Source organism: Micromonospora sp. MW-13, assembly GCF_003434305.1.
Taxonomy (GTDB): Bacteria; Actinomycetota; Actinomycetes; order Mycobacteriales; family Micromonosporaceae; genus Micromonospora.
The window spans coordinates 1-57671 of sequence record NZ_QKKX01000009.1 but is presented as its reverse complement, the minus strand read 5'-3'; the positions used below and the strand labels follow the sequence as shown (position 1 = coordinate 57671).

Sequence of the window (57671 nt, the reverse complement as noted above, 5' to 3'; positions counted from 1 at the left end):
AGGCCCCCTCCGGGCGGAGGGGGCCTTCGTGCAACGGGTGACTGATGGGAATTGAACCCACGACAACCGGGACCACAACCCGGTGCTCTGCCAACTGAGCTACAGCCACCATGCTCCCCGCGCCGGCTGAGCCGGGCGGCGTGCGGACTAATAATAGCCACACCCCCGCCACCCACGTCCACCGGGTTCCCGCTCCTCCCGCCCGCCCGGATGTCCCACCGGCCTTCCGCACGTAGATCTTGGTAGAAACGACCCATCGCGGGGACGCCTCCTACCAAGCTCCAGGAACTACAGCGGCACGAGAAGTGCGTTTCGATCCCAGGAGGGCCCGAGTGGCGGAGCGAAGGGCTTCTGGCTCAGCCCGGTCGCTCACGCAGGTTCCCCTGGCGAAAGAGGTTCACCACGTCAGCCTCCCCGGGCAACGAGCCTCCGGTAATTCTTTCTGCGATCCGCCGAGCCTCCGCCGCTTCCACCTCCTGGTACCGACCGAAGTTCCGGTGATCGTCGAGGAACCTCGCAGCCAGGGCGGGATCATACGTCCATTCCTGAAGCCGGTTATTCCAGACCAGAGCGTCACCAGAGTCGATATCCATCAGCAATAAACCAGCCGCTTCACCCTTCTCGTCCGCCCGAAATACTGCGTAGTAGGTCAACAATTTCCTTCTCCAGGATTCTCTCTAGCTGTCGGGAGACCGGGAAATCCTCTCGCGTCAGGCCACACCTTTCGACCACCTCGGAAAAGGACTCACCCCGAGCCTCCAGGTGACCGAGATATCTGTGCCAGGCCCCTCGGTTGAGCGAGATCCACCTCGCGAAACTCGCATCCTTGGCTGGAAAGCGTAGCGAAAGGCCCTGCGGCACAGCCTGGGGCATCCCGCACCGGCGGTTGACTGCAAGCATCTCCAGGAACGCGTCGACCCGCCGAGATGGAGACTCCTTCAGCAGGCGAAGTATCTCGTACGCTTCGTGGGTCCGCTGCCACGCGTCCCGAGAAGCGTCACTGTGCAGTTGAAGCTCGAAAATCTGACCGGACGGGGCACGCAGGGTGCAGTTGAAACCGTAGAACCTATTACCAATTCTCCAGAAATTCTTGCATCCGCCGTCGTCGACATCAAATCCAAGGTTCTCCAAGCCGGCCAAAACGCCCTCGAGAGCCAGTCGGTAAGCGTCGGGCCCTGGCATGGCAAGGGAGAACCGGAGTACGTCGTTCACCTCGCCGGCGAAGTCCTCGACCGACACGGCGACCACCGACGCCTCATCGACGTACTTCCGGCTCAATGATTCGAGGCTCTTGACCCTGAACTCCAGATCACGCAGTTCGACCGGTTGCCGGAGAAGGAGTGAGGCGGTCACCCGCTGTCCCACCAACCTGAGTGCCGACTCGACCTCGTCCGCCGCCTCGACCGCCCTGCCACGAACAGCCGCCAAGACCTTCGTCTCGTGCGGCGACAACCGGTAACGAGGGCTCGATGAGGCATCCGCTGACGGCGGCTCGGCCGGACTGCCTACAGGCCCGCCTGCCGGTTCCAGAGACCCCGGGTCGCCCGAACCCGGGCCTTCAAGCAAATGCATCCGGTTGACGTACAGATCGTCGTCCGACGGGTCGTCGCGACCGAGCTGCCGCTCCCGCGCCCTGTCCACCGGCGAGGGCTGCTCATCGGGCCGCTGGCTGAACCTCCCCGGCCCGGCCCCCGCCAGCGGCATCGCTCGACCGTCCGGGCCGAGGACCAGGGCGTCGATCCCCGTCACGTTGAACGGGGCCGGCAATCCGCTGTGCGTGTACAGGGGCAGGTCCGAGACGGCACCGCTCTGCGGGTCCAGGTAGAGCACGCTCCCGTTCTGGTTGAGCGCCACCCAGGCGTGCGACCCACCACCCTCGTAGGTGGTGATGAGGAACGCGTAGCTGCCGTGGCCGCCCGCCCGCAACTGGCCCTCCAGGGTGCCGAACCCCCGGTTGACTGTGCTCCAGGCGTCGTCCGGCGATGCGTCATCGGCGGGCTCGGCAAGTTGCTGGAAGCGTCCCCCGGTGGCGTCTTCCACCCGCCCAGGGCCGTCGATCTCACCACCGAGGGGCCGGTTGACGTCCCCGGCGGCGTACGCGTCGAAGGTCCGGGGCGCGGAGACCAGAGGACGACCGTGCATCCACGTCTCGTACAAGGAGAGGGTGCAGTCCAGGCAGTTGATGCCCCGGGTCGGATCCGCGTACGGCCCACCGTCGTTGGCCAGCCTGAACCAGCCGCCCCGACGGGGATCCGGGGTCCGCAGCACCCGCCCGTCGGCGTCCCGGGGCATCGCCCGTTCGAGGTCCGACTGATGCAACGCCAACGGCGGTCGCAGCCCGCCCCACTGCCCGTACCGACGGGACCGGTCGATCGGCGGCGGATGGTCGTCCCCGGTCAACGCCGAGGGCCCGCTGGTCTCCACCGCACCGACGACGAGCGCGGGGTCGTCGGTGTTGATTCGCTCGAAGTTGTCCCGGTCACGCACCTCGACGACCGTGGGCGCGACCGTTCCGGTCAGCACCGCCTCGGCGAGGCCCAACTGCCAATGATGTTGATGTTCTCTTTCCCGACCAGCCCGGAGGAACTGGTCGGCGACGGCACTACGACCGGCGTTGCTCAGGTCATGGGCTTCCCGGATCAGCCAGCGAGCCTGCTCGTGGTGGTGCTCAGCCTCGTCCCGCAGCTCGGCGGCACGATCCCTCCGTCGTTTGTCCTCGTACCAGGTCCGCTGCCGCTGGAAGTGGTCTCGGTAGCGGCGCCGGTCGAAGGCCTCACGGTCGGCCGCCCACCTCGCGGCGTACCACTCACGCGGCCCCGGTGGTGCTGGAGGGGTATTAGCGGATCCAGGCACCACCTGAGGCCGGGCAGGGTACGAGACGGGACGCTGATTCGGATGCAACGCCTCCACCGAGGCGAGCCGGGATGGGGGCGGGCCACCCCCGGAGTCCCACCCGCTCTGCCTAGTCGTGCTCGCTGGTTCGCCGGCACCATTGTGAGGCGTCGGTGCCGCCAGCGGAAGGGGAGTTGTGTTCGCGCCGAGCCCTGTGGTCGAAGGAAGTGTGGGGTTCGGGTTCGACGTGGTGCTTGGCGGAGTCCCTAAGCTCGGCCCGTTGACCGTGGACGTGACAGCACCCCCGCCTGGCGCCGGCCCGGCTTCCACCCCTCCGGCCCCGGTCGGTAGGGCACCGGACACAGCCGTCGACGACAGGATCGGGTGCGTCGACGAGGCCGGCACTGGTCCTTCGTGGGTGTCAGCACCCGGTTGTGTGAGCAGCGACGTCGGCCTCGCGGCAGGATCGACAGCAGCTCCGGACGGCGCAGGTGCCGTCCCGGCGGGGTGGTCGTCGAGCGGTACGACCGTGGACGCCTGCGTCGGGGACGCCGACGTCGGCATGGCCGGAGGCGGGCCCGACGCCGCAACGCCGTCGAGTGCAAGGGAGCCCGGCTCGTCCGTAGGCTGGTGTCCGGCGCTTCCTCCGTCGTGGCCTCTCACACTGGTAACGGCACCGGTGACACGCTGCGCGTCTCCCGCGCTGTTCAGCTCCTCGGAAAAGCCAGGAGCGCCTGGAGCGTGGGATGCCCCGGCGAGGGCGGCCATCCCGACGTCGAGCCGATGGCGCAGCGCGGCGTCGGTCTGGCCGGTGGCCGAACCGGTGGCGCCCGACGCCGCCGCCCGCGCCGCGTCCTCCAGGGACACCGGGCCCTGGCCGGTGGCCAGGCTGGCTGCCTGTTCGGCGATCACCTCACCGGTCATCTCCCGGCCGAAGTGCTCGCCGACCCGCGCCGCCCGCCCGGTCGCGTGCCGCCCCAGGCCGGCCAGCGGCGCCACAGCTCCGCCCGCCAGGCCGCCGAGGGCGGACATTCCCGCGTCCGTCAGGTCCAGGCCGTGCCGGCGGCCGGTCGCGTTCTGGTACGCCTGCGTGGCGAGCGTGACCCCGGACTCCTCGGCCGCCTCCGCCAGCCCACCGAGCGCCGCCTTGCGGGCCAGCCCTCGCACGCCGCCCTCGGCCACCTGCTTGGCGGCGCGCTCACCGGCCTCCTTGAGGCCTTGCCTGAGGGTCTTGCGGGCCAGCTGGGCCATCAGCTTCTTGAAGATCTGCTGTACGACGAACCGGCTGGCGGTGATCGCGACCCCGGCGGCGGGGGAGGCGGCCCCCGCGGTGAGTACTGCGGCCACCGCCAGCGACAGCAGCTCGACCACGAGGATTCCCAGCTCGATCCAGACCTCGAGCTTGGCGCCCTCGATGTCGCAGCCACACTCCTCGACCAGCCGGCCGAGGTCCCCGCTCACGGCCAGCAGGACGGGCAGCGGGGCCTCGTCCCCCTCGGCGACGCGCCGCCAGGCGGAGTCGAACGCCTCCGCGACCGCCCCGACGCCGCCGTACCCGCCACGCACCTCGCGGGCGGCGGCGTGCGCGTCGGCGCGCGGCCCGGCCAGGGCCTCGGCCACGGCATACCACTCGTCGGCGAGGGCCCAGACCGCCCGCTCGTCGCCCTCGGGCCACTCCACTCCGACCACCCAATCGAGGGCCTCGTGGACCCAGCCGGGCAGGTCCCAGGGCGAGTAGTCGAGCGGGTGCGGGATCGGGCTCGGCAACAGGCTCACGGCGGTCCCCGGAGACGTCAGCGCCCGGCGCGCCGCTGGTCGGAGATCCGGTCGAGCCGTCCGGCGCTCCGCACGTCCGTCGTCACTTCGTTGTCCACGGACCGCACGACATCCTCGCCCAGGTTGTCGAGGGCACGCCCGATGCCCGCCCAGGCCCGCAGCAGCGTCTCCTCGAACCCGCGGTACTGCTTGTCGAACGCGGCGCCGAGGTCGTCCCGGCCCCAGGGGCGGGCCGCGCTGGCCGCCGCGATCCGGCCGCCCACCTGCGCGCGTCGGTCGGCCACCGCCTCGCCGGCCGAGCTCAGGTCCGCGCCACCGCGCCGCGCCCGGTCCGGGTCCAACCAGAGCTGCCCCTCGGTCACGCCGATCGCTCCCCGCCCCGCACGACGGCGTCCGCCCGGCCCAGCAGGGCGCCGAAGTCGCCCGTACGGAGAAAGCCCAGCGACCCCGACCCCGCCGGCAGGTACGCCCCGACGAGTTCCTGCGTGGCGGCGACTGCGGCGGCGGTCGCCCGGTGCACAGTTGTGGTGATCTTCTGGCTCAGTGCCCGCGCATCCCGGTCCTGAAAGACGGTGGGCTGGAGTTCCACCGAGACGAGTTCGCCCCGGGCGCCGGCGACGACGGTAACCTGCCCGTCGGTGGAGCGTTCGGTGACCTTGAGCTCCGCGAGTCGGGTCTGGAGTTCGTCCAGTCCGGAGCGGAGTTGCCGGTACTGCCCGTACACCTCGTCGAACCGGGCCCGCAGCGCCCGGTTGGCGTCCCGGTCCACACTCTCGGCCAACGTCACCCTCCCCCGTCACCGTCGGTAGGGCAGACCATACCGGGCGCCACGGAATCCGTGGGGTCCGGTAACTTCAGGTGGGTGATCGACCGTCAGCAGGCCGAACAGCTCGCCACCGTCTGGGCGCACCGGGACTCCCAGCGCCTCGGGCACGAGTGCGCCCCGCTGGTGGAGGAGTTCGACCTCGGCTACCTGATCACGTCCACGGTGACCCCGTCGGCCACCGTCCTGCCCGGCGACCTGCCGACGACCGTCGTGGACAAGGAGACCGGCGAGGTCTCGACCTGGCCCCGTCTGCCGTTCCCCGCCGTGCGGGAGCTGTACCGGCGCAGCCGGCCGGAGCGGCCCACGCCGCGCACGGCCGACCCGGCGAGCCGACTGCTCCGGGAGACACACCGTCTTCCGACGCCGGGGGCCGTCGCGCAGCTGACCATCGAAGGTCGCCTGCACAGCTGCCAGGGCGTCAAGGGCGACGTCGCGCTTCGGCATCATCCGCTGGTCCGGGCCTACCTCGACGAGCTGCCTCCGGGCCATCTGGTCAGAGGCGGGGACCGGCACGCGGAGGTGATCGTCGTATCGGACGTCCTCCACGAGCACGACCACCGGCGCGCCGCTGGGGGACGGGAACCGATGACCATGGATGATGCCCGGTCTGTCTTCGAGGCTTCCCGGCTGCAGGTTTACCGGGTACGCGAGCCTGATGACCCAGCGGGGGGCCTGGCCGATCGGCCCTGCGACTCGTGCGTGAACTTCCTGGTGTACTTCCACGCGCTCGACTGGTCCGACCTGGCTTACACCCGCGAGTGGCGGCCGGAGCCGCAGACACCGATCCACCCCGACCGCTTCCCCGTCGAGGTAGGGCACTCACTGATGGACGGTGGGTGGGAGGACAGCGTGTTCAACCCGGCCCTCGCAGCCGGCGCCATCGAGGAGACCTGCGAGGTGTTCGGACGACTGCACCGGCACGAGCCGTTCCCTGCCGCCGAGGCCGCCCTCACCGCTTTCCCGGCAGTCCGACCTCGCCGTCGCGGCCCCGGCCGGGAAGTCTGGATCAGCCGCTTCAACACCAATCCGACACGGGCGGCACACTCCGCCGACACGTTGGCCGACTTCGGCGCTGTCCTCGGCGTACGGCTGTTCCCGCTCGGCACGGAGGGCCAGGAGAGCATCATCGCGGTCGACGAGCGGGGGCGGGTCTTCGTGCTGGACCAGGCCGGCGAGTGGTTCCTCGGCGAGGACATCGACGCCGCGCTGACCACCCTGCTGCTCGGCCGGGCCCCGGCCCGGGTACGCGACGACGGCACCTGGTAGCCGCCGGCGCCCCTACAACTGCACGCCGGTGAGCACCATGACTCGGGGATCGGTGTAGTCGTCCATCGCGCTGCGCAGGCCCTCCCGGCCGACGCCGCTGCCCTTCACGCCCCCGTACGGCATCTGGTCGGCCCGGTACGAGGGCACGTCCCCGACGATCACCCCGCCCACCTCCAGGGCGCGGTGCGCGGCGAAGGCGACGTCGAGGCGGTGGGTGAACACGCCCGCCTGCAACCCGTACGCCGAGTCGTTGACGGCGGCGAACGCGGCGGCGTCGTTCTCGACCCGGGCGACCACGAGCACCGGCCCGAACACCTCCTCGGCGCACACCTTCGCGTCGGCCGGCACCCCGGACAGCACGGTCGGCGGGTAGGTCGCGCCCTCCCGCCGGCCGCCCACCTCGATGGTCGCCCCGGCGACCACCGCCTCGTCGACCCACGCCTCGACCCGCTCGGCGGCCTCGACCGACACCAACGGCCCGACGTCGGTCAGTTCGTCGGACGGGTCGCCCGCGCGCAGCGCCGCCACGGAGGCGACCAACCTCGGCAGGAAGGCGTCGTAGAGCCACTCGTGCACGTACACCCGCTGCACGGCGATGCACGACTGCCCGGCCTGGTAGTTGGAGAACGTGGCGATCCGGTGCGCGGCGAAGGTCAGGTCCTCGTCGGTGTTCCAGTCCTCGCAGATCACGGCCGCCGCGTTGCCGCCCAGTTCCAGGGTGACGTGCTTGTCGGGCACGGACCGGCGGATCGCCGCGCCGACCGGCCCGGAGCCGGTGAACGACACCACCGGCAGCCTCGGGTCGGCGACCAGCTCGGCGGCGCGCTCGTTGGGCAGCGGCAGCACCGAGAGCATCCCGGCGGGCAGCTCCGTCTCGGCGAGGATCTCGCCGAGCAGCAGCGCCGACAGCGGGGTGGCCGGGGCGGGTTTCACCACGATGGGCGCGCCGACCGCGATGGCCGGGGCGACCTTGTGCGCGACCAGGTTCAGCGGGAAGTTGAACGGCGCGATGCCGAGCACCGGCCCCTTCGGCACCCGCCGGACCAGGGCGATCCGACCGGTGGCCGTCGGGTCGGTGTCGAGGCGTTGCAGCTCGCCGGAGAACCGCCGGGCCTCCTCGGCCGCCCAGCGGAACGTCGACACCGCGCGTCCCACCTCGGCCCGCGCCCACTTGACCGGCTTGCCGTTCTCGGCGGTGATCAGCGCCGCGACCTCCTCGGCCCGCTCGGCGAGCCGGCGCGACACGTGGTCCAGGGCCGCCGCGCGCGCGTGCGCGGGCAGGGCGGCAGCCGCCGCCGCCACCCCGGCCGCCGCCGCGACGGCGGCCTCGACCTGGTCGGGCGTGGCAAGGGTGGTACGTCCCACCGCGCGCCCGTCGTACGGGTGGGTGACGGTCAGCTCGCCCTCGCCGTGTGCGGGGCGACCGGCGACGAAGAAGGCTCTCGGCTCCACACCTCGGCAGCGTAGACCACGGGTACCTCGCATCGGAAACAGTCGCTCAAACCCTTGTCTGCCGCGAATTCAGTAGCGAAGATGGCAGTCAGATTCCGATAACCTCCGCTGTCCGCACCCCCGGCCATACCTCGGAGACACCTGATGAGCGACCAGCAGAAGCTGCGCAACTTCGTCAACGGCGCGTACGTCGACCCGGTGGACGGCGGGTATGCCGACCTGGTCGACCCGTGCACCGGTGAGGTCTTCGCCCAGGCTCCGGTCTCCGGCGCGGCGGACGTGGACGCGGCCATGCGGGCGGCCTCCGCCGCGTTCGAGACGTGGCGCGACACCACCCCGGGCGAGCGGCAGAAGGCGCTGCTCAAGCTCGCCGACGCGGTGGAGGCGCGGGCGGCCGACCTGGTCGACGCGGAGGTGCGCAACACCGGCAAGCCCCGCCAGCTCACCGCCGAGGAGGAGTTGCCGCCGGCGGTGGACCAGTTCCGCTTCTTCGCCGGCGCGGCCCGGCTGCTGGAGGGCCGCTCCGCCGGGGAGTACCTGCCCGGACACACCTCCTACGTGCGGCGCGAGCCGATCGGCGTGTGTGCCCAGGTGACCCCGTGGAACTACCCGCTGATGATGGCGGTCTGGAAGATCGCCCCGGCGCTCGCGGCGGGCAACACGGTGGTGCTGAAGCCGTCCGACACCACGCCGGTGTCGACGCTGCTGCTGGCCGAGATCGCCGCCGAGTTCTTCCCGCCGGGGGTGTTCAACGTGGTCTGCGGTGACCGGGACACCGGTCGTACCCTCGTGTCGCACCCGACCCCGCAGCTCGTGTCGATCACGGGCTCTACCCGCGCGGGCATGGAGGTGGCCTCCGCTGCCGCGCCGGACCTGAAGCGGACCCACCTGGAGCTGGGCGGCAAGGCCCCGGTGGTGCTCTTCGACGACGCGGACGTGACGGCGGCGGCCGAGGCAATCGCGATGGGCGGCTACTTCAACGCCGGCCAGGACTGTACGGCCGCGACCCGGGTGCTCGCCGGCCCCGGCATCCACGACGACTTCGTGGCCGCGCTCGCCGAGCAGGCCCGCAACACGAGGACCGGCGCCCCGGACGACGAGGACGTGCTGTACGGCCCGCTGAACAACGCCAACCAGCTCGCCCGGGTCAGCGGCTTCGTCGACCGGCTCCCCGACCACGCCAGCGTGTGGACCGGCGGCTCCCGGGTCGGCGAGCGCGGGTACTTCTACTCCCCCACCGTGGTCTCCGGCGTGCGGCAGGCCGACGAGATCATCCAGCAGGAGGTGTTCGGGCCGGTCATCACCGTGCAGCGCTTCTCCGACGAGGACGAGGCGGTGCGCTGGGCCAACGGCGTCGACTACGGCCTGGCGGCCTCGGTCTGGACGCGCGACCACGGCCGGGCGATGCGGATGACCCGCCGGCTCGACTTCGGCTGCGTCTGGGTGAACACCCACATCCCGTTCGTCTCGGAGATGCCGCACGGCGGCTTCAAGCACTCCGGCCACGGCAAGGACCTCTCGGTCTACAGCCTGGAGGACTACAGCCGGATCAAGCACGTCATGCACAACATCGAGGGCTGACCGGTGAGCGCGAGGAGTGAGCCGGTTCTGCGAGCCCCGCAGTCGCGAACGGAGAGGGACCCGGTGGCGTCGAGCGAGGAGCTGCACAAGCGGCGCGGCGCGGCGGTGGCCCGGGGCGTCGGAAGCGTCGTCGGCGCGTACGTGGACCGGGCGAGCGGCGGCACGATCACCGACGTCGACGGGCGGGAGTGGATCGACTTCGCCGCCGGCATCGCGGTCACCAACGTCGGCAACTCCGCCCCGCGGGTGGTCGAGGCGGTGCGGGCGCAGGTCGAGCGGTTCACCCACACCTGTTTCATGGTCGCGCCGTACGAGTCGTACGTGGCCGTCTGCGAGCGGCTCAACGCGCTCACCCCCGGCACGTTCGAGAAGCGCTCGGCGCTGTTCAACTCGGGCGCCGAGGCGGTGGAGAACGCGGTGAAGATCGCCCGGCACGCCACCGGACGGCCGGCGGTGGTGGTGTTCGACCACGCATACCACGGCCGGACCAACCTGACCATGGCGCTGACCGCGAAGAACATGCCGTACAAGCACCGGTTCGGTCCGTTCGCCGGCGAGGTCTACCGGGTGCCGATGTCGTACCCGCTGCGGGACGGGGGGCTGTCCGGGGCGGAGGCCGCCGCCCGGGCGATCGAGACGGTGGAGAAGCAGGTCGGCGCGGAGAACGTCGCCGCGCTGCTGATCGAGCCGATCCAGGGCGAGGGTGGCTTCGTCGTACCGGCGCCGGGGTTCCTGCCGGCACTGCGCGAGTGGGCGACGGCGGCCGGGGTGGTCTTCGTGGCGGACGAGATCCAGACCGGGTTCTGCCGCACCGGGGACTGGTTCGCCTGCGACCACGAGGACGTCGTCCCGGACCTGGTCACCCTGGCCAAGGGCATCGCCGGCGGCCTGCCGCTGGCGGCGGTGACCGGCCGGGCCGACCTGATGGACGCGGTGCACGTGGGCGGCCTCGGCGGCACGTACGGCGGCAACCCGATCGCCTGCGCGGCGGCGCTGGCGGCGATCGAGACCATGCACGAGCTGGACCTGGCCGCCACCGCCCGCCGGATCGGGGCGACCATGGACGAGCGGCTGTGCACCATCGCCGCCGGCGATCCGCGGATCGCCGAGGTGCGCGGCCGGGGCGCGATGCTCGCCGTGGAGCTGGTCCGGCCCGGCACCCTGGTCCCGGATCCGGTCGCCGCGGCGGCGGTCTCGGCGGCCTGCCACGCCACCGGCCTGCTGACCCTGACCTGCGGCACGTACGGCAACGTGCTGCGCCTCCTGCCCCCGCTGGTCATCTCCGAGGCGGAGCTGGCCCGGGGCCTGGACCTCCTCGACGCCGCCTTCGGCTGACGGGCCCCGAACGGGCCCGCCACCCGGCCGGCACCCGGTGTTGGCGATCGGCGGTGAGCTGCGTCACGATGGTCGCGAGGAGGTCGCCGATGGCTGACCCGTGGCTCGCCCTGGAATTCGGCGCCGATCCGGCGGAACGGATCGCGCAGGTCGGCGCCGCCCATGAGGCGTTCCTCGCCGCCGGCACCGAGCCGCGCCGGGTACGGGAGGTGGTCCGCCGGTCCTGGCAGCGCTCGGCGCTGGTCGACCCCGAGGTCGCCCCGCCGGTCGAGCTGACCGACGACGCACTGGAGAGCTACCGGGCCGCCCACCCGCTGGCCGGGGTGCTGCCGCTGTTCCGGGACCTGCTCGGTGGCATCGCCCTGGATGGCGCACACCTGATGGCGGTCTGCGACGCGCACGGGCGGCTGCTCTGGGTGGAGGGGCATCCCGGGGTGCTCCGGCACGCCGAGCGGATGAACTTCGTGCCCGGCGCCCGCTGGGACGAGGCGCACGCCGGCACCAACGCCCCCGGCACCGCCCTGGCCTGCGACCACAGCGTGCAGATCTTCGCCACCGAGCACTTCAGCCGGCCCGTGCAGCGGTGGACCTGCGCCGCCGCCCCGATCCACGACCCGACCACGGGGCGGCTGCTCGGCGCGGTCGACATCACCGGCGGCGACCACCTCGCCCACCCGCAGAGCCTCGCCCTGGTCCGGGCCACCGCCCGGGCCGCCGAGGCACAGCTCGCCGCCGCGCACCCGGCCGAGCCGGACGCCGTCACCGTGCGCGCGCTGGGCCGCGACGAGGCGGAGCTGCGCGTCGGCGGGCGGACCGTCCGGCTCGGCCGCCGGCACAGCGAGCTGCTGGTGCTGCTGCTCGACCACCCCGAGGGACGCACCGGCGAGCAGCTCGGCCTCGACCTGTACGGCGACGACCGGCTGCACCCGGTCACCCTGCGCGCCGAGCTGTCCCGGCTGCGCCGGGCGCTGGGGGCGGAGCTGCTCGACTCCCGCCCGTACCGGCTGCGCGCCCTGGTGCGGGCGGACTTCCGGACCGTCACCGAGCTGCTGGAGCGGGGTGAGGTGGCGGGGGCGCTCGACGCGTACCCCGGGTCGTTGCTGCCCGGCTCCGACGCGCCGGGGGTCGCGCGGCTGCGCCGGCTGGTCGACGGGCAACTGCGCGCCGCCGTGCTGGCCGGCGGCGACCCGGCGGCGCTCGCGGCCTGGACCGCGACGCCCGCCGGCACCGACGACCTGGCCGCCTGGCAGGCCCTGGCGCGGGCGCTGCCGCCGGGCGCGCCCCGCCGGCCCCTCGCGCTGGCCCGCGCCCGCCAGCTCGGCATCGAGTACGGACTCGGCCGCGCAACGTCGCTGCAACGTCCGCGTAACTAGCGTCGCGTCATCACCCCGACCACCGACGGCGGAGGTACCGATGACGCGCTACGACGCGCCCACCCACTGGCAGTCCCGCTACGACCACTTCATCGGCGGCGAGTACGTCAAGCCGCACGGCGGCCAGTACTTCGAGAATCCCACCCCGGTCACCGGCCAGCCGTTCTGCGAGGTCGCCCGCGGCACCGCCGAGGACGTCGAACGCGCCCTCGACGCCGCCCACGGCGCGGCCGACGCCTGGGGTCGCACCCCGGTTGCCGAGCGGGCGCTGATCCTCAACCGGATCGCCGACCGGATGCAGGAGAACCTGGAGTCCCTCGCGGTCGCCGAGACCTGGGAGAACGGCAAGCCGGTACGCGAGAGCCTGGCCGCCGACATCCCGCTCGCGATCGACCACTTCCGGTACTTCGCCGGGGCGATCCGGGCCCAGGAGGGCAGCCTCGGCGAGCTGGACGACGACACCGTCGCGTACCACTTCCACGAACCGCTCGGCGTGGTCGGACAGATCATCCCGTGGAACTTCCCGATCCTGATGGCCGTCTGGAAGCTCGCCCCGGCCCTCGCGGCCGGCAACGCCGTGGTGCTCAAGCCCGCCGAGCAGACCCCGGCGTCGATCCATTACCTGCTCTCGCTGGTCGCCGACCTGATCCCGCCCGGCGTGGTCAATGTCGTCAACGGCTTCGGCGTCGAGGCGGGCAAGCCGCTGGCCTCCTCGCCCCGGGTGGCGAAGGTGGCGTTCACCGGCGAGACCACCACCGGGCGGCTGATCATGCAGTACGCCAGCGAGAACATCAGGCCGGTCACCCTGGAGCTGGGCGGCAAGAGCCCGAACATCTTCTTCGACGACGTGAGCGCGGCGTCCGACGACTTCCTGGACAAGGCCCTTGAGGGGTTCACCATGTTCGCCCTCAACTCCGGCGAGGTGTGCACCTGCCCGTCGAGGGCGCTGATCCAGCAGGGCCACTACGCCGACTTCCTGGCGGCGGCGGTCGACCGGACCCGGGCGGTGCGCCAGGGCCACCCACTCGACACCGACACGATGATCGGCGCGCAGGCGTCCAACGACCAGCTCGAAAAGATCCTGTCCTATCTGGACATCGGCCGCCAGGAGGGCGCGAAGGTGCTGACCGGTGGCTCGCGGACGGACCTCGGCGGCGAGCTGTCCGGCGGCTACTACGTCGAACCGACCATCTTCGAGGGCGACAACTCGATGCGGATCTTCCAGGAGGAGATCTTCGGCCCGGTGGTCTCGGTGACCTCCTTCGCCGACCTCGACGACGCCGTGAAGATCGCCAACGACACCCTGTACGGGCTCGGGGCCGGCGTCTGGACCCGGGACATGAACACCGCGTACCGGGCCGGGCGCGCGATCCAGGCCGGTCGGGTCTGGACGAACTGCTACCACGCGTACCCTGCCCACGCCGCGTTCGGCGGGTACAAGCAGTCCGGCATCGGCCGGGAGAACCACAAGATGATGCTGGAGCACTACCAGCAGACCAAGAACCTGCTGGTCAGCTACTCCCCCAAGAAGCTCGGCTTCTTCTGATGCCGATCGGCTCCCCCGGTGACGCCACGTCGTCGCCCGTCTCGCTCACCCCCGCGGCGGCCGAGCTGATCCGGTCGCTGCGGGGGCGGTACGGGCCGCTGATGTTCCACCAGTCCGGCGGCTGCTGCGACGGCAGCGCCCCGATGTGCTACCCGGCGGGCGAGTTCCGCACCGGCGGCTCCGACGTGCTGCTCGCCTCGCTGGTGGTCGACGGCGTCCCCGAGACGGTCGAGTTCTGGATCTCCGCGGCCCAGTGGAAACTGTGGCGGCACACGAGGCTCACGGTCGACGTGGTCCCGGGCCGGGGCAGCGGCTTCAGCCTGGAGGCCCCCGACGGTGTGAGATTCCTGATCCGCTCCCACCTTCCCTGAACCCCGTCGATCATGGAGTCATGGTGGGCAGCATGGCAACAATGTCCGTTATGCGGGGCAGCACGACTCCATGATCGACGGGGCTCAGGGGGCTCAGGGGGTCAGGGGCGGAGGAGGGCCGAGATCGTCGTCGCGATGTGGCGGGGGCGGCGGTAGAGGTCTCGGTCGGTGAAGTAGCGCATGTGCCAGCCGTGAGCAGAGAGCCAGTTCATGCGGGAGCGATCGTGGCGGAGCCGGTCGCGGTCCAGGTGCGAGACACCGTCGTACTCGATGCCGATCCGGCGCGTCCGGTAGCCGAGGTCCAGCCGATACAGCGGCACGCCCCACTCGTCCGGCACCCACAGCTGCGGCTCCGGCACCGGCAGCCCCGCGTCGACGAGCACCAGTCGCAGCTGACTTTCCTGCCGGCACTCCGCCCGCGGATCCGCGAGATCCACCAGTTGACGGGCCTGCCGGACGCCGCGAAGCCGCGCGTGCCTGGACACCTCGGTGCGCAACTCATCGGGCAGGCAGGCGCCGACGCGCAGACAGAGGTCGAGCAGCGGAAGCGCGTCCATCCGGCGGGTCGTGCGGGCCAGGTCGACGGCGCACCGGGCGGCGGACGCGCAGGGCACCCCGCAGACCTGGCGCACGTCGCGTACGGGAAGGACAGCCTCGTGCGCCAACACCCCCCGGATCTGCGGTACGACCGAACCGGCTGGCACGATCACGTGCACGTATTTGGTGGGCAACGCCTCGAAACCGTGTAGCTGAGCCCCCGTCTGGAACCCGACCACAGCATCCGACGGGAGCCGCCGGAACAGCGCGGCTAGCGGCTCGCCAGCCGCTCCCTCCCACCCGTAGACGCCACGTGCTAGCCGACGCAGCCGTCCCGCCTGAACCCGGCTGCGCACCGCCTCCCGGCTGAGCCCCGCCCCCAACAACTCCCGATACGAGAACAGTTCATCCGCCACCCTGGCACGGTGACGCTCACCCCGGCCCCACTTCCACCCCGCCCGCCCCACCTGTGGACAACACCGCCCCTTGTGCACAACCCCCACTCCACCTCCCCAACCTGCTACCCACCCCGCCGATCATGAAGTCGTGGTGCCCGACATAAGCGGTGAAACATCACCATTCGGGCACCGCTAGTCCATGATCGACGCGGAGGGGCGGCGGGTCACCGCTCCGCCAGCCCCCGGTACGAGCGGCCGTGGCGGGTCATCGTTCCTGTATCGCCCAGGGCGAGCCGTAGCCGGTGAGCAGGTCGAGGAACGGGCGCGGGGGCAGCGCCTCCGGGCCGAGCACGCCGGTGCCGGACCACGCGCCGGTGGCGAGCAGTTCCAGGGCGACGACCGGGTTGACGGCGGTCTGCCAGACGACGGCCTGGTGGCCGTACTCGCGCATCGACCACTCGTTGTCGACGACGTGGTAGAGGTAGACCTCGCGGGGCTCGCCCGACGGGGAACGACCCCGGACCCAGGTACCGGCGCAGGTCTTGCCGCGCATCTTCCCGCCCAGGCTGGCCGGGTCGGGCAGGCAGGCGGCCACCACGTCGCGCGGGGACATCGGCACGCCCCGCACGGTGACCGGCTCGGTGGAGTCCAGGCCGAGCTTGTGCAGGGTGCGCAGGACCTCGATGAACTCCTCGCCGAGGCCGTACTTGAAGGTGACCCGCCGCGCGTCGACCCAGCGCGGGATGAGCAGCACCTCCTCGTGCTCGACGTTGACGCACTCGACCGGGCCGATCCCCTCGGGGAAGTGGAACACCTCGGGCTCGCTGAACGGCTCGGTGGTGAACCAGCCCCGGTCCCGCTCCCAGATGACCGGCGGGTTCAGGCACTCCTCGATCGTCGTCCAGATGGAGAAGGACGGGGCGAAGTCGTAGCCGTCGACGGTCAGGTTCGCCCCGTCGCGTACCCCGATCTCGTCGATCTCGCCGAACAGTTCGTCGGCGGCGTACCGGGCGAAGACGTCGGACAGGCCGGGCTCGACGCCGATGCCGCACAGCGCGAGCCGGCCGGCCGCCGACCACCGGTCGGCGGCGGCGAACTGGTCGTCGCCGAGCTTCACTCCGGTCTCGGCGTGCGGGCGCTTCGGGTGCGGGTGGGACAGGGACATCGCCATGTCGAGGTAGTCGGCGCCGGCCGCGTACGCGCCGTCGAAGATCGGCATGACGAAGCGCGGGTCGACGGCGTTGAGCACGTGGGTGATCCGGTGCTCGCGGCACAGCGCGGCGACGGCGTCGGCGCGGGACGCGTCGACGGTCGCGGCGACGAAGCGGTGGCCGTGGCCCTCGACCGCACGGGCGGCGCGGGCGGGGTCGGCGTCGGCGACGACCATGGTCTCGAAGAATGTTCGGCGGGCGGCGATGGCGACGGCGGCGGAGCCGACGCCGCCGGCGCCGACGAGCAGGATGCGCATCAGGTATCGAACCCCAAACCAAGACGATCGAGTGTACGGAGCCAGAGGTTGCGCCGGCCGTCGCGCGCGTCGGCGCGGGCCAGCGACCAGCGGGTGAGGTGGATGCCGGCGGCCCGGACGGGCTCCGGCGGGAACGGCAGCGGCTTGCCCCGGACCAGGTCGAGCCGGGTCAGCGGGGTGTCCCCGCCGGCCAGCAGGTCGAGCATCACCCGCGCGCCGAACCGGGTGGCCCCGACGCCGAGGCCGGTGTAGCCGGCGGCGTACGCCAGCCGCCCGTCGTACGCGGTGCCGAAGAACGGGCAGAACCGGGTGCAGGTGTCGATGACGCCGCCCCAACGGTGGCTGAAGCGCACGTCGGCGAGCTGCGGGAACGTGGTGAAGAAGTGCTCGGCGAGGGCGGTGAAGGTGGCCGGCCGCTGCTCCAGTTCGGGGGCGACCCGGTTGCCGTGGTGGTAGACCGCGTCGTAGCCGCCGAACAGGATCCGCCCGTCGCCGGTGATCCGGTAGTAGTGGAACTGGTTGCCGGTGTCGGCGAGCCCCTGCCGGTTGCGCCAGCCGATCGCGTCCCGCTGGGCCGGGGTCAGCGGCTCGGTCATCAGCGCGTAGTCGTAGACGGGGACGAGCCAGGCGCGCAGCCGGCGCAGCAGCGGCGGGAACGCGTTGGTGGCGAGGACCACCCGCCGGGCGCGGACGACGCCGGGGGCCCGCCCGGCTCCGCCGAGGGTGGCGGCGCGCAGGACGGCGCCGTCGCGGCGCAGGCCGGTGACCCGGGTGTGCTCGTGGATCCGCACGCCGAGGTCGAGGCAGGCGCGGCGCAGTCCCCAGGCCAGCTTCGCCGGGTCGAGCATCGCCACCCGGTCGCGGTCCCACAACCCGCCGAGGTACGTCGGTGAGTCGACCTCGGCGCGTACCTCGTCGCGGTCGAGCAGCCGCGCGTCGTGGCCGTACCGGCGGGCCAGTTCCGCGTCCTCGGCGAGCCCGGCGAGCTGGTACGGCTCGACGGCCACCGCCAGCTCGCCGGTGCGCTCGAAGTCGCAGTCGATGCCGTACGCGTCGACGGTGGCGGCGATGTCGGCCAGGTTCTCCCGGCCGAGGCGTTCCAGCTCGGCGATCTCGCCGGGGAACCGGTCCGCCCCGTTGGCCAGCCCGTGGGTGAGCGAGGCGGCGCAGAACCCGCCGTTGCGCCCGGACGCCGCCCAGCCGCAGGTGCCGGCCTCGACGAGCAGCACGTCGGCGTCGGGTTCGGCCTGCTTGGCCAGCAGGGCCGCCCACAGCCCGCTGTACCCGCCGCCGATCACCAGCAGGTCGGCGGCGTGCGGGCCGGTCAGCGGGGGCACCGGGTCGGGGCGTTCCGGCCGGTCGAGCCAGTACGGCACGGGCGCCGCGTCGGCGAGCGCCCGGCCGGTATGCGGGAGGATCATGTCGGGCTCTTCGCCCGTCGACCGGCCGCCGGGGCGACCGGGAGGCCGGCGCGGCGGGACCGCCGCCCGCGCAGCGAGGTGAGCCCGACGAGCAGCAGCGCGATCACGAACATCGCCGTGCCGATGACGTTGACCTGCGGCGGGATGCCCCGCTGGGCGGCACCCCAGACGTACATCGGGAACGTGACGGTGGTGCCGGCGTTGAAGTTCGTGATGATGAAGTCGTCGAAGCTGAGCGAGAACGCGAGCAGCGCGGCGGCCACGATGCCGGGGAGCACCAGCGGCAGGGTGACCAGGCGGAACGTCTGCCACGGGCTGGCGTACAGGTCCGCCGCGGCCTCCTCCAGCCGCCGGTCCATCCCGGCGAGCCGCGCCTTCACGGTCACCACCACGAACGACACGCAGAACATGACGTGCGCGATGACGACGGTCCAGAAGCCCTGCGGCACGCCGGCGGAGACGAACAGGGCCAGCAGCGAGGTGCCCATCACCAGCTCGGGGGTCGCCATCGGCAGGAAGATCAGCAGGTTGATCCCGGACCGTCCGGTGAACCGGTGCCGGACCAGCGCGAACGCCATCAGCGTGCCGAGCACGGTGGCGACGACGGTGGCGATGAAGCCGATCTGCACGCTGCGCAGCACCGCGTCGCACATGTCGGAGGTGGCGCAGGGCTGCCGCCAGTTGTCCAGGGTGAACTCGTTGAAGTCGTACGACAGGCGGCTGGACGGGCGGTTGAAGGACAGGGCGGCGACCACCAGGATCGGCAGCGACAGGTAGCCGAGCACCAGCAGGGCGACGCCCATCACCCAGTGGTCGGCCAGCCAGCGGGAGAACTTCACAGCACCTCCTCCGTGCCGGCCCGGCGCAGGTACCCGAAGACCACCGCGAGGATCGCCGCCATCAGCAGGAACGACAGCGCCGCGCCCTGCGGGTAGTCCAGCCGGACCAGGAACGCCGAGTCGATGACGTTGCCGATCATGTACTCGTTGGGGGTGCCGAGCAGTTCCGCGTTGATGTAGTCGCCGGTGGCCGGGATGAAGAACAGCAGCGTGCCGGCGATCAGGCCGGGCATCGACAGCGGCAGGGTCACCTTGCGGAAGATCTGCACCGGGCTCGCGTACAAATCGCTCGCCGCCTCCAGCAGCCGGTAGTCGAGCCGCTCCAGGCTCGCGTACAGCGGCAGCACCAGGAAGGGCAGGAAGTTGTACGTCAGCCCGAGGACCACCGCGACCGGCGTGGCCAGCAGCCGGCCGTCGGGGCCGAGCAGGTGCACGTCGCGCAGCAGCCCCACCAGCCAGCCGTTGTCGGACAGGATCGTCTTCCAGGCCAGGGTGCGCACCAGGAAGCTGGTGAACATCGGGGCAACCACGCAGACCAGCAGCAGGTTCTTCCACCGGCCGGCCTTCTGCGCGATCGCGTACGCCAGCGGGTAACCCATCAGCAGGGCCAGCAGCAGGGCGATCCCGGCGTAGCCGAAGGAGCGGGCGAACTGCGGCCAGTACGCCTGCAACACGTCCGGGTAGTTGCCGAAAGCCCAGGTCAGCGCGTACCCGGTGGAGAGCGAGCCGGTGGGGTCGTACAGGCTCGCGGCGGCGAGCTGGAACAGCGGCACGGCGAAGAACAGCAGCAGCCAGGCCGCGCCGGGAAGCAACAGCAGGTACGGCAGCAGCCGGTGCCGGTCGTGCCGGGGCGGCGGCGGGGGCCCCGCCGGCTGCCCCGTCGACGTGGGTACGTGGGCCAGCGCCGTCACGAGGACGCACCCACCGGCTCGTCGAGCAGGCCGGCGGTGCGGTCGTCCTGGCCCGGCGCCCGGGGCAGCAGGAACGCGTGCCGGGGGTCCCAGTGCGCCACCACGGCCGCCCCGACCGGCAGCCGGCCGCCGAGCCCGCTGTTCGCCGCGAACGCGGACAGCTCGCTGCCCCAACCGGTGCGCACCAGGTACTGGGTGCTGACCCCGACGTAGGAGGCGTCGCTGACCACGCCGGTGACGTGCTGGTGGCCGGCGGGCACCTGGTCGGCGGAGTCGGCCAGGTGCAGCTTCTCGGGGCGTACCCCCAGGTAGACCTCGCCCCGGTCGGCGCGGGCGCGGCCGGCAGGCACGGAGAACCGGGCGCCGTGCGCGGTGACCGGCACCTCGGACCCGCTCCCGCCCGCGGCCTCGGCGGCGAGCAGGTTGGACTGGCCGAGGAAGTTCGCCACGAACGCGGTGGCCGGGTACTCGTACATGTCGGCCGGGGCGCCGAGCTGCTCGATCCTCCCGGCGTTCATCACCGCGACCGTGTCGGCCATGGTCATGGCCTCTTCCTGGTCGTGGGTGACGTGCACGAAGGTGATCCCGACCTCGGTCTGGATGCGCTTCAGCTCGATCTGCATCTGCCGGCGCAGCTTCAGGTCGAGCGCGCCGAGCGGCTCGTCGAGCAGCAGCACCTGCGGCTGGTTGATCAGCGCCCGGGCCAGCGCGACCCGCTGCTGCTGCCCGCCGGAGAGCTGGGCCGGGCGGCGGTGCCCGAAGTCGTCGAGCTGCACCAGCGCGAGCATCCGCAGGACCTCGTCGTCGACGGAGCGGATGCCGCGCCGGCGCAGCCCGAACGCCACGTTCTCGAAGATGTTGAGGTGCGGGAAGAGCGCGTAGCTCTGGAACACGGTGTTGACCGGCCGCTTGTACGGGCGCAGCCGGGCGATGTCCCGGTCACCGAGCAGCACCTGCCCGCTCGTCGGCTGCTCCAGGCCGGCGATCATGCGCAGGGTGGTGGTCTTGCCGCAGCCGGACGCCCCGAGCAGGGCGAAGAACGAGCCCTGCGGGATGGTGAGGCTGAGGTCGTCGACTGCGGTGAAGATGCCGAACCTCTTGGTCAGGTTGACCAGCCGCAGGTCGCCGGCCGGCGCGGCGCGTCCCGTCGTCTTCGCGCTCATCCCCGTCACGCCCCGATGACCTGCTGGTACTTGCCCTCGTACTCCTTCTCCTGCTTCTCGTCCAGGACCATGAACACCTTGGACCTCGACAGCAGTGTTTCGTCCGGGAAGATCAGCGGGTTGGCGGCCAGTTCCGGGTCGATCTTCTCCATCTCGGCCTGCGCGCCCTTGACCGGGCAGATGTAGTTGACGTACGCGGCCAGCTTCGCGGCGATTGCCGGCTGGTAGTAGTGGTTGATCAGCGCTTCGGCGTTTGCCTTGTGGGTGGCCTTGTTCGGCACCATCATGTTGTCGCTGAACAGCATCACGCCGGAGTCCGGCGCCACGAATTTGATCTTCTTGTTCTCGGCGGAGAGCTGGATGATGTCGCCGGACCAGCCGACGCACGCGGCGATGTCGCCCTTGGCCAGGTCGGGCGCGTAGTCGTTGCCGGTGAACTTGCGGATCTGCCCGGAGGCGACGGCCTTCTTGAGCGTGTTCAGCGCGTCGTCGAACTGGGCGGTGGTGAAGTTCGCCGGGTCGTGGCCGTTGGACTGGAGCAGCAGGCCCATCGTGTCGCGCATCTCGGACAGCGCGGTCACCTTGCCCTTGAGGTCGGGGCGGGTCAGCAGTTCGTCGACCGTGCGGATCTCCTTGGTGACGCCGCCGTTGTAGGCGAGGCCGGCGAGGCCGGACTGCCACGGGATGGAGATCCGGTTCTCCGGGTCGAGCGGGCGGTTGAGCAGCGACGGCAGCAGGTTGGCCGCCACGTTGGGGATCTTGGCCGGGTCGAGCTTCTGGATCCAGCCGAGCCGGATCATCCGGGCGGCCATCCAGTCGGTCAGCACGATGAGGTCCCGATCGGTGCCCTGGCAGGCGGCGAGCTGGTTCTGCACCTTGCCGAAGAACTCGTTGTTGTCGTTGATGTCCTCGGTGTACGTCACCTGGACACCGCTGGAGGCGACGAACGCGTCCAGGCTGGGCCGCTTCGACTCGTCCTTGTCGTCGACGTCCATGTACTGCGGCCAGTTCGAGAACGCCAGCTTCTTCTCCGTGCCGGAGAGGTCTTCGCTGACGCAGCCGGCCTCGGTCTGCTGGGCGCCCTTGGTGCCGCAGCCGGCGAGCGCACCCGCCGTGGCGAGCATCGCGGCAGATCCGAGGGTGCCGGTGAGCAGACCACGCCGGGTGAGGGGCCGGAGGGGAGTTCGCATGTGACGACTCCTAGGGGGGTCATCGCCGGCGGGCGGGACAGGGGGTGGCCCGGCGGCGGGAGGGTCTTCAGGCGATGGACGACTGATCCTGACATGAGCCGACCTGCCTCACAAGGGATTCCGTTGCCGCGATAGCCCTGCGCCACGAATTACGCCAGATCGCACCGGGGGCACTACGATTCCGTGGGAGAAGCGGACATGGGGAGCGGACGATGGCCATCCGGCAGCAGGAGAGCGGCAGCGGGGGGCGACGTGTCGCCGTCCGTGAGGGCGCCAGTCACGCTCTGTTGGACGACGTCGCCAAGCAGATCATCGAGCAGCTCCAGGAGGACGGCCGCCGGCCGTACGCGACGATCGGCAAGGCGGTCGGCCTGTCCGAGGCGGCGGTACGCCAGCGCGTGCAGCGACTGCTCGACGCCGGGGTGATGCAGATCGTCGCGGTCACCGACCCGCTCCAACTCGGCTTCCCCCGCCAGGCCATGATCGGCCTGCGCACCGACGGCGACCTGGAGGCGGTGGCCGACCGGCTCGCCGAGTTCGAGGAGGTCGACTACGTGGTGATCACCGCCGGGTCGTTCGACCTGCTCGCCGAGGTGGTCTGCCGCAACGACGCCCACCTGTTGGAGATCCTGCAACGGCTGCGCGCCGTCGAGGGCGTGCTCGCCACCGAGGCCTTCGTGTACCTGAAGCTCCGCAAGCAGACCTACAGCTGGGGTACGGCCTGAGCCACCCTTGCCCGGCCGGTCGGCGGTCAGGCGTTGTGGCCTGCCCGCTTCCTGCGCACGCCCGATGCCTGGCGAGGATGTGCACTCGGGAGCCTTTGGAGCTGATGTCGCAGACGACTCACCTCATCGGCCCGCCCCGACCAAGAAACCCGAGGGCAACGAGTGCAGACGGCGGCCGAGCTGGACGGCCGAGAGCAACGCATCCCTGGCCGGGGCGTGATGTCGCAGACGACTCAGCTCCAAAGGGCCCACACAATCCCCCCAGCACCTCGGGCCAGAACCGGCGACGGGGCGGCGAGCGGCACGCCCCCAAGCGACACAGCGATGAGTGGGCGGGAGTTCCAAGGAAGCCACCGGAGATGCGGATTCCGTTGTTCTTGTCGTTAGCCCTCGCTGATTCCGTTGCCTCAGGCGTCAAGCACCACCGATCCCACTTGCTTTACCCGTGAGGGCTGTGGGATAACCGTGGGCAGAGCGGCCGGTGTCACCCCAGACCGGCCCGAGACCCGATGGGGCTGACATGGCCAACGCCACCGACCACCTCTGGATGCACTTCACCCGGATGGCCAGCTACTCCGCCGGCGAGGTGCCGACGATCGTGCGCGGCGAGGGCGCGTACGTGTGGGACTCGCAGGGCCGCCGCTACCTGGACGGGCTCGCCGGGCTGTTCGTCGTCAACGCCGGGCACGGGCGCACCGAGCTGGCTGAGGCCGCCGCCAAGCAGGCCGGCGAGCTGGCCTACTTCCCGCTCTGGTCGTACGCCCACCCGAAGGCCGTGGAGCTGGCCGAGAAGATCGCCTCGCTGACCCCCGGCGACCTGAACCGGGTCTTCTTCACCACCGGCGGGTCGGAGGCCGTCGAGGCGGCCTGGAAGCTGGCCCGGGCGTACTTCAAGCGCACCGGCAAGCCGAACAAGCACAAGGTGGTCAGCCGGTACATCGCGTACCACGGCACGTCGATGGGGGCGCTGTCGATCACCGGCCTGCCCGGCATCAAGAGCGACTTCGAGCCGCTGGTGCCCGGCGGCATCAAGGTGCCGAACACCAACTTCTACCGGGCGCCGGAGCACGGCGACTCGCCCGAGGCGTTCGGCCGGTGGGCGGCCGAGGAGATCCGCCGGGCCATCGAGCGGGAGGGGCCGGACACGGTCGCGGCGGTCTTCCTGGAGCCGGTGCAGAACTCCGGCGGCTGCTTCCCACCGCCGCCCGGGTACTTCGAGCGGGTCCGTCAGATCTGCGACGAGTACGACGTGCTGCTCGTCTCCGACGAGGTGATCTGCTCGTGGGGCCGGCTCGGAGAGTACTTCGGTGCCGTCCGCTACGGATTCCAGCCGGACATCATCACCACCGCCAAGGGCATCACCTCCGGGTACGCCCCGCTCGGCGCGATGATCGCCAGCGACCGGCTGATGGAGCCGTTCCTCACCGAGACCGGCATGTTCGCCCACGGGGTGACCTTCGGTGGCCACCCGGTCTCCTGCGCGGTGGCCCTGGCCAACCTGGAGGTGTTCGCCCGGGAGGATCTGATCGGGCACGTCCGGGCCAACGAGGACGCCTTCCGGGCCACCCTGGAGAAGCTGCACGACCTGCCGATCGTCGGCGACGTGCGGGGCGACGGATACTTCTACGGCATCGAACTGGTGAAGGACAAGGCGACCCGGGAGACGTTCGACGAGGCGGAGTCGGAGCGGCTGCTGCGCGGCTTCCTGTCCACCGCGCTGTTCCAGGCCGGGCTGTACTGCCGGGCCGACGACCGGGGCGACCCCGTGGTGCAGCTCGCCCCGCCCCTGATCGCCGAGCAGCAGCAGTTCGACGAGATGGAGCAGATCCTGCGCGCGGTGCTCACCGAGGCGTGGGCGCGGCTGTAGCGGTCGACGGCCGATGCGTTACCAGGAGCTGTCGTACTGGCTGTCCACGGTGGACGAGCCGCTGACGCCCCGCCCGCCGCTGGGCGGGGACGCCGACGCGGACGTGGTGATCGTCGGGGCCGGGTACACCGGGCTGTGGACGGCGTACTACCTCGCGGTCGCCGACCCGGCGCTGCGGATCACGGTGCTGGAACGGGAGATCGCCGGGTTCGGCGCGTCGGGGCGGAACGGCGGTTGGTGCTCGGCGCTGTTCCCCACCTCGCTGCCGGCGCTGGCCCGCCGGCACGGTCGGGACGCGGCGCTGCGGATGCAGCGGGCCATGCAGGAGACCGTCCGCGAGGTGGGCCGGGTGGTCGCCGCCGAGGGGATCGACTGCGACTGGCAGCTCGGCGGGACGGTGGTGCTGGCCCGCAGCGAGGCCCAGCTCGACCGGGCCCGGGCCGACGTGGCCGAGGCCCGCGCGCACGGCCTGGACCCCGCCGACCTGGTGCTGCTCGACGCGGCCGAGGCCACCGCCCGGTGCGCCGCCGAGCGGGTGCGCGGTGGGACGTACACCCCGCACTGCGCGGCGCTGCACCCGGCCCGGCTGGTCCGCGGGCTGGCCCGGGCGGTCGAACGCCGCGGGGTGCGGATCCACGAACGGACGCCGGTGACGGCGATCCGGGCCGGGGCGGCGGTGACCCCGGCCGGGACGGTCCGGGCGCCGGTGGTGGTGCGGGCGACGGAGGGGTACACGCCGGGGCTGCCCGGGCAGCGGCGGGCGGTGGCGCCGGTCTACTCGCTGATGGTGGCCACCGAGCCGCTGCCCGAGCAGACCTGGGCGCGGATCGGGCTGGCCCAGCGGGAGACGTTCTCCGACCACCGGCAGTCATCATCTACGGCCAGCGCACCGCCGACGGGCGGCTGGCGTTCGGCGGGCGGGGCGCGCCGTACCATTTCGGGTCCCGGGTCTCCGCCGGCTTCGACCGGGAGCCGCGGGTCTTCGCCGCGCTGCGTCGGGTGCTGGGCGAGCTGTTCCCGGTGCTCGGGCCGGAGGTGCCGGTCAGCCACACCTGGGGCGGACCGCTCGGGGTGGCCCGGGACTGGTCGGCCTCGGTCGGGCTGGACCCCGCGACGGGGCTGGCCTGGGCGGGCGGGTACGTCGGCGACGGGGTCGGCACCACGAACCTCGCCGGACGTACGCTCGCGGACCTGATCCGGGGCGCGGAGAGCGACCTGACCTCGCTGCCGTGGGTGGGCCACCGCTCGCCTCGCTGGGAGCCGGAGCCGGTGCGCTGGCTGGCCGTCAACGCGGGCCTGAAGGTGATGTTCTCCGCCGACCGGGCGGAGCTGCGGACGGGCCGGGCGTCCCGGCGGGCCGCCCTGTTCAACCGCTTCCTGGGCCACTGACCCGGCGCGGTCAGTGGTTGGGCGGGATCACCCGGAGGTGGCCGCGGCGGCCGGTCTGGGGGTGCTGCGATTGCTGCGGGTGGTGCTGCTCGTCCGGGGGGCGGGGCGGCGCGGGCCGGGCCGCCTCGCGGACCGCCTCGGCGAGGGCGACCAGGTCGTCGGCGCTGGGCGGCGGGGGCTCGAACTCGCCCTCGTGGCGGACCACGTTCCAGCCCCGGGGGGCGGTCAGACTGCGGGCGTGCTGCTCACAGAGGTCGTACGTGTGCGGTTCGGCGAAGGCCGCCAGGGGCCCGACCACGGCCGTCGACTCGTTGTAGACATAGGTCAATGTGGCGACCGCTTGCCGGGGGCAGCCGTTTCGGGAGCAGCGCCGTGGTGACCTCACGGCGGGAGGGTATCTCCATTACCGGGTCCGGCGCACTGGTTCGCGTTGCGACACGCCCGTCATCGAGATCACAATTCGCAACATTCGACGAGCAGGGCACGGACGGCGCGCCGCAGGAGCGGCACAGCCGCAGGCGGGGCCGTGCGGCGGGCTACCCTGTGCGTCATGACCAGTCCGGAACACCGCCGTCCCGGCTCCGGCCGGCGCACCCACCGTGACCGGCACGGGCGGGGTCTGCGTGGGCGGCTGGTGCCGGCGACGGTGCCGCTGGCCCGGACCAAGGCCGAGGTCTTCGACGATCTCGTGCTGGACACGGTGGAGGCCCTGGAGCGGCGCTTCGCGAAGGAACTGGCCGGCGTCGAGTTCGCGGTGGAGGACGTGCCGCCGGACCTGAACGTGTACGACTCCGACGTGCTGGAGGACGGCGAGGTGCCGCTCGCCCGGCTGCTGCCCGGCCGCCCCGGCCGGCAGGAGGTGCCGCCGCGGATCGTGCTCTACCGCCGACCGCTGGAGTTCCGGGCCATGGACCGGGAGGACCTGGCCGACCTGGTACACGACGTGATCATCGAGCAGGTGGCGAACCTGCTCGGGGTCGACCCGGACGAACTGGCCTGAGCCTGAGCCGGGCGGCCCCCACCGCCCCGGCCCGGCAACGCTCAGGCGGCCCGCCGCTTGAGCTTGCGCCGCTCCCGTTCCGAGAGCCCACCCCAGATTCCGAACCGCTCGTCGTGGCCGAGAGCGTATTCCAGGCATTCGGTCTTGACCTCGCACCGCGAGCAGATCCGCTTCGCCTCGCGGGTCGAGCCGCCCTTCTCGGGGAAGAACGCCTCCGGATCGGTCTGGGAGCAGAGTGCCTGCTCCTGCCACTCCGGCGCGTTCCCGAGCAGGTCGGCCACCTCGAGCTGGCCGTCCATCTAAAGATGCCTCCTTGTCGCGCACCGGCGTCGTCGCCGCTGCAACCCCCCACGCGAAAGGCGTGCTTGTCCGTACGGTCCCGATTTGCTGCGTTCCGCGCGAACAACCCCATTCAAATTACACGTGTGTAATACGTGCGCCGTCAAGCCGGACTTGATAATGGAGTCGCCCTCCCGACACGCCACGGGCGACCGCTCCGGCCGCCCAGCCTCGCAACCTGCCCTATCGATTCAGACCCCGGACGAGTAACGCCCTCCTCGGCGAGTTGCCCGAGTTTTCTGCCGTGGCGGTCCACCGGGCGACGCCACCGGACGCGCCGGCAGCGACCCCGACGGGGTGCCCCACCACGATGCTGATCTTGGTGGGGCACAGGTTAACGCGACTCGGCCGCGATCGCCCGTCGAGCCGGGACCGCCGACCGTGCCTCGTCCACATCGTGGACGAGGCACGGCGGTCCAACCTGATCGGAGGATCAGTACGAGACCCAAGGTTCCCAGCTCGACCAAACGAACCCGGTCACCACTCCACCGACGACGAGCACCGCACCGGCGGGTGCGTAACCGTCCCATCAGACGGTATGACGCACCCCGGTCCGCATCCGGCTGGCCGCCCCGTCGTTGTCGATATGGATCTCGTACCGCACGTCGTCGCCGAATTCGCTGAGGCCCGAGCCGCGAGAGGGGAACTGGGACGGCAGGTAGCCGGCCCCCGGGTAACGGGCCGGCGGGGAAGACCTCGGCGCTACGGCCGCGAGTGGCCGTACGCGGTGGTCCGCTTCCGGGCCGGTCGCCCGGCCGCCGCAGCGATGCCCCGCAACTGTTCCTCGGTGCGCGCCGAGCCGTTGCCCGAACCGGCCATCCGGGAGATCGTCTCCTCCATCAGGGTGCCGCCCAGATCGTTGCAGCCCCCGTTGAGCATCGCCACCGTGCCCTCGTCGCCGAGCTTCACCCAGGAGCACTGGATGTTGGCGATCCGGCCGTGCAGCAGCAGCCGGGACATCGCGTGCACCACCCGGTTCTCCCGCCAGGTGGGCCCGGGACGGGCGATCCCGGCGAGGTAGATCGGGGCGTTGGTGTGCACGAACGGCAGCGCGACGAACTCGGTGAACCCGCCGGTGCGGTCCTGCACCCCGGCCAGCACCCGGAAGTGGGCCAGCCACTGCCCGGGGTGGTCGACGTGGCCGTACATCATCGTGGAGCTGGACCGGATGCCCAGCTCGTGGGCCGTGCTGACCACGTCGACCCAGGCGGCGGCCGGCAGCTTGCCCTTGGTGAGCACCCAGCGCACCTCGTCGTCGAGGATCTCGGCGGCGGTGCCCGGGATGGTGTCCAGGCCGGCCTCGCGCAGCCCGGCCAGCCACTCCTTCACCGGCACGCCGGCCTTCGCCGCCGCCGTGACGATCTCCATCGGGGAGAACGCGTGCACGTGCATCCCCGGCACCCGGGCCTTGATCGCCCGGATCAGGTCGGCGTAGCCGGTGACCGGCAGCTTCGGGTCGATGCCGCCCTGGAGGCAGACCTCGGTGGCCCCGACGGCCCAGGCCTCCTCGGCCCGGTCGGCGACCTGGTCGACGGAGAGCCGGTACGCGTCGGCGTCGCGTTCACGCTGGGCGAAGGCGCAGAACCGGCAGCCCACGTAGCAGACGTTGCTGAAGTTGATGTTGCGGTTGACGACGTAGGTGACGTCGTCGCCGACGGTGTCCCGGCGCACGTCGTCGGCGAGCCGGCAGAGCCGGTCCAGCGCCGGGCCGTCGGCGGCGAACAGCGCCAGAGCCGCGTCGGTGTGCCGGGGGTCGAGCAGCGCCGCCGGGTCGTCGGCGGCCAGCCGCAGCCCGGTACGCAGGTCGGCGTCGCCGGAGCCGGCGGTCGCCCCCGGGGCCGCGCCGCCCCCGGCCGGGCCGGGCACGGGGCCCGCGTCGGCCTGGGCCGCCCCGGCAAGGGCGGGCTGGGGCCGGGCCGCCCCCGCGAGGCTGGCGTCGGCCTGGAGGGCGACCTCCGACCAGTCTCCGTAGACGCTGTCGAAGTCGCCGCGCCGGTCGTCGGTGCGGCCGGTGGTGTCGATGGTGGTGTGCAGGTCGGTCCGGCCGCCGCCGAAGACCTCCTCCGGCTCCTGCCAGGGACGGCCCACCGGGCGGGCCGCCTCGACCGCGAGCCCGGTGGCCGGGTCGGCCAGCGCCGACACGTGCGGCAGCAGTCGCGGGTCCAGCCACGGGTCGCCGGCCCGGACGTACTCGGGGTAGATCGTCAGCCGCTCGCGCAGCGTGAAGCCGGCCCGCGCGGTGTGCCGGGCCAGCTCGTCGAGCTGCGGCCAGGGGCGCTCCGGGTTGACGTGGTCCGGGGTGACCGGCGAGACGCCGCCCCAGTCGTCGATGCCGGCGCGCAGCAGCAGGTCGTACTCGCCCTCGATGAGGTTCGGCGGGGCCTGGATGCGGGCCCTCGGCCCGAGCAGCACCCGGGCCACCGCCACCGTCGCGGCCAGGTCGTGCAGCTCGGCGTCGGGCATGCCCCGCATGGCGGTGTCCGGCTTGGCGCGGAAGTTCTGCACGATCACCTCCTGGAGGTGGCCGTACCCACGCTGGGCCCGACGGATCGCGAAGATCGCGTCCACCCGCTCCGCCGGGGTCTCGCCGATGCCGATCAGGATGCCGGTGGTGAACGGCACGCCGACCCGGCCGGCGTCGTCGAGCACCCGCAGCCGGACCGCCGGCTCCTTGTCGGGCGAGCCGTAGTGCGGGCCGCCCGGCTCCGACCAGAGCCGGGTGGCCGTGGTCTCCAGCATCATCCCCATGCTCGGCGCGACCGGCTTGAGCCGCTGCAACTCCGACCAGGAGAGCACGCCCGGGTTGAGATGCGGCAGCAGTCCGGTCTCCTCCAGCACCGCCACCGCGCAGGCGCGCAGGTAGTCGAGGGTGGAGTCGTAGCCCCGCTCGTCCAGCCACTCCCGGGCCGCTGGCCAGCGCTCCTCGGGCCGGTCGCCGAGGGTGAACAGCGCCTCCTTGCAGCCCTGGGCGGCGCCCTCGCGGGCGATGGCCAGCACCTCGTCCCGGTCGAGGAACGCGGCCGGCAGCCGGTGCGGGACGGTGGCGAAGGTGCAGTAGTGGCAACGGTCCCGGCACAGCCGGGTCAACGGGACGAACACCTTCTTGGAGAAGGTGACCACGCCGGGGCGGCCGGCCTCGCGCAGGCCGGCGTCGCGGATGTCGCCGGCGACCCGGAGCAGTTCGTCCAGCGCGGGCCCCCGGGCGGCGAGCAGGGCGGTGGCCTCGTCGACGTCCAGCGCCCGCCCGGATGCGGCCCGGCGCAGGGCGCGCTCGACGCTCGCCGCGGTGGGCCCCGACTCCGTGCGATCAACCATAAGTCCAGCCTATGCGCTGGCCCGCACGCGCCGATACCGTGCCCGTGCCCACCCCGCAGGGCGGGAGAGCGAGGCGCACCGGTCCCGGCGGCACGCACAGCCCCACGCCGTCCGGCCCTTCGGGTGCCGCTGTCGTCGCCAGAGTGGAAACAGCGGCACCCGAAGGGCGGCGGTCAGTCCTCGCGCTGGAAGCGCTGGGTGCGGTCGCTGTCGGAGTCCTGCTGCCCGCCGAACGCGCCCGGCTCGGTGGGTTGGCGCGGGATGGCCTGGGTCGGGTCGGCCGACGGCGGCTGGCCGAACGGCGGCGCGGGCTGCGACGCGGGGAACGGCGGCGCCGACTGGGGCGGGGTGAACGGCGTCGTCTGCGGGTACGGCGGCGCCGACGACGGGGCCTGGGCGAACGGCGGGGCCGGCTGGCCGTACTGGCCGGCGGCCGGACCGGGCTGACCGAACTGACCGGGCTGACCGGGCTGGCCGAACTGGCCAGGCTGGCCAGGCTGGCCAGGCTGGCCGGGCTGGCCGGGCTGGGTGGGGGCCGGGTAGCCGCCCGGCTGGCCGGGGGCCGGCCAACCGCCCTGCTGCCCCGGGGCGGCCCAGCCGCCCTGCGGGCCGGGCTGGCCCGGCTGGCCCGGCTGCTGCGGCCAGCCGGGCTGCGGCTGGCCGTACACGCCGGGGGCCGGCTTGGGCTTCGGGGTGAAGTAGAGGGCGCGCCAGACCCTGACCACGACGAACGCGGCGATCGCGAAGATCGCCAGCCAGGCGATCCGGGTGAGCAGGCCGAGGAACGCGTCGAGCACCTCCGCCTTGGCCAGCCGGTCCACCGTCCAGACCAGCAGGGTGAGCGCGCCGAACAGGGCGCCGAAGGCGTACCCGCCCAGCGCCACCTGGGTGATGAGCTTGGCCCGGGGCACCACCGGGGCGACGTGCGTGGCGAGCAGCACGGCCAGCACCGGCAGCACGGTCGCCTCCAGCCCGGCGAATAAGAAGAAGCTGCTGCCCGACCGGCTGTAGAAGGTGCTGTAGTCGGTTGGGGCGAGCAGCCGGATCAGGCCGACGAAGAGCAGCACGGCGTTCGCGCCGAGCAGGACGAACGCGATCAGCTCGCGCAGCGGATCGGTGAGTTGGCGAGCCGGGATGGCGGGGCGGGACGCGGGCGCCGCGTCACCGGACGCGGGCTCGGCGGGGCTGGTCACGAACTCCCCCTCGGGGCGGTAACGGACAGTTGCCGACGTGAGCCTAGTCTCTCCGGCCACCGGCACCCTCGGGGCGGGGCGTGCGGAAGGATGGACGCCATGCGCATCGTCGTTCTGGCCGGCGGTATCGGGGGCGCCCGATTCCTGCTCGGCGTCCGGGCGTACGCCCGCGAGGTGGGGGCCGAGGTGACCGCCGTGGTCAACGTCGGCGACGACCTCTACCTGCACGGACTGAAGGTCTGCCCCGACCTGGACAGTGTCATGTACACGCTCGGCGGCGGCGCCGATCCCGAGCGCGGCTGGGGGCGGGTCGGCGAGACCTGGACGGTGAAGTCGGAGCTGGCCGCGTACGGCGCCGAGCCGACCTGGTTCGGGCTCGGCGACAAGGACATCGCCACCCACCTGGTCCGCACTACCATGCTGACCGGCGGGTACCCGCTGTCGGCGGTCACCGACGCGCTGGCCACCCGCTGGCAGCCCGGCGTACGCGTGCTGCCGGCGACCGACGACCGGCTGGAGACGCACGTCGTGGTGGACGACCCCGGCGGCGGCCAGCGGGCGGTCCACTTCCAGGAGTGGTGGGTGCGACACCGGGCGGACGTCCCGACCCACCGGTTCGTCTTCGTCGGCGCGGAGACCGCGAAGCCCGCACCCGGCGTGCTGGACGCGATCGCCTCGGCCGACGTGGTGCTGGTGGCGCCGAGCAACCCGGTGGTGAGCGTCGCCCCGGTGCTGGCCGTGCCGGGGCTGCGGGAGGCGGTCACGGACGGTCCGGCCCCGGTGGTCGGCATCTCCCCGATCATCGGCGGCGCGGCGGTGCGTGGGATGGCCGACCGCTGCCTGGCCGTGGTCGGCGTCGAGTGCAGCGCCGCCGGGGTGGGCGGGCTGTACGGGAGCCGGTCCTCCGGCGGCCTGCTGGACGGCTGGCTGGTGGCCCCCGAGGACGCCGGCACCGTGCTGCCGGACGTGCCGGTCCGGGCGGTGCCGTTGCTGATGACGGACGAGGCGGCGACGGCGGCGATGGTCCGGGCCGCGTTGGAGCTGGTGTGAGGCTGGAGATCCTGCCGGTGCTGGGCATCGGCGACGTGACCGAGGGCGACGACCTGGCTGCGCTGATCGCGACCGCCGCGCCGTGGCTGCACGACGGCGACGTGCTGGTGATCACCAGCAAGATCGTCTCCAAGGCGGAGGGAAGGCTGGTGGACGTGCCGGCCGACGGGCCGGAGCGGCTGGCCGCCCGGGACGAGGTGCTGGCGGCGGAGACCGCCCGGGTGGTGGCCGCCCGGGGGGCGACCCGGATCGTGCAGACCCACCACGGCTTCGTGATGGCCTCCGCCGGGATCGACGCCTCGAACGTGGACAAGACCCGGCTGGTGCTGCTGCCGCAGGACCCGGACGCCTCGGCGCGGGCCCTGCGGGCGGCCCTGCGCGAGCGCTACGACCTGGACGTCGCCGTGATCGTCAGCGACACGATGGGCCGGCCCTGGCGCAACGGGCTCACCGACGTGGCGCTCGGGGTGGCCGGGATGCCGGCGATCCGCGACCACCGGGGCGAGGTCGACCCGTACGGCAACGAGCTACAGCTCACCCAGATGGCCGTGGTGGACGAGCTGGCCGGCGCCGGGGAGCTGATCAAGGGCAAGTGCGACCAGGTGCCGGTCGCGGTGGTACGCGGGTACCTCATGGCCACCCGGGACGACGACGTCGGCGCGCGGGAGCTGGTCCGCGACGCGGAGCTGGACCTCTTCTCGCTCGGCACCGCCGAGGCGAGGGCGGCCGGGCTGGCCGCCGCCGCGGTGCTGCCCGACGGCCCCGGCGAGGCTGCGGCCGACCCGGCCGCCGTGCGGCGGGCGATCGCCGCGGTGGCCGGCGTGATCGCCCCCGGCACGGTGTTCACCCACGTCACCGACCACGAGGTACGCGCCACGCTGGTCGCCGCCGTGCCCGGCTGGCCGGGGCGGGCCACCGATCTGGTGCTCGGCGAGCCGCCGACCCCGGTCGATCCCGGGGACCTGGTGCGCTTCGGCGCGGACCTGCAACGCCTGCGCACCGCGTTGGCCGCCGAGGGGGTCCCGTCGGCGCTGCTGCCGCCGCCGACCGGTAGCACGGCCAGCGCCGCGCTCGCCCTCTGAGGCACGGCCGGCACACCCGTCAGCGGCCACCATTCCGCGCCCGCTGGGGCACGGGCGGGCTGCCGTTTGAGCATGGGCCGCGCCCGCTGGAGCACGGGCCGCGCCCGATGGCGGGCGGCGGTCCGCTCAGGCGTCGAGGATGGCGCGGCCCAGCGGGGTGAGGGTGTGCAGCACCGTGTTGCGGTCCCGGTGGCTGACCAGCAGGCCGGCGTTGCGTAACACGGTGGCGTGCTGGCTCGCCGCGGCCGGGGAGATGCGCAGGCGGCGGGCCACCTCGCCGGTGGTGCACCCCTCGTCGGTGGCCTCCAGCACCGCCGCCCGGGTCCGGCCGAGCAGGGCGGCCAGTGCCTCCCTGCCGCTGCCGGTCGCGCCGCCCGCGCCGGCGGTGTGGGCCAGCCCGCCCAGCCGGTCCACCGGGTAGACCAGCACCGGCGGCAGCGCCGGGTCGAGCAGCGCCACCGGGGTGCTGGCGCAGAAGAACGACGGCACCAGCAGCAGGCCCCGGCCGTCCAGGTGCAGCTCCCGGCTGTCCGGGTAGCCGTGGATCTCCAGCACCCCCGACTCCCACCGGGCCATCGGGCGGAGGCCGGCCAGCAGCCCCTCGACGCCCCGGTCCAGCAGGGCCCGGGCCCGCCGCGCCCGGTCCGCCTCCACGGCGGCCTGGATGTGCGGCCAGTACGGGCTGAGCGCGAGTGCCCGGTACTGCTCCATCGAGTCGGTCAGCTGGCGCAGCAGCTCGGGCTCGCCCCGGGCCAGCGCCGCCGCCGAGGGTGGCAGGGGGTGCCCCGCGACCAGCCGGGTCAGGTCCCGGTGCAGCAGCGGGACGGGCGTGCTCCGCACCGCGTCCAGCCCCGCCTCCAGGCCCTGGACGCTGTCGTGCGGGGTGAGGAAGTCGGGGAAGTAGCCCTGGCCGGGGTTCAGCGTGAACAGCAGCCGGAGCTGTTCCTTGCCGACGTGCCGGCGCAGCTCCCGGGAGACGCCGCGGCGCCAGCCCGAGGTCAGCGGGTCCCGGCTGCGCACCTGGAGCACGTGCACGCTGAGGATCAGTTCCCAGAGCGGGTCCGCACCCGGGGCGACCCGGGTGCGGAGGATGTCGTCGGGGGAAAAGTAGATCTTCAGCATTGGAGCGCTCCCCTGCCGGTGCACAGCGGGCTGGCCCGCTGACCGTTCGCACTGTACCCGGACGGCATTTATCTCCACTTTTAAGCGTGGACTGAAAAACCTCGACGGCCCGGGCCCGACTTCGGCATGCTCTCCTTGCTCCGCAACGGGCCGATCCGTCGTCGACGCCGGCCCGGGACACCGGGGCCGGGGAGGATCCGGCGGCCGGGCGGCACCACGAGGGTCTGCGGCCCTTGTTCCGCAGGGGTGCCACCCGGCCGTTCACCCGGGCGGGGCGATCAGCCGATCCAGAGCGCGATCCGGTGGTCCTCGTCCGTGACGTACCAGCAGTGGCCGTGCTCCTCGGCCAGCCCCTCCACGTGATGGAACGGGGCCAGGTCGGCCACCAGCTCGGCCGGGAGCAGGTGCCCCGCCGCCTTCTCCAGCCGGAACCGGACGTGCCGCGAGGTGACGTGCCCGCCCTGCGGGTGGTCGTCCAGCAGCACCGAGCCCTTGCCGAGCGCGTCGATCGAGCCGACGATCGCGGCGTAGCCGCCGTCGGGCAGCGGGGTCACCGCCCGGAAGCCGGCCAGCGCCCCCGGCGGGGTCACCCCGGTCACCGCGTACGCCCCGAGGGCGCGCGGCCAGCCGCCCGCGTCGAACATCTCCGGCACGCCGGCCACCTCGACCAGGATCGGGTCCCCGTCGGCGGTGACCGGGAAGCGCAGCCCGAGCAGCGCGGTGCCGTCGGGGGTGAACGCGGCGGCCTCCACGTTGATCGGCAGGTCCCCCGCGGCGAGCCGGGTCACCCAGCTCTTGGCCCGGGCGGTGCCCCGGGCGACCGTCTCGACGATGAACCGGTCCCGGACCCGCTCCCCCGGCGGCAGGGTGGCCAGTTCGGCCCCGGCCAGCGCGTCGTTGACCGCGCGGTGCAGCCGGAACCGGTTGCGCACCACCCGCACCGGCAGCCGGCCGCCGGCGGCGTCGGCCTCGCGGAACCGGGCCACGAACGCCCGGCGCGGGCGCAGCGGGCCGCCCTTAGAGCCGAAGTGGGAGCCGAAGACGTACACCCAGCCGTCGTGGTGGGCCAGCGCCTCGCCGTCCTCGGTGCGACCGTTCTCTTCGCCGGCGTCGGCGGCCACGTGGTGGGCGGCCCATCCGCCGTCCTCGTGTTCGAGCAGCAGGGCCAGGCAGCGCTCGACCGGCCCCTCGTCGAGGACGGTCCAGAAGCCGCGCCGGGCGCGGTGGGCGGCGAGCAGGGCCGGGGAACGCACCGGCAGCAGGTCGCTGGCCTCGTTGCCGGCGACGACGAACTCGACGAGTCGCAGGGTCACGGGGCAAGGGTACGGATCGGACGCACGCGCCTAGAGTGTCACCGTGCCAGACGCAAGGAAGGACCTCCTGGTGACGCCTCCGGCAGAGCAGAAGTCCCCTCCGGACAGCGCGCCGGCCGGCGGGGCGTACGCGGCCCTGCACGCCGACGCGACGGCCGTGCTGGCCGGGTGGACGCCGACCGGCGCGGCGGCCGGCCGGGCCCGGGACCGCACCCTCGACCTGCTGGCCGGCGGGCCCGCGGCGCTGGGCCGGGAGCACCGGGCCGGCCACGTCACCGCGAGCGCGCTGGTCCTCGACGCCACCGGCGCACGGATCCTGCTCTGCCTGCACGGCAAGTTCCACCGGTGGGTGCAGCTCGGCGGGCACTGCGAGCCCGGCGACCGGACGCTGGCCGGGGCCGCGCTGCGCGAGGCGGGCGAGGAGTCCGGGATCGCCGGCCTGGTCGTCGACCCGGTCCCGATCGACGTGGACATCCACCCGGTGGCCTGCCAGGGCGGCTCGCTGCACCACGACGTGCGGTTCGCGGTCTTCGCCCCGCCGGGCGCGACGGAGCGGGTCAGCGACGAGTCCGAGGCGCTCGGCTGGTTCCCCCCGGACCGGCTGCCCGAGCCGTTGGCCGGCGGCACCGCCCGGCTCGTCGTCCCCGCCCTGGCCGCCCTGCGCCGCCGCGCCGGCTGACCCGGGGCGCACCCGGTCCCGGGGGCAGGTCGACGCTGCGGGGGACACCCCGGGCGGCGGGCCGGCCGCCGCCCGGGTCGGACGGGTCAGACGTAGTTCTCCTCGCCCCGGTCCTTCAGCTCGTCGACGAGGGCCTTGACGTCCTGGGCGCGGTCGCGGGGGCAGACCAGCACCGCGTCCGGGGTGTCGACCACGATCAGGTCGTGCACGCCGAGCACGGCCACCAGCCGGCCGGACTGCGGGACCAGCACCGTCGCGGTGGTGTCGCGCAGCAGCACGCCCGGCTTGGCGTCCACGCCGAGCACCACGTTGCCGGCCGGGTCGGCCGGGAGCACGTCGCCGAGGGTGTGGAAGTCGCCGACGTCGTTCCAGCCGAAGTCGCCGGGGACCGTCGCCACCCGGCCGGCGGTCGCCGCGCCCTCCATCACCGCGTAGTCGACGGAGATCTTCGGCAGGGTCGGCCAGACCGTGCCGAGGACGTCGTCCTGCTCCGGGGTGCCCCAGGCGGCGGCGATCGCGGTGATCCCGGCGTGCAGCGCCGGCTGCTGCCGGGCCAGCTCGGCCAGGAACACGTCGACCCGCCAGACGAACATGCTGGCGTTCCACAGGTGGTGCCCCGAGCGCAGGTACGCCTCCGCCACCTCGGCGGCCGGCTTCTCCTTGAACTCCCGCACCGGCCGCAGCGGCCCGTCCCCGACCTGGTCGCCGGTGTGCAGGTAGCCGTACCCGGTCTCGGCCCGGGTGGGGGTGATCCCCACCGTCATCAGCAGCCCCTGCTCGGCGCCGCGCACCGCCTCGCGGACCGTGGCCACCCACGCGTCGGCGTCCCGGATCAGGTGGTCGGCGGCGAAGGAGCCCATCACCGCGTCCGGCTCGCGCAGCGCGATCACGGCCGCGGCGAGGGCGATCGCCGCGCAGGAGTCCCGGGGCGAGGGCTCGACGAGGATGTTCTCCTCGGGCAGGCCGGCAAGCTGACGCGCCACCGCCGCGACGTGCGCGGCTCCGGTGACCACCAGGGTGCGCTCCGGGGCGGTCAGCGGCGCCAACCGGTCCACGGTCGCCTGGAGCAGGGACGCGGGGGTACCGGTGAGCGGGTGGAGGAACTTGGGATGGCCCGCACGGGACAACGGCCACAACCTCGTGCCGCTGCCACCCGCCGGGATGACGGCGTAGAGCATCAGCACATCATGCCCGAACCGGCACGCTACGGACGCACCGTCGGCCGAACCCTCAGGCGCGGGCCCGGCTCCACGCCGCGATGTGCACCTCGGCGCTGGACTCCCAGGTGAACTCCTTGGCCCGGTCGAAACCGGCCTTGGCCAGCGACAACCGGCGCTGCTCGTCGTCCAGCAGGGCGGCCAGGTCGGTGGCGATCTGGGCCGGGTCCTCGCTGGTGTAGGCGACGGCGTCGCCGCCGACCTCCGGCAGCGACAGCCGCGGGGTGGTCAGCACCGGGGCGGCGCAGGCCATCGCCTCCAGGATCGGCAGGCCGAAGCCCTCGCCGTACGACGGGTAGGCGGCGACCAGCGCGCCGCCGAGGAAGCCGGGCAGGTCGGCGTAGCGGAGGTAGCCCGGGCGGAGCAGCCGCAGGTGCGACGGGACCTCGGCGACCGCCCGGTCGATGTCGTCGTCGTGCCCCTGGCCGCCCGCGATCACCAGGGCCGGCGGGTCGGCCCGGTCGGCCACCGCCTGGGCCCAGCCGCGGATCAGGTTGGGGACGTTCTTGCGCGGCTCCTTCGCCCCGAGGAAGGCGACGTAGCTGCTGTCGCCGAGCCCCAGCCGGGCCCGGACCCGGGCCTTCTCCTCGTCGCCCGGGGCGTGGAAGGCGGCGTGGTCGACTCCGTGGTAGGCGACGTCGATCCGGGTCGGGTCGGCGTCGAGCAGCCGGATCAGCTCGTCCCGGGTGGCCTTGCTCGGCACGATCACCCGGGCGGCGCGGCGCAGCGAGGTCTTGATCGCGCTGCGGAAGAACGTCCGGCGGGACTTGTCGTAGTGCTCCGGTTCGGTGAAGAACGTCGCGTCGTGCACGGTCACCGTGACCGGGCAGCCCGCCCGCAGCGGGCACGTGTAGAACGGCGAGTGCAGCACCTGCGCGCCGATCTGCTGGGCCAGCAGGGGCAGGCCGGTCTGCTCCCAGGCGAGCCGGGCCGGCCGGTGCGCCACCGCGGCCGGGGCGGCGACGATCTCCGCGCCGGGCAGCATCCGGGTGTAGCGCTCCAGGTCGGTGCGGAGGCTGACCACGGCCAGGTCGACCCCCTGGCCGCACACCTTGCCGAGGGCGCCGAGCAGGCCGTCGACGTATCGACCGACGCCGCCACGGTCGGCGGGGACACTCGTGGCGTCGATGAGTACGCGGGGCGGGCGACCGGCGGTCACGGGGCGACTCCTTGAAGTGGCAGATCTGTGGGGAACAACACTCCGGGCAAGCCTACGCCGGAGCCAGCCCCGAGCGCTGACTGCGACCCGACGGTACGCCGACTTGTCGTTGTCAACGAGCACGGGCGCGGGGGGCGTATCGTTCGCGCCGATGGCCGACAACATTGCCCGGGTGTTCGCCGACGCGATCGACCCGGACCCCGCCCGCCCCCTGCTGACCTGGTACGACGACACCACCGGCGAGCGCACCGAACTGTCCGGCGCGACGCTGGCCAACTGGGTGGCCAAGACGGCCAACCTGCTCGTCGACGAGATCGGCACCGGGCCGGGCGAGTCGGCCGCGGTGCTGCTGCCGCCACACTGGCAGACCGCCGCCGTGCTGCTCGGCTGCTGGTCGGTGGGGCTGACCGTGGCCGACGGCCCGGGCCCGGCCGAGGTGCTCTTCGCCGCCGTCGACCGGGTCGCCGAGGCGGACGCCTGGCCGGCCGGCGAACGGTACGCGCTCGCGCTCGCCCCGTTCGCCCTGCCGCTGCGGGAGGTGCCCGCCGGCTTCGCCGACTACGTGCTCGCCGTCCGGGCACACGGCGACCACTTCACCCCGTACCCGAAGGGTGGGCCGCAGGACGCGGAGCTGCTCGCCCTCGCGGCCAGCCGGGCAACGGAGCTGGGCATCGCCCGGGGTGGCCGGGTCCTGCTGGACGCCGCCACCCACCCCGACCCGGTCGACTGGCTGCTGGCCCCGCTGACGGCCGGCGCCACCATCGTCCTCTGCGGCAACCTCGACCCCGCCCGCGTACCCGCCCGCACGAGCACGGAGAAGGTCACCCTGACCCTGGCCTGACGCCCATCATCCGGTGCTGCTGGGCGGAAGGCGGCGTACGCCGGTCTCGCGGGGCGTCACGACTGCATGATCGATGGGGTCGGGTGGGTCAGGTGGGAGAGTTGGTGGGCGTGCGGCGTTGGGCGAAGACGGCGAAGGCCGTCAGGGACTCCGGGTTGGCCAGGGCGCCCCTGGCCGCCGCGTTGTCGACCGGGGTGCCGGTGAGGATCTTCTTCACCGGGACCTCCAGCTTCTTCGCCGACAGGGTGCGCGGGACGGCCCGCACCTGGTGGATCTCGTCGGGGACGTGCCGCGGCGAGAGGGCGGTGCGCAGCTCGCGGCAGATCTTCTTCCGCAGGTCGTCGTCCAGGTCGAGGCCCTCGGCCAGCACCACGAACAGCAGCAGTTCCCCGGCGCCGCCCTCGTCGTCCTCCAGGTGCACCACCACCGATTCGACGACCTCGTCCAGGCCCTCCACGACGGAGTAGAACTCGGCGGTGCCGAGCCGGACGCCGCCCCGGTTGAGGGTGGCGTCGGAGCGGCCGGTGATCACGCAGCCGCCCCGGTCGTTGATCGTGATCCAGTCGCCGTGCCGCCACACCCCGGGGTAGACGTCGAAGTACGCCTCCCGGTAGCGGGCGCCGTCCGGGTCGTTCCAGAACCCGACCGGCATGCTCGGCATCGGCGCGGTGATCACCAGCTCGCCCAGCTCGCCGACGACCGGGGTGCCGTCGGCGGAGCGGGCCTCCACCTTCGCCCCGAGGGCCCGGCAGGTGATCTCCCCGGCGTGCACCGGCAGCAGCGGCACCCCACCGACGAAGCCGGTGCACACGTCCGTGCCGCCGGAGAGGGACTGGAGCTGGAGCGCGTCGCCGACGGCGGCGTACACCCAGGTGAAGCCCTCGGCGGGCAGCGGCGCGCCGGTCGAGCCGACCCCGCGCAACGCGGACAGGTCGGCGATCTCCCTCGGCACCAGGCCGGCCTTGCGGCAGGCCAGCAGGAACGGCGCGGAGGTGCCGAAGTACGTGGTGCCGGTCTCCTCGGCCAGCCGCCACAGCCCGCCCAGGTCGGGGTGGCCGGGGTTGCCGTCGAACAGCACGATCGCCGCGCCCACCGCCGGCCCCGACACCAGGAAGTTCCACATCATCCAGCCGGTGGTGGTGAACCACAGGAACCGGTCGCCGGGGCCCAGGTCGTGGTGCAGGGCGAGCATCTTCAGGTGCTCCAGCAGGATGCCCCCGTGGCCGTGCACGATCGGCTTGGGCAGCCCGGTGGTGCCGGAGGAGTAGAGCACGTACAGCGGGTGGTCGAACGGCACCGGGGCGAAGGCCAGCGGCTCGTCGGTCGGCGCGGCCAGCTCGGCCCAGGAGATCACGCCCTCGGGCGCGGCCTCCATTCGGTCCGGAGCGCCGCCTAGCGGCGCGGAGGCCGAATTGTGGCCGCCGGCGCCGGCCGGGTCGAGGTACGCGATGCCGACGGTGTGCTCCAGCGACGGCAGGGCGGCCCGGATCGCGGCCACCTCGGCACGCCGGTCGACGGGCTTGTCGCCGTACCGGTAGCCGTCGACGGCGACGAGCACCCTCGGCTCGATCTGCCGCCACCGGTCGACGACGCTGCGGGTGCCGAACTCGGGGGCACAGGAGGAGAAGACCGCGCCGAGGCTGGCGGTGGCCAGCAGCAGCACGTACGTCTCGGGGATGTTCGGCGCGTACGCGGCCACCCGGTCGCCGGGGCCGACGCCGAGGCGGCGCAGCCCGGCCGCCACCCGGCGGACCCGGTCGCGCAGTTCGGCCGCCGTCAGGGTCTCCGGCGCGCGGGTCTGCCCGTGGGCGATCACCACCGGGTCGTCGTCGCCAAGCCCGGGCATCCGCAGCACGTTCTCGGCGTAGTTGAGGGTGGCCCCGGGGAACCAGCGGGTGCCGGGCATCACCGGGTCGGTCAGCGTGGCCGTGGGCGGGGTGTGCGCGACGACGTCGAAGTGCTCCCAGACGGAGCGCCAGAACGCGTCGAGGTCGGTGACCGACCACCGCCACAGCGCGTCGTAGTCGGCGAACTCCAGCCCGCGGTGCTCGGCCAACCAGCGCAGGTAGTCGCCGATCCGGGAGCGCTCGCGCACGTCCGCCGGCGGCGTCCACAGCACGTCACCCACTGCTCCACCCTCCTCCGGGGCCCCGCACCACCCTGTGACATGGTCCCTGGCGCCATCTTGCCCTACCTCGCAGCGCCATTGTCCACGCCGGGTTCCGGTGCCGGGGCGTGCCCGGCCCACACCCCGCCCCCGCGCCCGGTGTGGGCCGGGCCCCACGCGGGCCCGGCGACCGACGGCACGGCACGCCGGCGCGGCCGGGCCCGGCGCGGCGGGGCGGGTCAGCCCGCGCGGTGCGCCTGGATGGCGCGGCGCTTCGCGAGCCGGTGGGCGCGGCGGATCTCCGCCTCCCGGTAGCGGCGCTCGTCCTCCGGGGTCTGCGGCAGCACCGGGCGGACCGGGCGGGGCGTGCCGCCCACGTCCACCCCCACGAAGACCAGGTACGCGGTGGCGACCCGGACCGGCTCGTCCTCGGCCGAGTCCCAGCGCTCGGCGACCACCCGGACGCCCACCTCCATCGACGTCTGCCCGGTCCAGTTGACCTGGGCGTGTGCGTGCACCAGGTCGCCCACCCGGACCGCCTCGGAGAAGACGATCTCATCGATCGCGGCCGTCACCGCGGTGCCGCCGCTGTGCCGGGCCGCCGCCGCGCCCGCCACGTCGTCGACGAACTTCATCAACACCCCTCCGTGCACGGTCCCGTACAGATTGACATCGACCGCCGTCATGATCCGGCTGAGCGTGACGCGGGAGTACGAGGTGGGCTTGCCCTGCGGCGCGGCGGAGGGATGATCTGTCATGCGGGAGACGGTACGGTGCGCGGATGCGACATCTGTGGAGCTTCCTCGCCGGGTTGGTGGTGGCACCCGTCACCTGGGTGCTGGTCGCCCTCGGACAGGACGGGTCGAGCCGCACGACCACCCGGTGGGTGGAGATCGGCACGTTCAACACGGCCAACCTGATCGAGCCGGCCGTCTACCTGGCCGCCGCCGGCATCCTGCTCGGCCTGCTGGGCGCCCTGCGCGTCTCGCCGCTCGGCCCGCTCGTGGCCGGGCTGCTGCTCGCCGCCCCGTACGTGGGGATGTTCGTCGCGCCCTTCCAGGTGCGCGACCGCATCCCGGACGGCTGGAAGGTCTTCGGTGACCCCCTGCCGCTGCACGTTCCGGTGGAGAACGGCACGCTCTTCCTGATCGGCCTGCTGCTGGTCGTGGCCACCTTCAGCGGGCAGCGCTGGCGGCGGTGGCCCCGACCGGTGGTCGAGCCGACGCCGGTGCCCGCCGAGGGGCCGGACCGCAACGACTTCACGCTGACCGACTGGCCGCCGGCCGGCGCGGCCGACCGGGACTCGGCCCCGCCGAGCCTCGGCTACCCGGACCCGACGCCGGCCGAGCCGCTGCCGCGCCGCACCGGCGGGAAGTCACCGTGGTCGGCGCCGCCGCACGGCACCAACCGACCGGAGGAGGACACGACCGAGATCCGGTGACGGTCCGGCCGTACGCGCGCCACGCGACGGCTGACGACGGGATCCGTGACGATGCGGGCGGGCCGGACGACCGGCCCGCCCGCCCGCAGTAGCGGGGACGAGGGGCGGTGGCCCCCGGGGCGAGGACGGCGCCCGGGGCTGGTCGGGGGCCGCCGAACCCGCCCGGCAGGGCACTGACCTGCGAGCACGGGGTCGCGGCGACGGGGGCGGAACGAAGCGAACACAGCACCGTTAAAACGCCGCTCAAAATGAGCTTCAGAGCGAGTCGCATATTGACCTGCGGCGGTTGACAGGCGGCAATCCCGTTTTTAGACTTCGCCCTCATGCGGAAGGCAATTCCGGTTCTTTCTGCTCCCCGGTCCTGCGATAAACGACCGGGCGTACCGCGTCAGTTCAGATGGAATGTCGTCGCGACGGGAATCGGTGCCTGACATGAGCGTGACCGAATATCTGGAGTTCATCGGCGATCCGGCCAACGACGACGTGCAGGGCTGGCTGTACCCGACGGACGCCCAACTCCTCTGCGTGATCAACGACGTCCAGGTGGGTCGGGGTTACGACGGCGACATTCTCGAGATAGGCGTCTACAAAGGAAAGAGCGCGATTCTGCTGGGATTCTTCCCACGCCCCGGAGAGACGCTGATCACCTGCGACCTGTTTGATTCCGACGCCTCGGTCAGCGAGGAGAACCACCGCGAGAACGCCGCTTTCTATCCCGGCCTACAGCGGGGGGACTTCGAAAAGAACTACCTGCGTTTCCATGATCGGCTGCCGACCGTGCACGCCCGGCCCTCGGCCGACCTGAGCGATGTCGTGCCGGCCGGGTCCTGCCGCCTCGTGCACATCGACGGGGCGCACACGTACGAGGCGACGCGCGCCGACATCGAGACCGCGAGACGACTCCTCGGCCCCGGCGGCGTCGTGGTGGTGGATGACTGGTCGAGCGCACACATCCCGGGTGTCGCCATGGCGCTCTGGGAGCAGTACCTGACCGGCGATCTGATCCCCCTGGCCTTCAGCAAGGGCAAGTTCTACGCCACCTGGGATCCTTCGGGCCTGACGGGCGAGGAGGTCACGGCTGCGGTCGCCGACCGCGCCGATCTCGACGTCAAGGGCTCCGTCCTGCTCGGCCGACACCCGGTCAGCAGCATCACGATGACCGCGGGTGCCTGGCAGAAGTACTCCGCCAGCCTGCGGGCGGTGTACTCGAAGGTCTACTCCGGCGGCGGTGCCGGCGCGCCGCAGATGGTGGGTTTCTGACGTGCGCGTCGCATTCACGAGTCACCCGAACCCCAGTCACCTGGTGGGCGTCCTGTCGGCGGCGCGCGTCGCCCGGCTCGCCGGTCACGAGGTCGCCGTGGTGTCGGGCCCCAGCGTGGTCGACCACGTCGAGCAGGCGGGTTTCACTGCCCTGCCCGTGGCCAGCCTGATGTCCATGGAAGAGATGGTGGCCGCCCGAGCGGCCGCGGGCGGTGCGGTCGCGCCGACGGCACGCCCGGGGCCCCCGCCCGCCGGCGGGCCACCGGGGCGACGGGCACATCCCTTCATCACCCCCCGGACGAGCCGACAGGCGGCGGACATCGTGGACGCCCTCAGGGCGTGGGGACCCGACTGCGTACTGCGCGACTCCACCGAACTCGGCGGATACGTGGCGGCCGAAGTTGTCGACGTTCCCTGCGGAACCGTCGACATCGCCCCGTTGTCACCGTGCGCCCAGCCCGGAGCGTTGGAGGAACTCAACCGGCTGCGGGCCGAGTTCGACCTGCCGGCGGTGCACGATCCCTGGCATTCTGTACGCCCCTTCCGGATAGGTCTGGTCCCCGAGATCTTCTATCCTGAGGAACTGCGGTGGAGCGGCGCGCACCACTATCGCCCGTCCTCTCTGGACGTGCGCGCGGACCGGGAGCTCGCCGTCGACCTCTCCGAGCACCCGGGCGACCGCCCCCTCGTGCTGGCGAGTCTGGGGATGAACGCTCCACGCTTCGACCCCCGGGCCGCCACCGTGTTGAACGCGGTCATCGAAGCCCTGGGCGAACTGCCGGTGACGGGTGTGGTGGCGATCGGGTCGGACTACGACCCGGACCAGTGGGAAGGAGCGCGGGCCGCCAACGTCCACCTGCGGTCGTTCGTACCGCAACGGGCCCTGCTGCGCTTCTGCGACCTGTTCATCACCCATGCCGGGTTCAACGGGGTACGGGAGGCGTTCAGCGAGGGCGTGCCCATGATCGCCCTGCCCCTGTTCGGGGATCACCCGGCCAGCGCCGCCCGCCTGGCGAGCCTGGGGGTCGCGGTCGAGCTGGACGTCGCCTCGGTCTCCGCGGCGGCGGTGCGGACGGCCGTCTCCACCGTCCTGGGCGACCCCGGCTACCGCGGTCGCGCCCAGGACATGCGATGCCGCATGGACGCCCTGCCGCCCCTGGACCGGATGGCGGACGACCTGCTGGCCTTCGTCACCAGCTCTGGCCGCCCAGCCAGAGTCGGACCGAGCATCGTCAGCCGTCGAGTGCGGGAGGGACTTTCATGAAGGTCGGCGTAACCGGAGGAAGCGGCTTCATCGGCACCTACGTGTGCGAGGAGCTGGCACAGCGAGGGCACGAGCCGGTCACCTTCGACCGTCAGCGGCGGGCACAGGCACCGCCGTGGGAGGTGATGCTCGGTGACGTCCGCGACGCGACCGCGATGGTCGAGCTCGCCGCGCACTGCGACGCCATCATCCATCTGGCGGCTGTCCTCGGCACCCAGGAGACGATCCACAATCCGAGGCCGGCGGCGGAGACCAACACGTTCGGCGGGCTGAACTTCCTCGAGGCGGTCGCGCAGTACAACCTGCCTGGCGTCTATATCTGCGTGGGCAACCACACGATGAACAACTGCTACTCGATCACCAAGACCACGGTCGAGCGGTTCGTGCGGATGTACAACGCCGAGCGCGGTACGCGGGTCAACTGCGTGCGGGTGGTCAACGCCTACGGTCCGCGCCAGCTCGCCGCGGCGCCGTTCGGGCCGAGCAAGGTCCGCAAGATCACGCCGGCTACGGTGTGCCGGGCGTTGTCGGGCATGCCGGTGGAGCTGTACGGCGGCGGATACCAGATCTCGGACATGGTCTGGGTCGGGGACGTGGCACGGAGCCTGGTCTCGGCCCTGGAAGCCGCCGCGGCCGGCCGGATCGTCGACGTGCTCGAGGTGGGCCCCACGGAGTCGACCAACATCCGGCACGCGGCGGAGACGGTCATCGACCTCGTGGCCGAACGGGGCTTCAGCAGGGTGCCCATCGTCGACCTGCCCATGCGTCCCGGCGAGGACCCGGCGACGCCGGTCCGGGCCGACGCGGGAACCCTGCGCTCCATAGGCATCGAGCCCGCCTCCCTGCGTGGGCTGGCCGACGGCCTCGCCGAGACCGTCGACTGGTTCATCAAGACCGAGGGCGAGCACTGGACCGCGCCGAACGGCCTGCGTCGAGGCGTCTGACAAACCGATCCGGGCCACCAGGAAGGGCACAACGACCGTGACAGGACTGAGAGCACCAGACGGGCAGGACGGCAGCGCTGGGCAGCTGTACCTGGACCTGCTCAAGCGTTGCGTGACCAACACGATCTACCAGGACCCGCCGATCTCGCCACCGTGGGTGCCGCAGGCCGAGTTCGACCCCGAGGCCCGGGTCGCCGGTCTCGACTGCCCCAGCCAGGCCCACACCATGGTCGGGTTCGCGCGGCTGGACAACCTCCGGGAGCTGACCGAGACGGTGCTCCGCGATGAGGTCCCCGGCGACTTCCTGGAGGCCGGGGTGGGTCGCGGTGGCGCGATGATCTTCCTGCGAGGCGTGCTCAAGGCGTATGGGGTCACCGACCGCTCGGTGTGGCTGGCTGACTCGTTCCAGGGATTTCCGCAACCCCCCGCCGAGGCGCGGTACCAGATGAGTGACGTCTATCCGGAGTTGGGCGGCGAGCAGCGCGAGGAGCAGCGGCAGGCGGCGGAGGAGATGAAGGCGCGGTTCCTCAAGGGCGGCTCCGAGGAGGAGGTACGGGAGAACTTCCGCCGCTACGGACTCCTCGACGAGCAGGTGCGGCTACTGCCCGGCTGGCTCGCCGAGACCCTGCCCACCGCCCCGGTGCGACGGCTGGCGATCCTGCGGGTCGACAACGACCTCTACGCGTCCACGTACGCGACCCTGGAGCACCTGTACCCCAGGGTCTCGCCCGGCGGTTACGTCATCGTGGACGACTACCACTTCCTTGAGGAGTGCCGGCTGGCCGTGCACGACTACCTGAAGGCCGCCGGTGAGCAGACCCCGGACCTGGTCACCATCGACCGGTGCGGGGTGTACTGGCGCAAGGGCTCCTGACCCCGTCGCCGTACCGCGGCACCCAGGCCACCTGGTCTCCCTGGACCGACCGGGGCCACCGACCGTGGCCCCGGTCACCAGGTCACCAGGTCACCAGAAGCTCGGCGGGCAGCCGGTTGAACCGGTTACTGACGATGGGGACGTCCGCCGCGGCCGGGATCAGCCTCAGGCCCGGGAACCGGGCCATCAGCCGGGCGAGAGCCTCCTGCAACTCGACGCGGGCCAGCGGTGCACCAAGACAGAAGTGCGCCCCCACGCCGAACGCGAGGTGGTGGCTCGCCGCGCCCCGGGACAGGTCGAACCGCTCCGGGTCGGGCAGACGCAGCTCGTCCCGGCCGGCCGCGTCGGACGATACGAACACCGCCGCGCCGGCGGGGACCACGACGTCATCGAGCGCCACATCGCACGTGGTGTAGAGGAGACCGGCGAATCCGGTGCTGGCCTGGGCGTACCGGAGAATCTCCTCGACGGCGACGTCGACGGCGACGCCACCCGAGCGCAGCCGGTCGAGCTCAGTGGGGTGCTGGAACAGGGCCAGCAGCCCGTTGCCGAGCTGCGTCGCCACGGTCTCGTAGCCGGCGATGGTCAGCAGCATCACCGTCGAGACGAGTTCCTCGTCGGACAGGTCACCGGACTGCCCGATCAGCTGTGACAGCGGGTCCTCGCCCAGCTGTCCACGCCTGCGGCGGACCAGCTCGACCGCGGCCCCGTGCAGACCGGCCATCGCCGCGCCGAAGGCGGCCATGGACGCTCCACCGCCCCGCATCGCCAGAGCCCACGCCTCGAACGCCGGGCGAAGCTCGTCCGGCACGTCGAAGAGCGCGAGGAGCACCCGCAGCGGCAGCCGGAAGGCGAACCGGTCCATCAGGTCGACCGGACGGGGCGCCGCCTCGCACCCGTCGAGCAGCTCCTCGACGAGCTCGCCGACCCGGATCCGCATGGCCTCGGCCTGCCGGACGTTGAGCACCTGGTTGGTGCGGCCACGCCAGCGGGCGTGGTCCGCCGGGTCGGCGATGAACAGTCCGAAGTCGAACGCCGGAGCCGGCGCGGAGGGGGGCGCCCCGTCGCTGCTCCCGCCCGGCGGACGACCGCCGGATGCGGCGACCGCGCGAGCCCGCACCGGACGCCGACTGAATCGCTCGTCGCTCAGCACCATCCGGACGTGCCGATAGCTGGTGACCAGGTACGCGGGTGCGCCGCTGGCGAGCTGGACCCGGGCGACCGGTTCAGTACGGCGCAGGCGCGCCATCTCCGGAGGAAGCCGGAAGGGGCACTCCGGGGGAAACGGGTATGCCGGTGCCGCAGCGACCGCGCGCGCCGGGGCGGCGGTGGATCCGGCCGACGCTGCGTCCGGGCCGTCAACCGGGCTTACGCTCTCGGCGGCGACCTCGTGAACGGGATGGTTCGGCGATGTCATGCGCGGTCCCTGTCTGCGTGGTGAACGACGGTGGGTCATGTCGCCGACCATCGGCTCGGCGCCTGGCGGTATTCGACGACGAAGAGGCTGCGGAGTCCTGCGTGAAGAATTCGCGGTCGGCTCGGAAAATATCCCGGACGACCAGAGGCAGACAAGTGAAGTTGACGGAGATGGATCACCATGATAAGCGGTTCCGAAGTGCGCCGGCATGATGTGCCACCTGCGGAATCGTCAACGACCTCGCTGACGCACGAGCCCAGGGTGCGGCGGCAGGTCGATACGGACAATGCCGTTCTTTAGCCATCCTTGGCCGGCTCTTGAGCGACCACACTCGCCCCTATCCGGCATTGTCCGGGCCGTCGTCCCGGCAACGACCATCCGTCCGGCGCGCCGCGTCCCGAAACCATTTCGGACTCCATCGTCTCCCGATAGACTCGTCGGCAGGTTATCGGCCTTATGGGAGGACGCCGTGCAGGACAACAGCCTCTACTGCTCCATAATCTTGTGGGACCTGTCCCACTCCGAGCAGACGGTGGCCTCGCTGCGGGCCTACCTGCGCGACTACGCCGTCGACGCCTATTCCCGGGTGCCCGGGCTGCGGCAGAAGGTCTGGATCTCGTCGACCGGACCGGACGGCGAGACCTGGGGGGCGGTCTACCTGTGGGACAACAAGGAAGCCGCCTACGGCGCTCCGCCGGTGGCCTCCCGGGTGGGTGAGCTGATCGGCTATCTCCCCACCAGCCGACAGTATTTCGGGGTGGAGGCCGCTGCCGAGGGGCTCAGCGACGTCGGCAAGCTCGTGGCCGGCGTGGGGATGGCCTACGAGGCGCCCGAGGCGGAGCCCTTCGTCCGCCCCGTGGAGCACAACCCGGGCGCCGCTTCGATCATCCCTGTCCACCCCCGGCGCGGCTGAGACGCCGAGCCCACGTCACGCGCTCGCCCGGCGTCGCGCCGCTGTTCGGTCGCCTCAGGAGAGGTTGTCGAGGATCGACAGGGCATCGGTGCCGCTCAACGATTCGCAGGCTCGACCGATGACGTGGCAGAGGAAGTACCGCTCGGCCAGCGTCAGACCGGCGGTGTGCAGCCCGAGGTAGAGCAGGCTGGTGCAGAGGCGTACGGCAAGGAACGCCGGATCACCCTGGATGTACGCCTGCAGCGTCGTCGACGCGCCCGCCTTGCGATGGAACCGGCTGTGCGCCAGGTCGTTGCCATGCCGGGTCGGGTCCGGCGGCGCCGAGACCGTCAACTCCGCTGCGCGGAACGCGGAGATGAACTCCGCCTTCGCCGCACAGGCTGTCGTGTACCAGAGCCCGGCGGGGCCGTCTCGCAGCGAGCCGGTCTCGGCCGCCTCGAAGACTGCGGCGACCGTCCGGTCGATACCGGCCCGAGCGCCGTGGTATCGGCCGTCCATCGCCGCGCGGGTGGCCGCTGGGTCCCGGCAGGTCGCGAAGAACGCCTCGGCGTGGGACCGGAAGCTCAAGAAGCCCAGCGGCACGCCGTTGAGGGCGAGATTCTCGGCGCCCGGTGCGCCCGACGGACCCTGCGCCTTGAGCTGCGCCGCCATCACGGGCAGGGCGGCCTCCAGCATCGACCGGCGCTGGCCCCGGCCCTCCTGCGCCAGGTGCACCAGCGCCGGGCCGACCCGGTGCAGGAAGGTGCGGGTGAGCGCGGGCAGGGCGGTGCCACCGAAGACCGGCCCGGCGAGCGGGACAAGTCGGGCGGGCCGCACCACGGCGGTGTCGACGGACGCCACCGGGGAGTCGATCGGGCCGGTGGGCCCCCCGCCCGGGAGCCGGGAATCGACCGTGACGGCCCCGGCGACCGCCGGCGTGTACGACGCCGGCAGCACCATCCGGTAGGCGTCCGCCAGCTCGGAACCGCTCACCGCCAGCGCCTGCACGTAGATCGCCGGCGACCCCTGTGCGGTGACGTCGCGGACCAGCAGCGCGCTACCGATCCGGGAACCGGTGCTCGCGCACATGTCCAGCAACGGCCCCGCCACGTCGGCGACGAAGGCGCACCACCGATCGGCGGGTAGGACGATCTCCAGCTCCCACCAGTGGCGAGTGGTATCAGTCATTCAAGCTCCGGCTGGGACATCGCCATCTCAAACGCCAGCTCGATGAGGGTCACCCCGACGTTGCGCACCGGCAGTCGGATTCCCCGCTCGTCGGAGACGAGCCCCCGTCCCCGCAGAAACTCGAACAGCGGCGCGATGGCCGGACGGGTGAGCACCTCGTCGAGCTCGGTGCCGGTGGCGATGCGCCACTCGTCGCGCAGGACTCCGTCGAACATCGCGAGACCGGCCTGGAGGAACGAGACCAGCACCCGGTCCTGGCTGGCGGGTCCGGAGATGTCGAAGCTGGTCGGCGCCTGGACGTAGCTGTGCAGCAGACCCTTACGGTGGGACTGGAACTGCTGGTTCACCAGCGAGATCGCCCCGGACCCGAATCCGACGGTGTCGGCGCGCAGTTGGAAGTACATCGCGGCGAACGGCGAGACCTTGCCGAAGTAGCCGGAGGCGTACTCGTTCATTCCGGCCGCGTTGATCAGTCGGCGTGCTTCGGTGAACAGGTGCTTCTGGTCGCGCACGTAGCCGCGCTTCTCGTCGGGATCCATCTTGCGGCGCATGAAGGTGCCGGGCGTGGGCCGGAACGAGTAGAGCGACAGGTGGTTGATCGGCAGCTCCAGCGCCCTGTCCACCGTGTGCCGTAGCTCGTCCATGCTCTGGTCCGGGAAGCCGGACATGATGTCGATCGACACGTCCTCAAACCCCACGGCGCGGGCCGCGTGGGTGAGCCGGCTGGCCTGGTCGGCGCTGTGCCGACGACCGAGCCGCTTGAGCCGCTCGTCGTCGAAGGACTGGACGCCGCTGGAGACCCGGTTGAAGCCGAGGCTACGGAAGAAGGCGAGCTTCTCCTCGTCCACGGTGTCCGGGCTGCACTCGATGGTGGCCTCGGCGACCGTGCTCAAATCGAACGAGTTCCGCAGCGCGGTCATGACCTGCGTGGCCTCGTCGTTGTCGAGGCTGCTCGCCGTGCCGCCGCCCCAGTAGACGACGTACGGCAGGGTGTCGACACCGGCCAGCTCGGCGCCACGGTGTTCGATCTCCTGGCACAACGCCCGGATGTAGTTCATTCGGACCGAATCGCCGGGCTTGCGCAGCAGGTCCTTGTTGGGGATCGCCTGGACCCAGTCACAGAAAGTGCAGCGGGAGTGACAGAACGGCACATGCACGTACAGCATGAGTACGCGTTGTTCCGCGCTGCTGCTCGGCAGGTGGAGCTCGGTGTCGGCGATGGGTGCGGTAGTCATGAGCCGTCCTTTCGGGCGCCGCCGCGTGGCTGCACATCCGGAACGCGCCCCGCGGCGGCGGGGGCCCTTGGCCGCGGGGCACGTTCCGGCGTGGTGGGCTATCTCGATGTCGGGCTATCGGCGGTCGCCGAGCGGACCCGCGGGATCGAGCGCCAGCGTCGTCAGGAGGAGCAGCTGCAGCTGCACTCGCACGTGGTGCACGACGCCGACATGACCTTCGCGACGACGTCGCTGTCCTCGAGCCGGCTCTCGTCCAGGAACTCCGAGATCTCCAGGTCGTCGATGTCGAGCGTCAGCAGCTCGTTCTCCATTTCGCCACCCTCTTTCCAATTCGGTTACCTCGTGGCCCCCGACACCGAAGAAACTATGGAGCAGTCAGCGGTGTTGTCAAGGCTATCCGAGCAATCTTCCACGCATTAAACGCTCGCTACAAAACCCCTACAGGCGAGCTATTCTCCGAACATACAGACGAAACTGCCGCACTGTAGGGACGACACGGACAAGGTGCATTCCTCCAGCTCGGCGGGGGCGGCCACAGATGCGCCGACGGCTTCTAGCACCGCAATTTTCGGCTGTCAAGGACTCCTATCTACATCGATTGAAGTGCGCTAACGTCGCCGCAGGCACGACGGGGGTGCGACCGTGATCGCACTCCTGACAGCAAGTGTTAACGGCGATTCAATCGCCCAACTGCTGGAAGGGAATGTCGTGGGGGAAGAGGCCGTCACCACTTCGACAGATTTCGTCAAGCCGGACTTCGCAATGGTTCAGAAGGAGGCCGAAACGGTCGATACGAGGGCGGTCCTGACACTGCCCGTCGGCCAGGAGCCGACTGCCAGTCGACCCGCAGTCGCGCTCGCGCTGTGGCAGGACAGGACCATCTCGACGGCGGAGCTGATCGCCGCGGCCGAGGCGCGCTGCGCGGTCCGGCAGCCACGCCTGCACACGTTCGTGCCGCTCTACACCACCAACCACTGCGACTCCGAGTGCAAGATGTGCTCGATGCGCAAGGGCAACAGCCGCATGGAACGCAAGTTCTCCGGCCGGAACGAGCTCCTTGAGCAGCTCAACATCCTCTTCACCCACGAGGGCATCCGGGGCGTCGGCTTCCTGACGGGCGAGTACCAGGACAAGTACACGAGGTTGAGCACGGCTTTTCGCATCGGCTGGGCCATGCGTGCCGCACTGGACATGGGCTTCGAACGGATCTACTTCAACATCGGCAGCATGGAGCCGGACGAGATCGACGTCCTCGCCGAGTGGATCCGGCCCACCGAGCCGGTGACTATGTGCGTGTTCCAGGAGTCCTACGACCGGGAGACCTACCGGCGCTTCATGGGTAAGACGCCGCTGGAGGTGCCCAAGGCCGACTTCGACCGCCGCGTCGTCTCGTTCGACCGGTGGCTCGATGCCGGATTCCGGTATGTCAACCCGGGTGTCCTCGTGGGCCTGCACGACGACGTCTCCGCGGAACTCGTCGACCTGGTCGCCCACGGCGCTCACCTGCGCGACCGCGGGGCGATCGTGGATCTGTCGCTGCCGCGGATGCGCCCGGCCAACGCCTCCCGTGACACCACCCGCATCAACGACGACGACTACCTGCGGATGATGGCGGCGGTCGCGTTCACCTGCCCCGAGCAGCGGCTCGTACTCACCACCCGGGAACCGCAGGAGTTCCAGGACCGGGCGGTCGGCCTCGCCGGCGTGTTCAGCCCCGGCAGCCCCGACGTGGCCCCCTACCGGCCGGACACGCAGGCGCAGAACGACGCGAACACCTCCCAGTTCCTCGTTGCCGACCTGCGCCGGCCCCGTCACATCCTGAGCCGGCTGGAAGCCAGCGGACTACAGGTCGACCACTTCGTCGACCCCGCCGGCGTGGCGACCGTCGCGATGGGTTGAGCGGGCAGAACGACCAGCAGCCCGTGTACCTGCTGCACGGGCTGCTGGGTACCGCGTACGGACACTTCAGCGGCCAGATCCGCGCCTGGAGCGGCCGGTACCAGGTCATCCCCATCGACCTGCCCGGGCACGGCCGCTGCCGCCTCGACGCCGGGCCCGACTACCTCGACACCGCGCTGCACTACGTGCTCGCGCTCGTTGAACGTTTCGGGCCCGGACGGCTCGTCGCCGCCTCCTACCTGGGTGGTCCGCTCGCCACCCGCACCGCCGCCGCCCGGCCCGACCTGGTGCGATCGTTGGTCCTCACCGGCTTCGCGCCGGGAATGGACCGCGACGTCTTCCTCACCCTGCTGGCCGGCTTCGGCACGCTCGTCGACGCGGACGCCGCCCTGATGGCGGAGTACGACCGGCTGCACGGCGCGCGATGGCGCGCCACCCTGGCCGCCTTCACCCAGCACGTCGAGCGTGCGTTCGAGACGACGGCACTGGTACGACCGCAGGACCTGGCCGCGCTCGACGTCGACACGCTGCTGATCAACGGCACGCTCAAGTCGGTCGAGCGGGTCGCCGCAACCGACGCGCGCCGGTACGGCCCCCGCGTGCGGGGGTGCGTCCTCGACGGCGCGGGACACATCGCCAGCCACGACGCGCCGGAACAGTTCAACGAGGCCGTCGAGGCCTTCTGGCGAAAGGAGACAGCACGGTGAGCAGTGACCTGCGGGCGCAGCTTTGCCACCTGGTCCAGGAGGAAGACCCGCACCGCCCGCTCGACTCGCTGGAGGCGGTGGTCGTGCGGGCGTACCTCACCAACCAGGGCTACGGCGCGCCCGCTGAGGACGGGCCCCGGACGATCGAAGGGTGGGTGGCATGGGTCGGCCAGCATTCCAGCGCTTTCTGACCACGCCGGCGACCACTACCGGAGTTCGCTGGGGCGGGCAGTACGCCACCTGGGCCGAGCTGTCCGCCTCCCGCTGTGACCAGGTACGTCCCGGCGGCGCGTACGTGGTCGACCCGACCTCCGGGCTGGCCTCCCTCGCCGCGCTGTTCGCGGTGGCCAGCGTGCCGGACACCACGTTGCTGTGGGCCACCGTCGACGCCGTCGCCGGTGGCCGCCGCGAACTTGTGCCGGGTCTGCACGAGATCGACGCGCCCCTCGTCAGCACCACCGACCGGCCCCTGTGGGGGGTGGCCACCTCCGGCAGCACCGGCCTGGCGAAGCTCGCCATCGGCCACGCGGACGCCTGGGAACTGGTCGCCCTGCACTACGAACGGGCGATGCTGCAACCGGCGTTCTCCGGGCGCACCCCGGCGACACTCGCCACCTGCCTGCCACTGCAGTTCTCGGCCGCGTTCTTCATGACCGTGCTGCCCAGCCTGTTCCTCCAACGGGATCTGGTGGTCTTCCCGCCACACGACTGGTCGGCGGTGGCGCAGGCGCGCGGAGACACGTTCGTACTCAGCGTCCCGGCAGTCGCCGCCGCCGCCTGCGTCGGCACCCCGACGCCGCTGGAGATGGGCCACGTCGCCCTGTTCCTCGGCGGTGGGCACGTCACCAAGACCCGGGTCGACCTGATCCGGGACCGGTTCCGAGGCGCATCACTCGCCAACCTGTACGGCACCGCCGAGACCGGCGCCATCGCGGTGGACCCCGACCCGGGCCACAACCAGCACGTCGGAACGCCGATCCCGGGCAAGGCCGTGTGGATCCAGAACCCGGACGCCCGGGGTGTCGGTCGGGTCGCGGTCTCCGGGGTGGACTGCTGTCGCCACCTGTGGTCACCCGGCGAGCCGCCCCGCCCGACGGGTGACCAGATCGCCAGCACCGACTACGGGCGATTCGACGCGGCCGGGAACCTGTGCCTGGAGGGCCGGGTGGACGGCGGCGAGAAGCTGCGCGGCGTCCTCGTCTACCCCCGGGCGATCGAACGGCACCTGCTGCTCCTGCCCGGCGTGGCGGACGCGCGGGTCCTCGTCGAGCGCACCGACTCCGGGTTGGAGCGCCTCGTCGCCCGGATCGTCGGCGAGGTCGACCCGGCCGCCGTCCGCGAGCACTGCCAGGACCTGGCGGAGAACGAACGGCCTGGGGTCGTCGACGTCGTCTCCGAGCGGGCTGCCGGTGCTGTCTACAACGCCAACGGAAAGCTGCGATGACCATGCCCGACACCAGACGGTTCACGGTCCGGCCGGACGCGTTCTACGTCCGGCGTGCCGACGGCGTACGGCTCAGCAACAACGCCGGGTCGTTCACGATCCGGGGCGCCGGCGCGTACCAACTGGTCGCCGCCGTCTTCGGCAACCTGGACGGCGAGCGCACCCTCGACGACCTGGTGTCGGGGCTACCCGAGATGGCCCGGCGCTCGGTCCTGGAGCTCGTCGCCACGCTGGCCCGCAACGGTTTCGTCGCCGAGGCACGGCACCCGGCTGAGCCGGTGCCGGACTGGCTGCGACAGCTCTACCCGGCCCAGCTCGACTTCCTCGATCTGCACGCCGACCGACCCGTCACGCGGTTCCACCGGGCCCGGTCGGCGCCCCTGCTGGTCGCCGGCGGTGGTGTCGCGCTGGCCGCGCTGCTCG

Annotated in this window: 50 protein-coding genes, 1 tRNA gene and 1 pseudogene; 25 read left to right on the top strand and 27 right to left on the bottom strand. The window is 72.2% G+C overall.

Going from position 1 to position 57671, the window contains the following annotated elements; genetic code table 11:
• Positions 1 to 36: 36 nt before the first annotated feature.
• The 5 genes from C5N14_RS04385 to C5N14_RS04365 all read right to left on the bottom strand — a co-directional run bounded on the left by C5N14_RS04385 (position 37) and on the right by C5N14_RS04365 (position 5395).
• Positions 37 to 109: transfer RNA gene (locus C5N14_RS04385), tRNA-His, on the bottom strand.
• 247 nt (positions 110 to 356) lie between these two features.
• Positions 357 to 653 (bottom strand): hypothetical protein, encoded by a 297-nt coding sequence (locus C5N14_RS04380; RefSeq protein WP_128763509.1) that lies wholly within the window; start codon positions 651 to 653, stop codon positions 357 to 359.
• A complete protein-coding gene (locus tag C5N14_RS04375) occupies positions 613 to 4608 on the bottom strand; it encodes a toxin glutamine deamidase domain-containing protein (RefSeq protein ID WP_117665745.1) in 3996 nt (1331 codons plus the stop codon). Before C5N14_RS04375 ends, C5N14_RS04380 begins: the two co-directional genes overlap by 41 nt.
• A gap of 17 nt (positions 4609 to 4625) precedes the next feature.
• On the bottom strand, positions 4626 to 4970 hold the full coding sequence (locus tag C5N14_RS04370) for a hypothetical protein (protein WP_117665743.1): 345 nt from the start codon (positions 4968 to 4970) through the stop codon (positions 4626 to 4628).
• Positions 4967 to 5395 (bottom strand): YbaB/EbfC family nucleoid-associated protein, encoded by a 429-nt coding sequence (locus C5N14_RS04365; RefSeq protein ID WP_243639151.1) that lies wholly within the window; start codon positions 5393 to 5395, stop codon positions 4967 to 4969. Before C5N14_RS04365 ends, C5N14_RS04370 begins: the two co-directional genes overlap by 4 nt.
• 75 nt (positions 5396 to 5470) lie before the next feature.
• Between C5N14_RS04365 and C5N14_RS04360 the strand changes: the two genes are divergently transcribed.
• Complete coding sequence (locus tag C5N14_RS04360; protein WP_117665741.1) at positions 5471 to 6700, top strand: SUKH-3 domain-containing protein; 1230 nt, start codon at positions 5471 to 5473, stop codon at positions 6698 to 6700.
• Positions 6701 to 6712: 12 nt separating this feature from the next.
• On the opposite strand, the gene C5N14_RS04355 is transcribed toward C5N14_RS04360, so the two are convergent.
• Positions 6713 to 8152 carry an aldehyde dehydrogenase family protein gene (locus C5N14_RS04355; RefSeq protein WP_117665739.1) on the bottom strand — a complete coding sequence of 480 codons (1440 nt, stop codon included), beginning with the start codon at positions 8150 to 8152 and terminating at the stop codon, positions 6713 to 6715.
• Positions 8153 to 8296: 144 nt separating this feature from the next.
• Here C5N14_RS04355 and C5N14_RS04350 point away from each other — a divergent pair, with 144 nt between their 5' ends.
• The 5 genes from C5N14_RS04350 to C5N14_RS04330 all read left to right on the top strand — a co-directional run bounded on the left by C5N14_RS04350 (position 8297) and on the right by C5N14_RS04330 (position 14358).
• Complete coding sequence (locus tag C5N14_RS04350) at positions 8297 to 9733, top strand: gamma-aminobutyraldehyde dehydrogenase (protein WP_117665737.1); 1437 nt, start codon at positions 8297 to 8299, stop codon at positions 9731 to 9733.
• 63 nt (positions 9734 to 9796) lie between these two features.
• Positions 9797 to 11068: a 4-aminobutyrate--2-oxoglutarate transaminase gene (gene gabT, locus C5N14_RS04345; protein WP_117665735.1), complete on the top strand. Its 1272-nt coding sequence runs from the start codon at positions 9797 to 9799 to the stop codon at positions 11066 to 11068.
• A gap of 89 nt (positions 11069 to 11157) precedes the next feature.
• Positions 11158 to 12441, top strand: a complete 1284-nt coding sequence (locus C5N14_RS04340; RefSeq protein ID WP_117665733.1) for a GAF domain-containing protein — start codon at positions 11158 to 11160, stop codon at positions 12439 to 12441.
• A 40-nt stretch (positions 12442 to 12481) separates the two neighbouring features.
• The gene (locus tag C5N14_RS04335; protein ID WP_117665731.1) at positions 12482 to 13987 is read left to right on the top strand and encodes an aldehyde dehydrogenase family protein; all 1506 of its coding nucleotides are present in this window, start codon (positions 12482 to 12484) and stop codon (positions 13985 to 13987) included.
• The gene (locus tag C5N14_RS04330) at positions 13987 to 14358 is read left to right on the top strand and encodes a DUF779 domain-containing protein (protein ID WP_117665729.1); all 372 of its coding nucleotides are present in this window, start codon (positions 13987 to 13989) and stop codon (positions 14356 to 14358) included. Before C5N14_RS04335 ends, C5N14_RS04330 begins: the two co-directional genes overlap by 1 nt.
• 101 nt (positions 14359 to 14459) lie before the next feature.
• Here C5N14_RS04330 and C5N14_RS04325 read toward each other — a convergent pair whose 3' ends face one another.
• The 7 genes from C5N14_RS04325 to C5N14_RS04295 all read right to left on the bottom strand — a co-directional run bounded on the left by C5N14_RS04325 (position 14460) and on the right by C5N14_RS04295 (position 22285).
• Complete coding sequence (locus tag C5N14_RS04325) at positions 14460 to 15311, bottom strand: type IV toxin-antitoxin system AbiEi family antitoxin domain-containing protein (protein ID WP_117665727.1); 852 nt, start codon at positions 15309 to 15311, stop codon at positions 14460 to 14462.
• Between the two features lie 247 nt (positions 15312 to 15558).
• Positions 15559 to 16761, bottom strand: coding sequence for a saccharopine dehydrogenase family protein (locus tag C5N14_RS04320; RefSeq protein ID WP_117665725.1), 1203 nt, complete (start codon positions 16759 to 16761; stop codon positions 15559 to 15561).
• On the bottom strand, positions 16761 to 18182 hold the full coding sequence (locus tag C5N14_RS04315; protein ID WP_117665723.1) for an FAD-binding oxidoreductase: 1422 nt from the start codon (positions 18180 to 18182) through the stop codon (positions 16761 to 16763). Before C5N14_RS04315 ends, C5N14_RS04320 begins: the two co-directional genes overlap by 1 nt.
• A complete protein-coding gene (locus C5N14_RS04310; RefSeq protein ID WP_243639150.1) occupies positions 18179 to 19021 on the bottom strand; it encodes an ABC transporter permease in 843 nt (280 codons plus the stop codon). The genes C5N14_RS04315 and C5N14_RS04310 overlap by 4 nt, the downstream gene beginning before the upstream one ends.
• On the bottom strand, positions 19018 to 19932 hold the full coding sequence (locus tag C5N14_RS04305) for an ABC transporter permease (RefSeq protein WP_117665721.1): 915 nt from the start codon (positions 19930 to 19932) through the stop codon (positions 19018 to 19020). The genes C5N14_RS04310 and C5N14_RS04305 overlap by 4 nt, the downstream gene beginning before the upstream one ends.
• On the bottom strand, positions 19929 to 21095 hold the full coding sequence (locus C5N14_RS04300; RefSeq protein ID WP_117666861.1) for an ABC transporter ATP-binding protein: 1167 nt from the start codon (positions 21093 to 21095) through the stop codon (positions 19929 to 19931). The genes C5N14_RS04305 and C5N14_RS04300 overlap by 4 nt, the downstream gene beginning before the upstream one ends.
• 5 nt (positions 21096 to 21100) lie before the next feature.
• Complete coding sequence (locus C5N14_RS04295) at positions 21101 to 22285, bottom strand: spermidine/putrescine ABC transporter substrate-binding protein (protein WP_117665718.1); 1185 nt, start codon at positions 22283 to 22285, stop codon at positions 21101 to 21103.
• A 212-nt stretch (positions 22286 to 22497) separates the two neighbouring features.
• On the opposite strand from C5N14_RS04295, the gene C5N14_RS04290 reads away from it, so the two are divergent.
• From C5N14_RS04290 to C5N14_RS04280, 3 genes and pseudogenes are all read left to right on the top strand, one after another.
• Complete coding sequence (locus tag C5N14_RS04290; protein WP_117665716.1) at positions 22498 to 23010, top strand: Lrp/AsnC family transcriptional regulator; 513 nt, start codon at positions 22498 to 22500, stop codon at positions 23008 to 23010.
• A gap of 520 nt (positions 23011 to 23530) precedes the next feature.
• The gene (locus C5N14_RS04285; RefSeq protein ID WP_117665714.1) at positions 23531 to 24877 is read left to right on the top strand and encodes an aspartate aminotransferase family protein; all 1347 of its coding nucleotides are present in this window, start codon (positions 23531 to 23533) and stop codon (positions 24875 to 24877) included.
• Positions 24878 to 24890: 13 nt separating this feature from the next.
• Positions 24891 to 26266 (top strand): annotated as a pseudogene (locus tag C5N14_RS04280) (NAD(P)/FAD-dependent oxidoreductase).
• Positions 26267 to 26276: 10 nt separating this feature from the next.
• Here C5N14_RS04280 and C5N14_RS04275 read toward each other — a convergent pair.
• Entirely contained in the window at positions 26277 to 26651 is a 375-nt protein-coding gene (locus C5N14_RS04275) for a DUF3499 domain-containing protein (protein WP_117665712.1), read from the bottom strand.
• Between the two features lie 165 nt (positions 26652 to 26816).
• On the opposite strand from C5N14_RS04275, the gene C5N14_RS04270 reads away from it, so the two are divergent.
• Positions 26817 to 27266, top strand: coding sequence for a metallopeptidase family protein (locus C5N14_RS04270; RefSeq protein ID WP_091670584.1), 450 nt, complete (start codon positions 26817 to 26819; stop codon positions 27264 to 27266).
• A 41-nt stretch (positions 27267 to 27307) separates the two neighbouring features.
• On the opposite strand, the gene C5N14_RS04265 is transcribed toward C5N14_RS04270, so the two are convergent.
• The 3 genes from C5N14_RS04265 to C5N14_RS04255 form a co-directional block, all read right to left on the bottom strand.
• A complete protein-coding gene (locus tag C5N14_RS04265; protein ID WP_007074725.1) occupies positions 27308 to 27565 on the bottom strand; it encodes a WhiB family transcriptional regulator in 258 nt (85 codons plus the stop codon).
• A 742-nt stretch (positions 27566 to 28307) separates the two neighbouring features.
• Positions 28308 to 30920, bottom strand: coding sequence for a bifunctional FO biosynthesis protein CofGH (locus C5N14_RS04260; protein WP_117665710.1), 2613 nt, complete (start codon positions 30918 to 30920; stop codon positions 28308 to 28310).
• A 173-nt stretch (positions 30921 to 31093) separates the two neighbouring features.
• Positions 31094 to 32113: a hypothetical protein gene (locus C5N14_RS04255; RefSeq protein ID WP_117665708.1), complete on the bottom strand. Its 1020-nt coding sequence runs from the start codon at positions 32111 to 32113 to the stop codon at positions 31094 to 31096.
• A gap of 99 nt (positions 32114 to 32212) precedes the next feature.
• On the opposite strand from C5N14_RS04255, the gene cofD reads away from it, so the two are divergent.
• A complete protein-coding gene (cofD, locus tag C5N14_RS04250; protein WP_117665706.1) occupies positions 32213 to 33163 on the top strand; it encodes a 2-phospho-L-lactate transferase in 951 nt (316 codons plus the stop codon).
• Positions 33160 to 34245, top strand: a complete 1086-nt coding sequence (locus C5N14_RS04245) for a coenzyme F420-0:L-glutamate ligase (protein ID WP_117665704.1) — start codon at positions 33160 to 33162, stop codon at positions 34243 to 34245. Before cofD ends, C5N14_RS04245 begins: the two co-directional genes overlap by 4 nt.
• 126 nt (positions 34246 to 34371) lie before the next feature.
• Here C5N14_RS04245 and C5N14_RS04240 read toward each other — a convergent pair whose 3' ends face one another.
• On the bottom strand, positions 34372 to 35367 hold the full coding sequence (locus C5N14_RS04240) for a winged helix-turn-helix domain-containing protein (protein ID WP_117665702.1): 996 nt from the start codon (positions 35365 to 35367) through the stop codon (positions 34372 to 34374).
• Between the two features lie 278 nt (positions 35368 to 35645).
• Complete coding sequence (locus tag C5N14_RS04235; protein WP_117665700.1) at positions 35646 to 36680, bottom strand: hypothetical protein; 1035 nt, start codon at positions 36678 to 36680, stop codon at positions 35646 to 35648.
• Positions 36681 to 36816: 136 nt separating this feature from the next.
• Here C5N14_RS04235 and C5N14_RS04230 point away from each other — a divergent pair, with 136 nt between their 5' ends.
• A complete protein-coding gene (locus C5N14_RS04230) occupies positions 36817 to 37359 on the top strand; it encodes an NUDIX hydrolase (RefSeq protein ID WP_243639245.1) in 543 nt (180 codons plus the stop codon).
• A gap of 86 nt (positions 37360 to 37445) precedes the next feature.
• Here the strand turns inward: C5N14_RS04230 and C5N14_RS04225 are convergent, their stop codons facing one another.
• Complete coding sequence (locus C5N14_RS04225) at positions 37446 to 38537, bottom strand: mannose-1-phosphate guanylyltransferase (RefSeq protein WP_117666857.1); 1092 nt, start codon at positions 38535 to 38537, stop codon at positions 37446 to 37448.
• Between the two features lie 52 nt (positions 38538 to 38589).
• Complete coding sequence (locus C5N14_RS04220) at positions 38590 to 39735, bottom strand: glycosyltransferase family 1 protein (RefSeq protein ID WP_117665698.1); 1146 nt, start codon at positions 39733 to 39735, stop codon at positions 38590 to 38592.
• Positions 39736 to 39886: 151 nt separating this feature from the next.
• Here C5N14_RS04220 and C5N14_RS04215 point away from each other — a divergent pair, with 151 nt between their 5' ends.
• On the top strand, positions 39887 to 40576 hold the full coding sequence (locus tag C5N14_RS04215) for a TIGR03089 family protein (protein WP_117665696.1): 690 nt from the start codon (positions 39887 to 39889) through the stop codon (positions 40574 to 40576).
• 88 nt (positions 40577 to 40664) lie between these two features.
• Here C5N14_RS04215 and C5N14_RS04210 read toward each other — a convergent pair whose 3' ends face one another.
• Positions 40665 to 42704 (bottom strand): acetoacetate--CoA ligase, encoded by a 2040-nt coding sequence (locus C5N14_RS04210; RefSeq protein ID WP_117665694.1) that lies wholly within the window; start codon positions 42702 to 42704, stop codon positions 40665 to 40667.
• Positions 42705 to 42922: 218 nt separating this feature from the next.
• Positions 42923 to 43441 carry an acyl-CoA thioesterase gene (locus C5N14_RS04205; protein ID WP_117665692.1) on the bottom strand — a complete coding sequence of 173 codons (519 nt, stop codon included), beginning with the start codon at positions 43439 to 43441 and terminating at the stop codon, positions 42923 to 42925.
• A 23-nt stretch (positions 43442 to 43464) separates the two neighbouring features.
• On the opposite strand from C5N14_RS04205, the gene C5N14_RS04200 reads away from it, so the two are divergent.
• The 5 genes from C5N14_RS04200 (at position 43465) to C5N14_RS04180 (ending at position 48466) form a co-directional block, all read left to right on the top strand.
• Positions 43465 to 44124, top strand: a complete 660-nt coding sequence (locus tag C5N14_RS04200) for a hypothetical protein (RefSeq protein WP_117665690.1) — start codon at positions 43465 to 43467, stop codon at positions 44122 to 44124.
• Between the two features lie 432 nt (positions 44125 to 44556).
• Positions 44557 to 45384, top strand: coding sequence for a class I SAM-dependent methyltransferase (locus C5N14_RS04195; protein WP_165878033.1), 828 nt, complete (start codon positions 44557 to 44559; stop codon positions 45382 to 45384).
• 1 nt (position 45385) lies between these two features.
• Entirely contained in the window at positions 45386 to 46648 is a 1263-nt protein-coding gene (locus C5N14_RS04190) for a glycosyltransferase (protein ID WP_117665686.1), read from the top strand.
• A complete protein-coding gene (locus C5N14_RS04185; RefSeq protein WP_117665684.1) occupies positions 46645 to 47592 on the top strand; it encodes an NAD(P)-dependent oxidoreductase in 948 nt (315 codons plus the stop codon). Before C5N14_RS04190 ends, C5N14_RS04185 begins: the two co-directional genes overlap by 4 nt.
• 37 nt (positions 47593 to 47629) lie before the next feature.
• Positions 47630 to 48466 carry a TylF/MycF/NovP-related O-methyltransferase gene (locus tag C5N14_RS04180; RefSeq protein ID WP_207892614.1) on the top strand — a complete coding sequence of 279 codons (837 nt, stop codon included), beginning with the start codon at positions 47630 to 47632 and terminating at the stop codon, positions 48464 to 48466.
• A gap of 82 nt (positions 48467 to 48548) precedes the next feature.
• On the opposite strand, the gene C5N14_RS04175 is transcribed toward C5N14_RS04180, so the two are convergent.
• Positions 48549 to 49715, bottom strand: a complete 1167-nt coding sequence (locus C5N14_RS04175) for a cytochrome P450 (RefSeq protein ID WP_165878032.1) — start codon at positions 49713 to 49715, stop codon at positions 48549 to 48551.
• Between the two features lie 637 nt (positions 49716 to 50352).
• Here C5N14_RS04175 and C5N14_RS04170 point away from each other — a divergent pair.
• The gene (locus C5N14_RS04170) at positions 50353 to 50796 is read left to right on the top strand and encodes a hypothetical protein (RefSeq protein ID WP_207892613.1); all 444 of its coding nucleotides are present in this window, start codon (positions 50353 to 50355) and stop codon (positions 50794 to 50796) included.
• A 54-nt stretch (positions 50797 to 50850) separates the two neighbouring features.
• Here C5N14_RS04170 and C5N14_RS04165 read toward each other — a convergent pair whose 3' ends face one another.
• From C5N14_RS04165 to C5N14_RS04155, 3 genes are all read right to left on the bottom strand, one after another.
• On the bottom strand, positions 50851 to 51963 hold the full coding sequence (locus C5N14_RS04165) for a hypothetical protein (protein ID WP_117665680.1): 1113 nt from the start codon (positions 51961 to 51963) through the stop codon (positions 50851 to 50853).
• Complete coding sequence (locus C5N14_RS04160) at positions 51960 to 53198, bottom strand: coproporphyrinogen-III oxidase family protein (RefSeq protein WP_117665678.1); 1239 nt, start codon at positions 53196 to 53198, stop codon at positions 51960 to 51962. The genes C5N14_RS04165 and C5N14_RS04160 overlap by 4 nt, the downstream gene beginning before the upstream one ends.
• Positions 53199 to 53359: 161 nt before the next feature.
• A complete protein-coding gene (locus tag C5N14_RS04155; protein WP_117665676.1) occupies positions 53360 to 53509 on the bottom strand; it encodes a thiocillin/thiostrepton family thiazolyl peptide in 150 nt (49 codons plus the stop codon).
• Between the two features lie 331 nt (positions 53510 to 53840).
• Here C5N14_RS04155 and nocL point away from each other — a divergent pair, with 331 nt between their 5' ends.
• From nocL to C5N14_RS04130, 5 genes are all read left to right on the top strand, one after another.
• Entirely contained in the window at positions 53841 to 55097 is a 1257-nt protein-coding gene (nocL, locus tag C5N14_RS04150; RefSeq protein WP_128763508.1) for a 3-methyl-2-indolic acid synthase, read from the top strand.
• A complete protein-coding gene (locus C5N14_RS04145; RefSeq protein WP_128763507.1) occupies positions 55094 to 55804 on the top strand; it encodes an alpha/beta fold hydrolase in 711 nt (236 codons plus the stop codon). The genes nocL and C5N14_RS04145 overlap by 4 nt, the downstream gene beginning before the upstream one ends.
• On the top strand, positions 55801 to 55995 hold the full coding sequence (locus C5N14_RS04140) for a hypothetical protein (protein ID WP_117665670.1): 195 nt from the start codon (positions 55801 to 55803) through the stop codon (positions 55993 to 55995). Before C5N14_RS04145 ends, C5N14_RS04140 begins: the two co-directional genes overlap by 4 nt.
• The gene (locus C5N14_RS04135) at positions 55965 to 57248 is read left to right on the top strand and encodes an AMP-binding protein (RefSeq protein WP_117665669.1); all 1284 of its coding nucleotides are present in this window, start codon (positions 55965 to 55967) and stop codon (positions 57246 to 57248) included. Before C5N14_RS04140 ends, C5N14_RS04135 begins: the two co-directional genes overlap by 31 nt.
• Positions 57249 to 57250: 2 nt before the next feature.
• Positions 57251 to 57671: hypothetical protein (locus C5N14_RS04130; RefSeq protein WP_207892612.1), on the top strand; the 421-nt coding region annotated here is incomplete at its 3' end.

Coding starts and splice junctions, on each gene's coding strand:
- C5N14_RS04350 (WP_117665737.1), top strand. CDS start 8,297: ATGAGCGACCAGCAGAAGCTGCGCAACTTCGTCAACGGCGCGTACGTC.
- C5N14_RS04340 (WP_117665733.1), top strand. CDS start 11,158: ATGGCTGACCCGTGGCTCGCCCTGGAATTCGGCGCCGATCCGGCGGAA.
- C5N14_RS04335 (WP_117665731.1), top strand. CDS start 12,482: ATGACGCGCTACGACGCGCCCACCCACTGGCAGTCCCGCTACGACCAC.
- C5N14_RS04330 (WP_117665729.1), top strand. CDS start 13,987: ATGCCGATCGGCTCCCCCGGTGACGCCACGTCGTCGCCCGTCTCGCTC.
- C5N14_RS04320 (WP_117665725.1), bottom strand. CDS start 16,761: ATGCGCATCCTGCTCGTCGGCGCCGGCGGCGTCGGCTCCGCCGCCGTC.
- C5N14_RS04315 (WP_117665723.1), bottom strand. CDS start 18,182: ATGATCCTCCCGCATACCGGCCGGGCGCTCGCCGACGCGGCGCCCGTG.
- C5N14_RS04300 (WP_117666861.1), bottom strand. CDS start 21,095: ATGAGCGCGAAGACGACGGGACGCGCCGCGCCGGCCGGCGACCTGCGG.
- C5N14_RS04295 (WP_117665718.1), bottom strand. CDS start 22,285: ATGCGAACTCCCCTCCGGCCCCTCACCCGGCGTGGTCTGCTCACCGGC.
- C5N14_RS04290 (WP_117665716.1), top strand. CDS start 22,498: ATGGCCATCCGGCAGCAGGAGAGCGGCAGCGGGGGGCGACGTGTCGCC.
- C5N14_RS04285 (WP_117665714.1), top strand. CDS start 23,531: ATGGCCAACGCCACCGACCACCTCTGGATGCACTTCACCCGGATGGCC.
- C5N14_RS04270 (WP_091670584.1), top strand. CDS start 26,817: ATGACCAGTCCGGAACACCGCCGTCCCGGCTCCGGCCGGCGCACCCAC.
- C5N14_RS04265 (WP_007074725.1), bottom strand. CDS start 27,565: ATGGACGGCCAGCTCGAGGTGGCCGACCTGCTCGGGAACGCGCCGGAG.
- C5N14_RS04260 (WP_117665710.1), bottom strand. CDS start 30,920: ATGGTTGATCGCACGGAGTCGGGGCCCACCGCGGCGAGCGTCGAGCGC.
- cofD (WP_117665706.1), top strand. CDS start 32,213: ATGCGCATCGTCGTTCTGGCCGGCGGTATCGGGGGCGCCCGATTCCTG.
- C5N14_RS04240 (WP_117665702.1), bottom strand. CDS start 35,367: ATGCTGAAGATCTACTTTTCCCCCGACGACATCCTCCGCACCCGGGTC.
- C5N14_RS04225 (WP_117666857.1), bottom strand. CDS start 38,537: ATGCTCTACGCCGTCATCCCGGCGGGTGGCAGCGGCACGAGGTTGTGG.
- C5N14_RS04215 (WP_117665696.1), top strand. CDS start 39,887: ATGGCCGACAACATTGCCCGGGTGTTCGCCGACGCGATCGACCCGGAC.
- C5N14_RS04205 (WP_117665692.1), bottom strand. CDS start 43,441: ATGACAGATCATCCCTCCGCCGCGCCGCAGGGCAAGCCCACCTCGTAC.
- C5N14_RS04200 (WP_117665690.1), top strand. CDS start 43,465: ATGCGACATCTGTGGAGCTTCCTCGCCGGGTTGGTGGTGGCACCCGTC.
- C5N14_RS04195 (WP_165878033.1), top strand. CDS start 44,557: ATGAGCGTGACCGAATATCTGGAGTTCATCGGCGATCCGGCCAACGAC.
- C5N14_RS04185 (WP_117665684.1), top strand. CDS start 46,645: ATGAAGGTCGGCGTAACCGGAGGAAGCGGCTTCATCGGCACCTACGTG.
- C5N14_RS04175 (WP_165878032.1), bottom strand. CDS start 49,715: ATGGCGCGCCTGCGCCGTACTGAACCGGTCGCCCGGGTCCAGCTCGCC.
- C5N14_RS04165 (WP_117665680.1), bottom strand. CDS start 51,963: ATGACTGATACCACTCGCCACTGGTGGGAGCTGGAGATCGTCCTACCC.
- C5N14_RS04160 (WP_117665678.1), bottom strand. CDS start 53,198: ATGACTACCGCACCCATCGCCGACACCGAGCTCCACCTGCCGAGCAGC.
- C5N14_RS04155 (WP_117665676.1), bottom strand. CDS start 53,509: ATGGAGAACGAGCTGCTGACGCTCGACATCGACGACCTGGAGATCTCG.
- C5N14_RS04135 (WP_117665669.1), top strand. CDS start 55,965: ATGGGTCGGCCAGCATTCCAGCGCTTTCTGACCACGCCGGCGACCACT.